This is a genomic window from Cohnella phaseoli (assembly GCF_003386235.1).
Lineage (GTDB): Bacteria > Bacillota > Bacilli > Paenibacillales > Paenibacillaceae > Cohnella > Cohnella phaseoli.
The window spans coordinates 1-57,671 of the sequence record NZ_QRDZ01000009.1 but is presented as its reverse complement, the minus strand read 5'-3'; the positions used below and the strand labels follow the sequence as shown (position 1 = coordinate 57,671).

Genomic DNA, 57,671 nt, shown 5'->3' with positions numbered 1-57,671 from the left:
AGATACCGAATGCGACCGACGCAGGTTTCCGAGCAGATCGTCGGCAAGCCGGCCTCAATGCGCGGAAAGCAGAGCGTGCACTTCTCTGCCTTGTTCGTCTGCCAATTGAAGTACACTTTCTTGTACGGGCAGCTGGATACGCAAAACCGCCACGCCCGGCAGGCATTCTGGTCAACCAGCACGATTCCGTCCTCTTCCCGCTTGTACATCGCTCCCGATGGACAGGATGAGACGCAGGACGGGTTGATGCAATGCTCGCATATGCGCGGCAAGTACATCATGAACACCTGTTCGAAGTCCATCTTGATCTCTTCCTCCAAGCCGCGCATGTTCGGATCCTCCATTCCGGTTACATGCGCGCCAGCCAGGTCGTCCTCCCAGTTCGGCCCCCATTCAATATTCATATAACGTCCGGTCACCGTCGATTTCGGCCGGGCTACCGGCTGGTGTTTTTTGGCCGGGCTGTTCGTCAGCTTCTCGTATTCGTACGTCCACGGCTCGTAATAGTCGTCAAGCGTCGGCTGGTCCGGGTTATGGAAAATGTTCAGCAGCCTTTTGGCTCGGCCGCCCGATTTCAATTCCAGCTTGCCGTTCTTTAGCTCCCAGCCGCCTTTGTAGCGCTCCTGATCTTCCCATTGCTTCGGATAGCCGATGCCCGGCTTCGTCTCGACGTTGTTAAAGTACATGTACTCTGCACCAGGACGGTTCGTCCACGTATTTTTGCACGTTACGCTGCACGTATGGCAGCCGATGCATTTGTCCAGATTCATGACCATGCCGACCTGCGCTTTAATCTTCAAGCCAGATCACCTCCTGCAGCTTCCGAATGATGACATGCAAGTCCCGCTGATTGCCGGTTGGACCGTAGTAGTTGAAGCCGTAGCTGAGCTGCGCGTAGCCGCCGATCATATGCGTCGGCTTGACATGGATGCGGGTCGGGCTGTTGTGGGTTCCGCCCCGCGTCTGGGAAATCGGCGTGCCCGGCACGTTGATATGCCGGTCCTGGGCGTGGTACATAAACGCCATGCCGCGCGGAATCCGGTGCGAGACGACGGCGCGGGCGACGACGACGCCGTTGCGGTTGAAGCACTCGATCCAGTCGTTGTCGACCACTTCGGCCTCCGCCGCATCTTCGTGGTTCATCCATACCGTCGGACCGCCGCGGAACAGCGTCAGCATCGGCAAAGCGTCGTAATACATGCTGTGAATCGACCATTTGTTGTGCGGCGTCAAGTAATTCAGCACGATTTCCTTGCCGCCTTCGATAGGCCGTTTACTGTTCCGATTAAACGGCGTATGCTTGAGCGTCGGCTTAAACGTCGCCAGCGTCTCGCCGAATTCGCGCAGCATCTCGTGATCGATATAGAACTGCTGACGACCTGTCAGCGTGCGCCAAGGAATGAGCCGCTCCACATTGGTCGTGAACGGGGAGTAGCGGCGCCCGCCCTTCTCCGAGCCGCTGAATGCGGGGGAGGTAATCACCGTCTTAGGACGGGACGTAATTTCCTCGAAGGTAAAGCATTCTTCCGCGCGTTCTTCCGCCAAATCCTTTAATTGCAGGGCTGTTTTCTTCTCCAACGACTCCCACGCCCGTACCGCCATATGACCGTTCGTCGTGGACGACAGCGTCAATATGGCCTCGGCCACGCGGCGATCGGTGCTCAGATCCGGACAGCCCTCCGCCAGCCCCTGCCTTATCTTGCCGAGCATTCCTTTCAGCTTCTCGTACTCCGGCGCGGCAGACCACGAGATACCCTTCGTGCCAATCGGCTTGTCTCTGACCAACGGGCCAAGCGCAACCATTTTCTCGTAGACGGTCGTATAATCGCGCTGCACGACATGGAAATGCGGCATCGTGCGCCCGGGAACCGGCTCGCACTCCCCCTTGCTCCAATCCCGGATGCGACCCAGCGTTTGCGCCAGTTCGTCCGGCGAATCGTGCAGCAGCGGAGTCGCGACGATGTCGTGCTGCGGCCGATCGAATTGCTGCTTGGCCATCTCCGAGAACGTCCGGGCCAGCTCCTTGAAAATGTTCCAATCGGAGCGAGATTCCCATTGCGGATTCACCGCGGGATTAAAGGGATGAACGAAAGGATGCATATCCGTACTGCTCAGGTCGCTCTTCTCGTACCAGGTCGCCGCGGGCAGCACGACGTCCGAATACAGCGCCGTCCCGGCCATCCGGAAGTCGAGATTAACCATCAAATCCAGCTTTCCTTCGGGGGCTTGCTCGGCCCATGCGATTTCTTCCGGCCTGAAGCTGTTGGCATCGTCGTTCAGCAGCCCGTTGGTCGTTCCGAGCAAATGCTTTAAGAAGTACTCATGGCCCTTGCCCGAACTGGAAATGAGATTCGCCCGCCACACGAACAGCACGCGCGGGAAGTTAACCGGATCGTCGGGCGCCTCGATCGAGAACTTGATATTTTTCTCTTGAAGCTGCCGCGCCACATAGGCGGAAATCTCCTCGTTCGTGACGGCTCCAGCCTTGCGGGCGTCCTGATACAGCTCAAGCGAATTGCGGTCGAACTGCGGATAGGAAGGCAGCCAGCCCAATCTTGCGGCCATCACGTTATAATCGGCCACATGCGCATACCGAGCCTTGTCCGCCAGCGGCGAAACCAGACTGTCTACCGACATTTCCTCATAGCGCCATTGATCCGTCGCAAAATAGAAGAACGACGTTCCGTTCTGCAATCTCGCAGGTCCTCCCCAATCCCGGGCGAACGCGATTGTCTGCCAGCCTTCCGCAGGACGCAGCTTCTCCTGTCCGACATAATGCGCCCAGCCCCCGCCGTTAACCCCTTGGCAGCCCGTCATTACGACTAGGTTAAGAATCGCCCGGTAAATAACGTCGGAATTGTACCAATGGTTAATGCCCGCTCCGACGATAATCATGGATCGGCCTTGCGTCTCGACGGCGTTACGGGCGAATTCGCGCGCAATCTGTACGACCGCATCCCGATCGACGCCCGTAATGCTCTCCTGCCAAGCCGGCGAGAACGGCTTGCTTTCCTCGTCCAGGTCTGCTCCTCCCGCATCCAGTCCGCGATCTACGCCGTACTTGGCGAGTACCAGGTCGTAGACCGACGTGACGATAAGCGTTTTGCCTCCGCTCACAATGCGTTTGACCGGGATCGTCCTCTCCATCAGATGGCGACCGTCATCGTCGAAATAAGGAAGCCGGATCGTCGTCGTCTCGTTATGAACGCCCAGCAGGGATAGCCGAGGATCGATCGGTCGCTGTCCGTCCGCCGTCTCCATTCGCAAATTCCATGTGCCCTCTTCGCCCCACCGAAAGCCAAGGCTGCCCTTCGGCACGGCAAGAGCTCCGCTGTTGTCGTCGTACACGACCGTTTTCCACTGCATGTTGTTGCCCTTCTCGCCCAGATCGTCGGCGACAAGGAAACGTCCGGCGGAGTAAGCTCCATCCTGCTCCTCGATCAGCACCAGGTTGGGGAAATCCGTATACTGTTTCGCATATTGAATAAAGTAAGCGGTCGGATTTTCCACGTAAAATTCTTTCAGGATGACGTGGCCCATCGCCATGGCCAGAGCGCCGTCCGTGCCTTGTTTGACCGACATCCACGTGTCCGCGAATTTAACGAACTCCGCGTAGTCGGGGCTGACGGAAACGACCTTCGTCCCGCGATAGCGAACCTCGGCCAAGAAGTGGGCGTCAGGCGTTCTCGTCATCGGGAGATTGGAGCCCCATACGATGATATAGCCGGAGTTAAACCAGTCGCTGCTCTCGGGCACATCGGTCTGATCGCCCCAAATTTGCGGGGAGGCCGGCGGCAAATCCGCATACCAATCGTAGAAGCTGAGCAGCGGAGAGCCGATTAGCGATAGAAAACGGGAGCCGGCGGCATAGCTGACCATGGACATCGCCGGAATCGGTGAGAAGCCGATAATTCTGTCGGGACCATACTGCTTAATCGTATGAATCATGGACGCGGAGATAATCTGCGTCGCCTCGTCCCAGGAGGCGCGGACGAGGCCGCCTTTGCCTCGAGCGGTTTTATACTTCTTGACGAGCTCGGGATTGTCCGAGATGCTTGCCCAGGCCCTTACCGGGTCTCCGCCCTCCCGGCGCAGCGACTCCCGCCACAATTCCAACAGCACGCCGCGCACGTAAGGATATTTCACACGCAACGGGCTGTACAAATACCAGGAAAAGCTCGCGCCTCGCGGACAGCCGCGCGGCTCGAATTCCGGCATATCCGGGCCTGTGGACGGATAATCCGTCGCCTGGTTTTCCCAAGTGACGATGCCGTCCTTCACGTAAATTTGCCAGCTGCACGAGCCGGTACAGTTGACGCCGTGCGTCGAGCGCACGACTTTGTCATGCTGCCACCGTCGGCGGTATACGTCCTCCCAATCGCGACTGGCAGGCGACACCTCGCTCCAGCCCTCGGAATGCTGCTCCCGTCTGGCGAAATATTTGAGTTTGCGGAATAACGGCGTTCTCGACTTGCCCATAGTTCTCCTCCTTGTCCGGATGTGAAGGTTCCCCTCGGATGATCCGATCGTAACTGTAGTTCAATGTACCATCGGGCGAATTCGACAAGCAGTGACGGTCGTCACCTCCCTTGAAAAAGCCAACTTCCTTTAGCCGCCGATTTGCGACATCCTCCTCGCCGTCGGGGTTCGCGACCGGCTTGCTCCGTCCAGCGCCGCAGCCATCTCGTGCGTCTCCGGCTTCGCGGCCAGCGCTCGTCGGAACAGCGCCTCGATTGCGGCGGGATCGCCGGCATGCTTGCGAACGTTGTATTCGTCCGACCAGTACAGGCACGACTTGATATTCCCGTCGGCCGTAAGCCGCAGACGGTTACAGCTTCCGCAGAAATGCTCGCTGACCGGATGGATAAGCCCGAAGGTGCCGACCGCGCCATTCAGACGGTAGCTGTTCGCCGGTCCGTTGCCGTACACGTCCCGGCAAGGCGCGAAGCTCCACCCCTTCCTCCGGCAAGTGTCCAGAACGTGTTCCAACGGCAAATATCCCGTTTTCCAGCTCGGACTCTCAAACCCGATCGGCATGTATTCGATAAACCTGACGTGAATCGATTCCTCCTGGGTCATGCGCAGAAACCGCTCGACCTCGTCGTCGTTCGTCCCTTTCATCAGCACGACGTTCAGCTTGATCGGATCGAAGCCGACGCGGCGGCTCTCTTGAAGACCTGCCAGCACTTTGCGAACGTCGCCGCCCCTCGTGACGGCCGCATATCTGTCCGAGTCAAGCGAATCGAGACTGACGTTCACGCGGGTAATTCCAGCCTTCTTCAGACGTTCTGCAAATGCAGCCAAATAAATCCCGTTCGTAGACAGGGCGATATCCTCGATGCCCGGAATCGCGGACAGCATGGCTACCAGCCGGTCAAGCTCCTTTCTGACCAGCGGCTCTCCGCCTGTAAGTCTTAGCCTCTTTACGCCGAGGGGGGCAAGCGTCGCCACGACTTCGACGATCTCCTCGTAAGACATAATTCGATGTCCCGGCTCGAACTGCATCCCTTCTTCCGGCATGCAGTATACGCAGCGCAGATTGCAGCGATCCGTTACCGATATCCGCAAGTAATCGTGAACTCTGCCATACCGGTCAATCAATCGATTCTCCACTCGCTTCACTCCCCTTAGGCTTCCTAAGTATAGGCAGGAGCGCCCTCGACAGCTGTGATTCACATCACCGCCGCACGGCGATAACGCATGTGTCACAGACAATTCAGAACTGGCGAAAATCCGCCCTATATGTGACCGCGGTCACACAGCCCTTACATCGCCTGCTCTATAATCGGGGACGTAAAGCTATTCACTCCTGAGGAGGAATGTAAAATGAGTCAATTTGCCGCTATCGTCAACGCCACGGAGTACCCGCCGCATCTGAAGCACAAAGTCATATTCGAAACGTTCGGGAATCTAGCGCCGAACGAGGCGATGCTGCTCGTGAACGATCACGATCCGATCCCTCTCCGCTATCAGTTCGAAGCGAATCATGCGGAGCGTTTTACGTGGGACTACATCGAACGCGGACCTGCGGTGTTCCAGGTCAGAATCGGGAAAATCTGATGGCTCGCGTCGATGTCCTCGATGAGAAGACGATCAAAATTACGGTCGCCTTGGAGGATGCGATCTCGATGGTTCGGGAAGCCTCCCTGCGGATTGACGACTATGCCTCCGAGATTGTGACCATCTACGAGAAAATGCCCGAGTTCCACTATACGTATTTCTGCTTCTACGCCTATGAATCGGCCCGTCTGTTCGAAGGAATGCTGGGCGTCGATCCGAAGGACTACACCTCCTTCTCCCTCGATGCGCCCGATTCTTTTTTCTATTCCTTGTACGGTGGCATGGCGGGTTTGTACGAAGAGGCTAAACGGCGGGAGACATTAACTGTCGAGGGGTGAACGAGCATGGAACGCAAAGACGCCAAAGTTGTCGAACTGGATGTCAGGCCCCATCTTCGCAAGAAGCTGGAGCCGTTTCAACTGATCATGGATTCCGTAAAAAGTCTCGACAAGGACGACATCTTCGTCCTGCACGCCACCTTCAAGCCGACGCCGCTCTTCGGCGTGCTTAAGATGAAAGGCTTGGCGGGCAAAGCCGAACGGATCGGTCCCGAGCATTGGATTTCCACTTTCGTGAACAAGAAAAATAAAAGCTGGCTCGACGGATCAAGCGAAGGCGAGGACAACGGGGAAAATGAAGCTCAGGGAACAGGAAGCGAAGCCGTGCCGGATGGAGAGGCAAAAGTGGTTTCATTGGACAACCGCGGCTTGGAGCCGCCCCAGCCGATGATCCGCACGCTGTCCGCGCTTGACCGCTGCCGTCCGGGAGACGAGGTGCACATTCATAACGACCGCGTGCCGATGTTCCTGATCGAGGAGCTGCACAGCCTAGGCTACCCCTATACCGTAGAGGAGCAGCCGGACGGATCGGCCAAAGTCAAAATACAAAAAGCGTAAGGAGGCGAGAACGATGTCCCGTCTCCCCTTTCTTTTTATCGTAACCGGAATTGCCGGATTCGTGCTATTCCATGCGCTCTCGTTGTTTTCGCTGTCCGGTTGGCTGGGCGAGGAGCTGCGCGGTCCGAGCGGTTGGTTTCACATCCATCTGTTCGTGCTCGGCTGGGCGACTATGCTGGCTATGGGCGCGGTTTATCAGTTGATTAACGTCATTCTGCAGTCCTCGTTGTATAGCGAACGCTTAGGTTATGTTCATTATGCGCTGTTCACCGTCGGCTTGTCGGGTCTGCTCATCGGCTTCATTCGGGGCGAAATCTATTGGATCGCCGCCTTCGCTTCGCTCGCGTTCTGCGGAATCGCCGTGTTTGCATGGAATATCGGCGCGACTCTGATTCGCGCGTCGAGATGGAACGCAATTACGCTCAGCGCGACCAGCTCGGTCGTATTCCTGCTGCTGACCGGTGTAACCGGGATGGCAATGGGACTGAACTTCGCAACCGGCATTTGGGCCAACTATCACGACAATCTGTTCGGCGCCCACATCTGGCTCGGAACGGTCGGATGGTTCGGCCTGCTCATTACCGGCTTCAGCTACAAAATGCTGCCGATGTTTTATCTTGCGCACGACTACCCGACTAGGCTGCAAACCGCCGTGCTCGCGCTGTGGAACGCCTCCGTTGTCGCCGGAGCGTTGGCTTTTTTGGCCGATTGGGGCGAATGGGCAATTCAGACGGCTCTCCTCCTGCTGGCGGTTGCGGTCGTTCTCTACAACGTTCATCTGCTGCAAATTAAAAAGAAACGGCATAAGCGCACTCCCGGCTCAGGGATCAAATGGACGGTGTACGCGAGCCAAGCCTTTGCCTGCACAACCATTACCGCTTTTGTTTATGCAGTTATCTATCCGCAGCAGGCGCTTCAAGGCCCCGCCATTGCCGTGGCAGGCTGGGCTTACTTGGGCGGCTGGGTATCGTTCACCATTCTCGGCTACGCCTCCAAAATCGTTCCTTTCCTGTGGTGGACGTACAAATACGGCAAGCGGGCCGGTAAGCCAGGCACTCCGGTCATGGCCGACCTGCTGAGCGAGCAGAAAACAAACGTTGGGCTCGCCTTCATTGCCGCCTTCAGTCTCGTCCTTCTGGGGGGCCTTGCGGCGCAGTCGTCCGCATTGATCGGGATTGCCGGAACGGCATTGTCCGTACTGTCTATCGCCTATATTTCGTTGATCTCGCTCGTATTTTCCCGCTAACCTATGAAACGAGGTGGATTGCAATGGCACACAGCGAAGAGCAGCTTCGTGAGCTGCTAAAGGAAGTTTACGACCCTGAATTGGGCGTCAACATCGTCGATCTCGGACTCGTCTATGAAGTTCGCGAAGAACCGGATCGCATCTACGTCCGAATGACGCTGACAACGCCCGGCTGTCCGTTGCACGATACGATCGCCGGCGGCGTCAGATGGGCGCTTGCGGAACGGACCGGCCGAGAGAACGTCGACATCGACATCGTCTGGGAGCCGAAATGGTCTCTGCGCATGATGACGACGGAAGCGAAAGAAATGCTCGGATTTTTCTGAGCCATGGCAAAAGCAGATCCAATGGGGCTGTCCCGGACAGCCCCATTTATCGTTGCGCTCATCGGGGGAACGCGATAATGATATCCTCGATCGAGCAATAGGAGGCATAGTCTCCTCCAACCCCCGTGTGAGCGGTCAGATTCCGGCGGCTTGCCGTTTCGAGCCGATGTCGCTGAACATTCCCGCATAGTTTTTCACTTCGTCGGCATCGTTCTTGATCGCCGTAACGCTTAGCCACTCCAGATAAATCTCCCCGTTTTTGCGCCGATTCCAAATCTCTCCTTGCCAATATCCCTTTTCCTTCAAGGAACGCCACATTTCATCGTAGAAGCTCTTATCCTGCTTTCCGGATTTTAGAAGGTTCGCCTTGCGGCCGATCGCTTCTTCCGGCGTGTAGCCGGTAATCGCGGTAAAAGCGGGATTAACCGAAGTAATGACGCCGTTCGTGTCCGTAATCAAAATCGCTTCGATCGTATTTTCCAGAATGCGGGCGGACAGTGCGAGCTTGTCCTGGAAGAACATCCAGTTGACAAGCACGAAGCTGGCCAGCGCAATTTGGGCAAGCGCCATAAAGCCGATCGAGTACTGTCCAGTTAAGCTGTAGATAGCGGTAAGCAGCAACGGCGGGAAAAAGCCGCCCAAGCCACCCATCGCCGAAATCATGCCGTTGGCAATCCCCGCTTGCTTGGTGAAGTAGAGCGGAACGAGCTTAAAGATCGTTCCGTTGCCCGTTCCCGCGCACAGCGCCACAGTGAGGCAGCCGACGGTATAGAGCGCGATGGAGGGCGAGAACGATAGCAAGATCGCCGATACGGTTAATCCCAAAAATACGAGCATCAATATTTTGAACGGATTGTAACGATCTCCGAGCCAGCCACCAATCGGTCTCATCGCTGTGGCCAACGCGATAAAACCGGCCGTGCGCAAACCCGCGTCCACTTTATCCAGATCGAAGTGGCTTACCAGGAAGTTCGGCAAATATACGGTAAACGCAACGAAAGAGCCGAACGTCAGAAAGTAGAACAGACAAAGAAACCATAGCTTATCGTTCCGGGATACCGCTTTGATCTGCTCCATAATCGGCGTGTGGACTGGCGTTTCCTTGCGATCGCCGAGCAAGAAATTGCATCCGGCGAGCACGACCAGCACTGCGCTGTAAAGCATGACTGTTTTCGACCAGCCGATCGAGCTGGCCAGCGCCGGCGCGCCGAATGCGGAGATGGCCGTGCCCAGGTTCCCGATCCCGTAAATACCGTTGACGAAGCCATGCCGCTCCTTCGGATAATACTTCGGCAGAGACGTGACGCCGACGGAGAATACGGCTCCTCCGATTCCTAGGAATACGCCTCCTACAATCAAATCGGCGAAGGAGTCCGCCTGGCTAACCCAGAAAACGGGCGCAAGCAGCAACAAGAAACTGATCATAAACAGCTTTCTCGCCCCATGGCGGTTCGTCCAATATCCGTACGGAATACGCATAAGCGAGCCGACCAGAACCGGAATTGCCGTCACCCAAGCGAGTTGAGAAGAGGTCAGCTGGATGTCTTCTTTGATGTAAGGCATCAAGGAGGACAAGATTACCCATACCATAAATCCTAATACCAGGCTTACCGTTTGCAGCGGCAATTGAACCTTTTTTACGTCTTGCATTCGCGCAACCCCTCCTATATGCCTACCTGATCGAATTTGTAATTCAATGTACCATCGATAGGAAGCGGCGCACTGTGATTCGGGTCACCTGTCTGTTTGCGTTCCGCTTTACGGCCCGGATCGTTCATAAAACGGACAAAAAAACGACCGGCTCGCCGCAAGCGGACAAAGCTAGTCGTTTCTGGATCTGGCGAAGATAAGCAAAAGAAAGGAAACGGCGATCATGGACAACGTCCACAACCATGCCATCGTCGCATTGCCCGCATCGACGGCCAGATAGATCGCGGTAGGCGTCGTCTGAGTTCTGCCGGGGATGTTGCCGGCGATCATCAACGTAGCTCCGAATTCGCCGAACCCTCTGGCAAACCCGAGCACGTATGCCGTTACGAAAGAACGGTAGGCTAGCGGAAGCGTAATGTAAGCAAACACTTGGCGCTCGTTCGCTCCGCTTGAACGCGCCGCCTCCTCCAAACCTTTGTCGACGGACAAGAATCCCGTTTTCATCGTCTGGTAGACGAGGGGGAAAGCGACGACGACCGAAGCGATTACCGCCGCCCACCAGGAGAAGACGATCGGAGCGGCAAACAGCCACTCCGCAAAGCGCCCGATCCAGCTTTTTCTCCCCAAGCCGACGAGAAGCAGAAAGCCGACGACCGTCGGCGGCAAGACGAGCGGCAGCATGAACGCCGTCTCAAGCAGCGTCTTCCCGGCGAAGGAACGCCGGGTCATCCACCTTGCCGCCCCAACGCCCAACGCCATCGCAGCGATGCTGGACAAGAGCGCTACCCGCAGCGACAGCGCAATGGGCGACCAGAACGTCTGCCAGTCCACCTCTCCGATCATTTCGCCGCCGGCACGGAGAATCCGTATTTAACGAAAATGTCCAGAGCGGCCTGCGATTGCAAATAATCGTACAAGACGCCGGCTTGCTCGGCATTCTTCGTCGCTTTGACGATTCCGATCGGATAAACGACCGGCGAGTATGTCTGCGGATCAACTGCGAATGCGATGCCAACCTTGTCCGAGGTGAGCGCGTCCGTCTTGTAGACAAAGCCCGCTTCCGCGTTGCCGGTCTCTACATATTGCAGAACTTGGCGAACGTCCTTCGCCTGCACCAGCTTCGGCTGCAGCGCGTCCCACAGCTGCGCGTTCGCCAGCGCCTCTTGCGCGTATTTGCCGGCCGGCACGCTCTCGGGAATGCCGATCGCGACTTTCTTGATCTCCTCTTTGGCAAGATCCGCTATGCCCGTAATGCCGGCTTTGCCGTCCGTCGACGCAACGACCACCAGCTCGTTGTTCAATAAATTCGTCTGATGAGCCTCGTCAATGAGCTGCTTGTCCGTCAGCGCCGTCATATTCTTAACAGCCGCGGAGAGAAACAGGTCCGACGGAGCTCCCTGCTCGATCTGCTGCTGCAGCGTTCCCGATGCGCCAAAGTTGAATACGAGCTTAATATCCGGATGCGCCTTCTCGAATAGTGGCTGGATTTCGTTCAGCGCGTCGGTTAAGCTCGCGGCCGCCGATACGGTCAGTTCGGTTTGCTTCGGCGAAGACGATTGCGAATTGGAGCCGCATGCGGCAACCAGAATGGATACGGCGACTGCCAACAACAAAACCATACTTTTTCTAGCAAATCTGTACATACCTTTTCCCCCATAACTATATTTGGTTATAAATAGACATAATTGATGATTATACGCTTGCCCAAATAGATTGTAAATCAGGTTAATTCGTCTCGATTTAGGTGATTGCCCCCCTTCGATTAGGAGCCTGTGATCGGCAAGCTCCCCAAGTTGGATAAACCATCTCTCCACGCCATGCGCATATTGTCGGCCTGAACTCTATTTTTAATCATTTATCTGAAAATAGAAGTGATCCCCCTCACTATAACCATGTCAATTATATTAATTTATATCTAAATATAATCGATCTACTTATCGGAGCACACACCTTGGAGAGCTTCCCAAAGGCGGATTACACAATGAGTCGTGTAACGCCCCTCGAATTCGCCCTTTCTTACGGTCTCCCAGACCGTTTGTGAGTAAAATTCAAAGTGGCCTGGTATCCGTCTGATATCCGTCAAATTAGTCCGTTGCAAATTAAAAATCCCTTGTCGGCTGCTAGGCCGATAAGGGACTTGAGTCCATATATTGCCGACCTTGGACCGGTCAGCTTCTGTTCAGAATGCCCAAATATGCGACCCACGGTCCTACATCCTGCCGATAACGTTCGGCCAAAACGCGCACGATCTGCGCGATGTGCGTCAGATCGTGCACAGCCCATGTCGCCACCAACTCTCTCGCCTTGACCGCACCGAAGGCGGGATGCGCGCCGATCGACTCCAGCAGCTCCTCCGAATCGATCAGCGTTCTCAGCTTGGCCGTATTTTGCAGCCGGATCGCCTTGAATTCGCTCAGCTTCGACTCGATCGAATCGGTTGAAGCCGCGCTTAAATGAGAATAGCGGTCGAACGGGGGAAAAGGTTGGCTCTCCCCTTCCCGAAGAAGCCATTTCAGTCGGGGAATCCAGTTGGTCCTTTCTCCTTCAATGAGATGTCCGACGACCTCGGAAGCGTTCCATGTTCCTTCTCCTTCATTACAGACCAACCAGTCATTCGACAAGCCGATCAGCAGCGATTCCAGCGTCGCCGGCGTTCGCTCCAAAATTTCGAGAGCCTGTTCCAGCTTGAAATTCATAATGGCGCTCCTTCACTTAGGAATTCGGGATTTCGTCCAGCCGGGAGAACAAGATGTAGTCGAGAGCAACCGGACTGCCCGCCTGCCGCCTCAGCGCGGCGTTGATCTGACCGCGATGGTACTGGCCGTGCAGTGCGACGTGGATCAGAATATCGCGAATCGAAGAGCGGAATTTGATGCCGCTTTGGTTCGCGTACTCGAATGTACAATCCAGATCGGATTCGGCCAATCCGTCAATATAGCGTTTGTAGCGCTGCTCGTTGTCCCGGGCAAGCTGCTCCAGCGAAGCGATGTCGCTCTCCTCCCATAACGTCAGATGAGCGCTGCTTCCCCCCTCCAATCGTGTCGCCCATACCAGCTCGGCAATTAAAATATGACGAAACAGCCTGCCAATTTCCCCTCTCTCGTTCGGCAGCTCCCGAAGGCCCTTCAGTAACTCTTTGTTGGCCCAGTATAAGTGATCCATCATCCGGCGAATCGTTTGCATTGCTCATTCCCCCGATTATTTTTCGAGTATTGTCATCCGCCATGCCATGCCTCAACTCGAGGCGCAGCACGCATCGCCAAACTTCGAGCAACCCGTTTTCTCCGCTTAAGTCCACCGGGCCGCCCACAGCTTCATTTCGTGGCAAATAACATGCAGATCTTGCCCTTTCGGAGTAAGCGTATATTCCACCGTTACCGGGACGGTCGGATATACGATTCTTTCGAGCACGCCCTTTTCCTCCAGGTGACGCAGCGTACTGGTCAAGGCGCGAGGGCTGACGGTGGGAATTTTACGCTGCAGCTCTCCAAAGCGCAGAGTGCCGCAGAACAGCTCGCGAATGACGAGAAACGCCCACTTTCCGCCGAGCACGTCCAGCGTTTTTTCGATATTGCACTCGATATGTACCGGGTTTTTCGGAATATAGCTGCTTGCCTTTTTAACCGTATTCATGAATGCGGTCCCCCTATGCCTGTAACTATACTCAAGTATAGTTGCTAATCTGGATATAATTAAGTGAAAAAGATTTCACTTCTTCAAATTGTATACGAACTTTTATAGAATGAGAAGGTGACAACAACAATCCAAGGAGGCTGTTAAAATGAAATATCGCAGATTAGGCGGCAGCGGACTTAAAGTCAGCGAAATCAGCTTGGGAAGCTGGCTTACATATGGCGGTTACGTGGAACGGGAAAATGCGGTGCAATCGATCAAGACGGCATACGATCTTGGCATCAACTTCTTCGATACGGCCAACGTATACGAAAGAGGCGCGGCGGAAGAACTGGTAGGAAAAGCGCTGAAGGAGTATCCGCGCGAATCGTACGTGCTGGCGACCAAAGCTTTCTGGCCGATGGGCGAAGGTCCGAACGATCGCGGCTTGTCCCGCAAGCACGTCGTCGAGCAGGCCAACGCCAGCTTGAAGCGTCTGGGACACGAATACGTGGATATTTTCTATTGCCATCGTCACGATCCGGAGACACCGCTGTACGAAACGCTGCGCGCGATTGACGATCTCGTTCGTCAGGGCAAGGTACTATATGTTGGCGTCAGCGAATGGCAAGCTTCCCAGATCGCGGAAGCGCTCGGCGTAGCCGACCGTTACCTACTCGATCGCATCGTTGTCAACCAGCCGGTGTACAACATGTTCGAGCGCTACATCGAGAAGGAAGTCGTTCCGCTCAGCGAGCGCTCCGGCATCGGCCAAGTCGTCTTCTCCCCGCTTGCTCAAGGCTTGCTGACCGGCAAGTATACGTCCGCATCGGACATCCCTCAGGACAGCCGCGCCGCGAAGCTCGATTGGGTGCGCAAAGGCATTACAGAGGAGAAAATCGCCAAGGTTAAGCAGTTGGAAGGCATTGCGAAGGAGCTGGACGTTTCCGTGGGCAATCTCGCTCTTGCTTGGATTTTGCGGCTGAACAACGTGGCGAGCGCGCTCGTCGGCGCCAGCCGTCCGGAGCAGGTGACGGAGAACGCCAAAGCGTCCGGCATCGAGCTTAGCGATGACGTTCTGAGCCGCATCGAAGAAATTTTGAAATAGACGGTTGCAAAGCAAAAAAACTACGACTGACCAATCGGCATACATTGGTCTTCTCGGGTAACGGTTCGCTGGGCGGCAAGAGAAGAACCCATATTGTCATCGAACTTTGCGAGTCCCCGTCCGTTGGACGTGGAGGCACTTTCTTGGCCTTCACTCCGCGCCTGGGGCGGCGTGGAGGCACTTTCTTGGCCTTCACTCCCGAGCCTGGGGTGTCTGGAGGCACTTTCTTGGCCCTCACTCCCGCGCTTGGGGTGTCTGGAGGCACTTTCTTGGCCTTCATTCCCCTGCTGGTGCGGCGTGGAGGCACTTTCTTGGCCTTCGCTCCGCGCCTGGGGTGTCTGGAGGCACTTTCTTGGCCTTCATTCCGCGCCTGGGGCGGCGTGGAGGCACTTTCTTGGCCTTCGCTCCACGCGTGGGGCAGCATAGAGACACTTTCTTGGCCTCGCAAGCAGCGACTAACAGACGTAACGAATCTACTCACGTATTGACATACCGGGCAGCAGGAGAGGTCTATTCGAGTGGTGTTTCATTCTTCCTTCGAGTTCATGTATGCGAATTGGTCAGCTGTAGAAAAAAAACGCAAGTTTGTCGGGGGAAGCCCCCTTCAAGCTTGCGTCTTTGCATTCAGCCCTTACCAAATGTATCGATTTAGGAAGGCGTTGCGGAATTTGCCCTCAGGGTCGAAACGCGCAAGCAGTTCCCGAAATTGAGGCAGCATGCGATAGTGAGCCTGCACCTGAGACGGCTCCATCGTGAACAGCTTGGCCCAGTGTGGACGAGCCTTAAACGGCTCAAGCTTGCTTTCGATCAGCGGCAGCACCTGTCGCACCGCCTCCCAATCCCGCTTCCACGTAAAATGAATGCCCGCCGAGCGCTGCATATAGCACGGACTCATCCACAGCTCGTCCGCCGCGATCGTACGAACCTCGGACACGAAGAGCAGCGGAGCAATCCGCTCCCTCAAGTCCGCCAACGCGGCTATCGCCTCGTATACTTGCTCGCGCGGGACGAAGTACTCGCTTTGCAGCTCCTCCCCCGCGCTTGGCGTAAATTCCATTTTGAAATGCGCCAGCCGCTCGTGCCACGGTCCCGGAACGCCCATCTGCTCGCTGCAATTGTGAGCCGGATGTCCGGGCACCGGATGAAGCGGACTCGTCGCCAGCTTCGCGCCGTACAGCTCGGGTTCGATCGAAACCGCCGCCGCGCCGTCCATCAGCTTGCGCTTCACCCAAACTTGATTGATCGCCGCATCCTGCCAGTTGGTGAACAGACTGACGCTGTACCCGGAGGCGTAGATCGCATCGACATGCGGCTCCAACTTCGCTAGAGGCAGATTTTCGTAGACGACCTGGCTGACCTCGAAGGCGGGAACGAGGTCCAGCGTCAGCTTCGTCACTACCCCCAAGCCGCCAAGCCCGACGACCGCGCCCTCGAAGCTGCCGTCCGGATCACCGCGCCTCAGCTTAACCGTCTCCCCGTTCGCGGCGACAAGCTCCATCTCTCTCACTGCCGCCGAGAGGCTGGCATTGCCGTCCCCCGAGCCGTGAGTCGCCGTCGCGCAGGCGCCCGACACGCTAATATGCGGCAGCGAGGCCAGATTGTGCAGCGCATAGCCGTTATCGTGCAAATAGCTGCACAACTCGCCGTAACGAATGCCCGCTTCGACTGTAACCGTACTATTTTCCCGGTCCAGACCGACGATCCGATTCAGCTTTGCAAGCGACAGATGACTGCCTTCGGTATCGGCAATGCCGTTAAACGAATGACGCGTGCCGATCACCTTGACTTTGTCGCTGCGGGCGACCAACTCCTGGATTTGTTCGACGTTGTCGGGAACATAGAGCTCCGAAGCGCCATAAGTGTAATTTCCGGCCCAGTTCCGTTCATTTGCCATGCTTTCACGCTCCCTATCCGACTTAGGACGCTCTCCCCGCCATACAGGGAGGCACTGCCGCCAACATTAGTATATCAAGTGTCGGCTCCTCGCAATAGGGGGCTATCCCTTTAGAATTTGTAAGAGACGATACTTTCGACCGTTCCGCCGGGAGGGACGTACTTCAAATAATAGGAGTCCGAATCCTCGTTCCAGTACGCAAGGCTCGATACAGAGGCGTATAGCTCATCTCGCAAAATGTAGCGGCTGTTCGTCAATTGCGTCCCGTCCAGCTCGGCTTGATACAAGTGATGGTTGTTTTCATCCCTGGTATGAAACAGCAGCTTTTTCCCGTCGGGAGCGAGACTGTAGGAGACGCCAACGGAGAGATTGTCTACGATTGTGCCGTATACAAGCGCCGTGACCGCCTTGGTCTGAGGATCGTAAACGAACAATCCGTTCTGCCTGTCATAGGTTCCGTCGAACAGCAGCTTGCCGTCAGGCAAAAAGCGATATTGATTGATCGAATCGCGCTTCTTGCCTCCGGGAAAATCCAAGAAGAGCTCCACCTTGTTCTCTTCCGGCGAGTATTTGTAAATCGCGTTTTCCTCGTCATCAAATGAACCGTCCACATAGATGTCGCCAGCATAATAACGAGGATTTCCATAGCTGTATCCGTTTTCCCCTTTATAGAGACGCTCCTTCACATTCAACCATTTCGCTTGTCCGGTTGTCACATGGATCAGACCGATCATTCCGGGAACGCCGCCGATGACATATTCGCCCGCCGCGTCCGCGAAAACCCAATGGGAGTTCGCTTCCACGTCGTCCAGCGCGTACTCCATCCCGTTCTCCAGATCGCCGACGTACTGTCGCCCGTCCTGATTGTGCAGCGCTCTTCGCCCGTTTGCCGATACCTCCTCGGCGCGCGCGTCGGTCAGCTTCTCGGCCTGCTCCAAGCTCGCCAAGCTTGTTCTGTATACGCCGTCCTCACGGTTGTACAGCACAATGCCCTCGCGAACGTTCAGCAAGTCCGCGAACCGCACCTGTTCCTTCATCGCGATCTGTTCTCCCTGAATCAAGGGAAGCTTCTTCGCCTGAAGCTCCGCTTTGACGTCGCTGCTCAGAATAAAGCTGCTCTCCCCTGTATTCCCCGTCGCCTGTGCAGTGCATCCCGAGAGAACTAGCGCCAGAGCTGCGGCCGCTCCCATCCACCGGCCAATGCGGCGTCCGCGCGCGCCTTGTGGTTTGTAACCCTTAGTCATTTTTATCCATCCCTTCTGGCATCCTCTGCGGCGATTGGCGTGAGGCGAACATCCGTCCGCTGCCAGCCGCATCTTCAATCTACTGCGCAGATATGGACAAATTAGGCGGAGTTATTGCCGATTTGTGTCCGCAGGGGCAGCCGGACTTCAAGAACGACTGCGGAAGAATGAAGCTGCAGCACGATAGAGCCGCGATGCAGTTCGACAATGCGTTTGCAGATCGCCAGCCCAAGTCCGACGCTTCCCTGCTCCTTGGAGCTTGCCGAACCGCTGCGATAGAACGGCTCGAACGCCATGTCCGCTTCGAAGCGGTGGCTTGGATCGATCTCGTTAACGAGCGTCAGAACAGCCTCGGTTCCATCGGAAAACAGCCCGACTTCAACTACGCTGCCCGTTTTGCCGTATTTGATCGCATTGTCCAGCAGGTTGTCCCATACTTTGCGAAGCTCGTCGGAGTCTCCACTGACGGTCAGCGGCTCCATCCGGCAGCGAATGCGCTGACCGCGCCGCTGCGCCTTCAACTGCAGGTCTTCCGCCGCATCGCCGAACGAATCTTCCAGCAGAACAACGTCGTTGCGGCGACTGTCCGCATCGAACTCCCGTCTGGAATGCTCGATAATGTCCAGCATCATCCGGTGCAGCCGTCCGGATTCCCGATGAATGCGGCTCGCAGCGTTCTGCCGAAATTCCGCATCGTCGAAATCGGGCGCTTGCAAGATTTGCGCGTAGCCGGAGATCGTCGTTAGCGGCGTTTTTAATTCATGTGTAACGTTTCGAAAGAAATCCCGGCGGTTGCTCTCTAGCGCAACAACCTTATTCCTCTCCGACACAAGCGCCTCCATCTGCTCCTCCAGCTTCGCTCTCATCTCCTCGAAGCTGTTCGTCAGCACCGCGATTTCATTGTTCGAGGAAGCGATGCGCAGCGAACTGACCTGTCCTTCCCCGAACTGCCGCATTGCGATGGCCAATTCCGACAGCGGACGGGTTAACCGGCGCGCGAAAGACCAGGCGAGTGCGACCAGCAGCGCCCACAGCACAAGCGAGAAACCGATCAAGCCTTGCAGCACGACCGCATCTCTGCGGAACGTCCCGGTGTAATCCGCAGTCAAGCGCAGAAATCCGGCCGTCTCGTCCAACGCATACAGCGGAAGCGTGAGCACAGCCATGCTCGATTCGCGATCATGATGGATGCTCACGATGGACTGGTTGCGTGCGGCGGCGGCCAGATCGGCCTCTCCCGATCGCAGCAGCACCGGGGACGGCTTCGTTTGCACAAGCACATACCCGCCGTCCATCGGCACGCTTTCCGCCCGGAACGTCCCGTTCGCATCATAATAAGCCGTCCGAACGCTGCCGTTCAGACTGAGCCCGCGAATAAGCTCCTCCGGATACCCGGATGCCGTCTTTGGTCGAACGTCGTTCAGCGCCAAGTAATACTCGATATGATCATAGACGAACAATTGCAGCCGCTTCATCTCATCGAGGATTGCCGCTTGCGTATGCTGCTTTAGCAGATGGGACATATAACCGTAAAAGCCGAAAGCCGCCACCGAGAACAGCAATGCGAAACCGAGCAGAAATTTGCGCCGTAGAAGGCTGCGGCCTTCGCGCAGCTTGCGAAGCGGCTTATGGCGCGACCTGTGGGGCAGCTTGCGAGACAGCTTATCCCGCCACATACGAAGCAGTTCGCCGGACAGCATAGGCCGCAGCTTCCTCGTCAGCATGACCGGCTCCTCCCCCGCCACTTATAGCCGACCCCGAACACGGTCTCGATGAGAGACTCCTCCAGCTTTTTCCGGATTCGCTGAACGTGAACGTCGATTGTGCGCAAATCCCCGTCGTAGTCCATTTCCCAGACGTGATCCAATATCTCTTCCCTGGAAAACACCCGGTTAGGGTGATCGCGGAACAGCAGCAGCAGCTCGTATTCCTTCGGCTTGAGCTTGACCGGCTGCCCGTCCCTGAATACCGCGTGGCCTGAGCGATCCAACTCCAGCCTGTCCGACAGCGAGATAAGGCCAAGCGGCCGCGCGGCCCCGTTCCGCTCAATATCCCTTCTTCTCAGCACAGCTTTGATGCGAGCGATCACCTCGCGAATTTCGAACGGCTTGGTCATATAGTCGTCCGCACCCAACTCCAGGCCAAGCACCTTATCTACCAGATCATGGCGGGCCGTCAGCAGAAGAATCGGAATCCGCATGTTCGAAGAAACCCTTTTGCACAGATCAAAGCCGTCCGCGTCGGGCAAGTTGACGTCCAGCAGAAGGACGTCCGGCGCGAAGCGCTCAAGCAGCTCCATGCCTTCCTCACCCGTCGCGGCGGCTTTGACGTGAAATCCTTCCCGCCGCAGCGAATAGACGAGAATATCGCGAATCGACTCCTCGTCTTCAATTGCCAGCACCTTGATTGCACCCGTCAACGACAAAGCTCCTTTATTCGTTAATGGGTCAAGTATAGCAAATAAATGTTGCCAACTTATGAACCTTCTCGTATTAGTCGAATGCCTTCTATTCCTCCGAAACGAAGGACGGTCTAAATCTCCACTCGTACGACTGTTACTTGAAATGTCCTCGGGGCTTTTTTCCGATCCAGCGCTCGTCGACTTTCTCGCTTGCCGACTGATATCGGGTATCGACGCTAAGACGGTATTGGTTGGTCGTATTTTCGAGCGAGCAGTGCATCAGGAACATACCGAAGATCAAGACGTCGCCGGCACCGTATTCCGTAGTCGCCCACTTGCCGCCGAATTTCTCCGTTACAAGCAGCGGGTCGTCCGTATAGTGGCCGAGGCCGATAGCGTCTCGATCCGAATCCTTCATGCCGTACGATCGCTTTAGTTCCTCGAAGTTATGGGAATCGAGACAGATCGCCAGACCGCCCATCGCATAATCGATATCGCCTAACGGCGACCAGACGGTGTACAAATTGTGCGTTCCTCTGCCCATATAAACGATGTCGTAATGCGCACCTGTGAAATCCCCCTTGCCGACCGCACGCAACCATTTGTAATGATAGGTCAGCGATTGCTCTCCGAGCAGCTCGTCGAAAAAGCGCATGATTCGTTCGCCATTCAGCACTTCAAGCAGCTCCGGCAAATCCTCGTTCGTTCCCCCCATAAAAATCGTTTTGCTGCCGTCCGCCATGTAACCCTCCTCCAGCAGCGTGTCCCGATCAAGCTTGCCCATCCGATCCATTTTCTCCAAAATGCGCTTTCTCGCCTTCATCACCTGATCCCGATCATGAAAATCCCTCAACAGCAAATAGCCGTCTTCCGCCAACCGTCCTCGCAGCGCCTCGATATCCCCCAACAGCTCGTTCGAGCTTCTTAATGACGTTAAATGTTCTCCTCCCAATTCCAACTCGCGATTGCCAACTTTCACCATCATAGATCCAGCACTCCTTCAAGGTTGATGCTTCCATTGTAGGGGGCCGAGCGTTCGCCAGCCATGGATCGCCGTGTTTATTACATGTATAATCGTACAAGACAAATAAAATAAAGCACCACTAATTCGAATTAACATGTATAATCGAACATCAAAGGGAGCGGATCGTCGCATGAACCATAAACCATACATGGATATCCCCTACGCATTGGAAGATAGGGAAGAGCTTCCGGAATGCCGATTTCGCTCGATCTGGAAAGTCCAGGCTAACGACGCCTATCAACCTCGCCATCCGCGCGGTTTTCCGGATTCGGGCATGTTCGTGACGTTCGCGGGACAGGGCCGAATTGAGCTTCCTTCGGGCGCGGTCGAGCTTGCCGCCGGCACCGTCGTCATCGTTGAGCCTGACATTCCATGCTCCTATCGCTGCGAGAACGATGATTGGAGGTTTTACTTTATCGACTTTCGCGACAGCGGAATGGCCCGCCATTTGGAGCTGCCGCTCGGCGAGACGATGATAACGGGGAAAATGCCCGAGATCGTCCGTCTGTGCGAAAGCTTGATTGACGGGTTAATCGTCCAGCCTGCCGGTTTCCGCTACAGCGCGCATCTTCGCCTTCAGGAAATCATGCTGCTTCTCGCGCAGGAACGGTACGGAGGCCATGGCACCCGTTATCCGGAGCTGGACGAAGCGCTTCACCTGATGCACCGCAACATCGGCATGACGCTGCGAATCGACGAGATCGTCCTGGGATCCGGGTTGTCGCGCACCGCTTTTTTTCAGCGATTTCGCGAAATGACCGGCAAATCTCCTCATCGCTATATGTTGGACCTTAAGCTGGCTTCTGCAAAGGTTTCACTCGAAACGACAAGTATGTCGGTCAAGGAAATTGCGAATGCACTCGGTTTTTACGACGAATTTCATTTCTCTCGAACGTTTAAGCGCCACTCCGGCGTATCGCCCCTTATTTATCGCCGTAAAAGCTTGCACTGAGCGGAAAAGCGCGGTTCATCCGGTGAGAGATCAGGCTTCGACGCGTTTCGACCGCTACATTTTGTTTCTATGGATTTTATACCTTGACAAATAATTATTTTTATGTTATAATAATTATTTATACTATTTACACAACTCTTTTCCTCTGTTATCTTTACGAGTACCCGCCATTCGCAAGCCGGTTCACGGCAAAGGCGAATGCGGAGCGATAACGAGGAGGAGTCAACCGATGCTTTTATCGCCAGGAATCGCTGTAATTGAACTAACCGCCGTCATTATGGGCAAGCCGAACACGATTTATCCCGTTCTGCTATGGGACGAACATGAGGCCGTTCTCGTCGACACGGGGTATCCCGGCCAAGCCGACTTAATCGGCGCCGAGCTTGAGAAATACGCCCTTCCCTCTTCCGGCCTAAGTCGGATTATCCTCTCTCACCAAGACATCGATCATATCGGCTCGCTGCCCGTTCTTGTCCAACGTTTCGAGGGCAAGATCGCGGTCATGTCCAGCCCGTTCGAGAAACCCTACATTGAAGGTAACCTTCGTCTGCTTAGAATAACGCCCGAAGCGATTGAGCAAGCCGTCAACTCTCTTCCAGCGAACGTATCCGACCAGTGGAAACAGGCGTTTCGGCATTCGCTCGAGCACCCGCCAAGCTCTCCCGTTCATGAAACTCTTGAAGACGGTCAAGAGCTGCCCATCTGCGGCGGCATCGTTGTCATCGCAACCCCCGGTCATACGCCGGGACATCTCAGTCTGTATCACCGCGCCAGCAAAACGCTAATTGCAGCCGACGCTTTAACGGTAAACGATGCGGGCGAGCTATGCGGACCGGACCCGGTTACGACGCTTGATCCGGAGCTCGCGAGACATTCGTTGACCAAGCTGCTCGACTATGAAATTACGACGGTCGTCTGCTATCACGGCGGTCTGTACCAAGGAAACGTACGGCAGAATCTGCTGAAGCTCGCGCAATCGGAGGAGAATTAACGGCGAGCCGGTCCCCTACCTCGTTCAAGGACCGAAGACCGTGCTGTGCTTCCATATGTTACAATAAGTGAATCATGCCCTTACGGGAGGCCTGCGCGGAAAATGTCGAGCGATCAATCCTATACGACCGAAGAAATCGCCCAATTGTTGAAAATATCAAAGCTGACCGTCTACGACCTGATCAAAAAAGGCAAGCTCCCTGCCTATCGGGTAGGCAAACAGATGCGAGTGGACGCAACGGATCTGGAAGCCTATAAGCGGCAGTCCAAGGGGGGCGTCGGGCTCTCTGCCGCTTCGACCGACGAGCCTCCCCACATTCGTTCTGCGACGAAAGAGCTCGCGGGCGTCCGTCCTCTTGTCATTACGGGGCAAGATATGAGCCTCGATATTTTATCGAAACATATCGAGAAACAGGCCGCCGGTTTTCGAGCCTTGCGTTCCTTCGCCGGATCGCTCGACAGCTTGATCTCGATGTATCAGGGACAGGCCGATCTGGTCAGCACTCATCTGCTTGACGGGGATACGGGAGAATATAATTTGCCGTATATCCGTAAAATTCTGGTGGGGTCCTCTTACATTGTCGTTAACCTGCTTGCCAGGCAAGCCGGGTTTTACGTGCGGCAAGGCAATCCGTTCGGCCTTAAAGGCTGGCAGGATCTAGACAAGCCCGGCCTGCGCCTCGTCAACCGCGAGATCGGCTCGGGCGCTAGAGTGCTGCTGGACGAACAGCTGCGCCTGCATCGGATCGCCCCTTCTTCCTTGCTCGGATACGACACGATCGAATCCAATCATCTGGCCGTCGCAGGTAAGGTTGGACTGGGTGAAGCGGACGTCGGCATCGGCATCGAAAAAGCGGCGGCTATCGTAGGCAGCGTCGCTTTTATACCGCTGATTCGCGAGCGTTACGATCTCGTAATGAGAAAATCTCCCGACAACGCTCGCTGGATCGAAGCGGTTTTGGACATCTTAAAGTCCGAAGCTTACTTAAACGAGCTCCGTGCGATTCAAGGCTACGATCTGTCGGAGACCGGCACCATTTTGCTGGAAACGTGAATGCGTATCAAAGTGTTAGCGGGACGAAATGAAGAAATGGCGACTCAGGGATGAAATCCCTACAGTCGCCATTTCTTCATTTTCGTGCTGATCTGGTCAAGTGAGCTGTGCCTTAAGTGAGCTTACCTACTTTTAAGACAGCCTCTTCGTACTCTATCGCTCTAGACCGTAAACTTCCGTACCAATTGCTGCAAATCATTGGCGATGTCCGACAGCGTCTGCGAGGAACGCGTCATCTCTTCGCTCGATGCGAGTTGCTCCTCCGTCGTAGCCGCCACTTGCTGGGACATGCCGGCCGTCTGCCGGGCGGTATGTCCCATGCTGGAAATCGAGGCTGCAACTTCTTCCGAGCTGGCGGCGAGCTGTTCCGCAGCGGCAGCGGCTTCTTGAATTCGGGTGGATACCTCTCCCGTCGAAACGACGATCTCTTGGAACGCCTGCTCGGCATGCTCTACGGCAAGGACGCCCTCCTGCACTTCCTGCAAGCTCAACCTCATTGCCTCCGCGGCTAAGAGCGTGTCCTTCTGAATCTCGGCGATTAGCTCGATAATGCCCTTGGAGGATTCGTCGCTCTGCGATGCGAGCTTACGCACCTCGCCCGCCACAACAGCAAAGCCCTTGCCGTGTTCTCCCGCTCTGGCCGCTTCGATCCCCGCGTTCAGCGCAAGCAGATTGGTACGGTATGCGATCTCACCGATTAAACCGGAAATATTGCCGATCCTCGCCGATTGCTCTTCTAGCTGCTTGATCGTTGCGCCGGCCTGCTCGACTGTTTCGGACAAACGTTGAATACGTTCGGACACTTCGAGAATTTTGGCGGAGCCGTTGTTCGCTTGCTGCGCCGCCTGCTGAGACAGCTCGGACACCTCTCCCGTCGTCTCCGCGATTCTTTGAACGCCATCCGCCATTTCATCGATCACCCGTCCGCTCTCCGCAGCCGTATTCGCTTGTTTCTCCGAGTCGGCGGCTACCTGGCTGATCGATTCCGATACGTGCCGGGCCGCTTCCGAATTTTGCTCGGAGCTTGCATTGAGCTGCACTGACGCCGTCGCCACCGAAGTCGAGGCTTCCTGCATCCGCCGAGTTGAGTCCCTCAGCGCAAGCAGCGTTTTATTTACCGACTCCATCATGACGCCGAACTCGTCCCGACGATTGTTTCGAAGCAAGTCGACCCGAAGATCTCCGGCGGCGATTCTATTCATCACCGTAGTTGTCGCTTTGAGCGGCCGGGTCAGGTTGACAATCAGCAGCCATGCGAGCACGCCTACGACGATCAGAATGCCGATGCCCAGAAAGAACAGAACGCTGGACGTTGCTTCATACACCGATTCGCTTTCATTCTTGCTGTTGACGGCCCCTTCATGGTTAAACTCGACAAGATTTTGGATTTGGGTCTTTAATAAGTCGAAGGACTTGGATACGGTGTCCATGGCTGCAGCGGCTTCTTCTTGGGTAGCGCTGGGGTCGGCCGTCTTGGCCAGATCGCTCTGAAACTGGTTCCACGCCTGAACCAGCGCCTGGTAATGAACTTGGTCCTGCTCTCCCGATATCGTACTTTCGTATTTTTGGATATCTTCATCAATTGCGGTTACGAGCAATGCTCTCGCATCGGCGAGCTGCTTCGATTGCTCCGCGTCGTCTTTAATGGCCTGTATCTGATAGTAATTGCTGAGGAAGCGCTCAATCTTCAAGTTCGTCTGCAGGATGGCTTCCGTCCCGAACAGCCATTGATCGGTGACCTCGTCCGTATAGTTGCTTACTTGCTTAATTTGCGACAGCCCTGCCCAACCAAACGCAAACACGAATACCAATACGATTGCGAATGATCCCAACAGCTTTGTTCTGACCGATCTCATCAAAGTTCCCCCCGCGACAGATATCCTATGCTTTGCATACTGATATCATAGAAGGGAGAATCTCAAAACACTATTAGAAATAATCCTTAAATTGTAAAAATGAGGGATAGAGGCGGCAATTAAATTTTTCCAGCCGCCTCTGACGATCATGAGATACGTTTAATTTTGACCCGTTGCAAGCGCAGCGCGTTCAGCACGACCGACACCGAGCTTAACGCCATCGCCGCTCCCGCTACCCACGGAGCCAGCAGGCCGATCGCCGCGATCGGAATGCCCAGCGTATTGTAGCCGAGCGCCCAGAATAGATTTTGCCGAATGTTGCTCATCGTCTTGCGACTCATATAGATCGCATCCGCAATGCTGGCCAAATCTCCGCGCATCAGCGTAACGTCGGCCGCTTCCATCGCCACGTCCGTTCCGGTGCCGATCGCCATTCCGATGTCCGCCGTCGCCAGCGCGGGAGCGTCGTTGATACCGTCTCCGACCATCGCCACCTTTTTGCCCTCGGCTTGCAGCTTGCGCACTTCCTCCGCCTTCCCTTCGGGCAGCACCTCCGCCAATACGCGATCGATGCCGACCTGGGCGGCAATGGCTTTGGCCGTCCGTTCGTTGTCTCCCGTAATCATGATGACCTCTATGCCTTGCTCCCTCAGTCTGCGAACGGCTTCTCCCGACGTCGGCTTGACCGTGTCGGCTACCGCGACCATTCCTGCGTAACGATCATCCACCGCCACAAGCATCGCCGTCTTGCCGGACTCCTCCAGCGCGGACATTGCCTCGTACGCACCGCTTGCGTCAATATTAAAGCGCTCCATCAATCTTCGCGTTCCGACAAGCAGCCGTTTTCCTTGCGCCGCAGCCTCAACGCCGTATCCGGGAATCGCTTCGAAGGATTCGGCAGCGGCGATGCGGATATTTTTCCGCTGGATTCCGGCAACGATCGCTTCCGCAAGCGGATGCTCGGACTGAAGCTCCGCCGCTCCGACAAGACGGAGAAATTCCGTTTCGTCGCCAACGGCGATCACATCGGTCAGCTCCGGCTTGCCGTTCGTCACCGTCCCCGTTTTATCGAGAACGACGGTGTCGATTTTATGCGTCTGCTCCAGATGCTCGCCGCCCTTGAACAGGATGCCCAGCTCCGCGGCGCGACCCGAGCCGGCCATAATGGAAGTCGGTGTCGCCAACCCAAGCGCGCACGGGCAGGCGATAACCAGAATCGCGATCGCCTTCTCCAATGCCTCGGCGAAGTCGCCGGGAGCGACGAAGAAATACCAAACCAGGAAGGCAACGACGGCGATTCCGACGACGATCGGCACGAAGATGCCCGAAATGACGTCCGCCACCCGTTGGATCGGCGCTTTGGAGCCTTGAGCCTCCTCGACGACTTTGATGATCTGGGCAAGAGCCGTATCTTTGCCGACTCTGGTCGCCTTCACTCGGAGGGCCCCGTTTTTGTTGATCGTAGCGCCGATAACCGAGTCCCCTACCCTCTTCTCAATCGGCAAGCTCTCTCCGGTAAGCATCGACTCGTCTACGGAAGATACGCCTTCCAGCACTTCCCCGTCGACCGGAATTTTATCTCCTGGACGAACGAGAACGATATCTCCCATCTGCACCTCTTCAACCGGTACGGTCATCTCCTTGCCGTCGCGAACGACAAGCGCCGTCTTGGCTTGCAGCCCCATCAGCGACTTGATCGCCTCCGACGTGCGGCCCTTGGCGCGAGACTCCAGCAGCTTGCCCATAATCACGAGGGTGATCAGAATCGCGCTCGTCTCATAGTACAGAGCTGGACCGTGATGCTGCATCCCGCTTGCGACATACCAATCGATCGTTAAGTACAAGCTATAGAAATAGGCGGCCGAAGTGCCCAGCGCTACCAGCACATCCATGTTCGCACTGCCGCTTCGAAGCGCCTTGAACGCTCCGACGTAAAATTGTTTGCCGACATAGAACTGAACCGGTGTCGCAAGCAGAAGCTGGAACCAAGGCTCCATGAACAGCTTCGGCAAATAGATCCAGGAAGTGAACGAAAAGTGGGCGACCATGGTCCACAGCAGGGGCAGCGAAAGAACGGCCGAAAAGATCAGCTTATTGAGCTGCTTGCGAGTTTCCTTCGCCCGTCTGGCTTCCGCATTCTCATCGTCTTGGCGAACAAGCGCCTGATAGCCGAGCTGCTTGACCTTGCTTTGCATATCGCCGATCGAGACGGTGCCCGGGTTGAATTCCACGCGGGCCGATTCCAGCGCGAAGTTGACGGAAACGCCGGTCACGCCCGGAAGCTTCGCCAGCCCTTTCTCGATTCGGTTGGCGCACGCCGCACAGGTCATGCCTTCCAGCTTGAACTGCGCGACCTCCCGAACCGTATCGTAGCCGAGCTTGCGAATCGTCTCCTCCATGCGGTCGACGCCGATCTTCTCCGGATCGTATGTCACGCTCGCCTGCTCCAGCGCAAAATTGACGTTGGCAGCGGAGACGCCATCCAGCTTGCCGAGCCCCTTCTCGATCCGATTGGCGCATGCGGCGCAGGTCATGCCGGTAATTTGCCAAGACGTTTGTTTGGTTTCGCTTGTCGCGGTCGTTTCCACTGTCGCTCACTCCTTGATCCGCAGCTGATTAAGATTTTACGTCGTATCCTTGATCTTCGATCGCCGCTTTGATTTTTTCGATGGTCGTGCTGCCTTCGTTATAGGAAACTTCCACAGAGCCGTTTTTCAGGTCGACTTTGCCTTCGGCTCCGATCTCCTTCAGAGCGCCCTCGACCGAGTTTACGCAGTGCTGGCAGCTCATGCCTTCGACTTTTAATGTTGTTGTAGCCATAAAGTTCATCAACCTTTCGTTTGTGTTTGTTTTTCTTGAACTTAGTATACCCCTCTACCCTATATTTAGTCAACACCATTTTTGAAAAAATGTCGATGATGACCTTGGTGCAATCAACAAAAGGGGTTTGTCCCATAAGTATAGTTGCTTAAGCTGACCAATAAATAAACAAGGGGTGTACCCCTGTAAATGCCTCATGCGCTCCTGAATGACCTTGTCCTGGGTTTCCTTTCCCATTTCAGGAGCGTATCGCATCGGAAGGAGGTACATCCCCTTGTACCTTGTTCATCGATTATCTTTTCCGGCAGCTTGGTTGCCTTGTAGCTCAGCCCCGTTTGCTTACTTCATCATTTTATTCATCGTCGTCATCAATTCGTTGATGACGTCCATGTCGCCTTCTTGAATTCGCTCTACGACGCAGCTTTTCATATGATTCTCAAACAGCAGCTTCCCCACTCCGTTCAAAGCCGATTGAATGGAAGCAATCTGGTTTAACACGTCGTCGCAATACGTATCCTTCTCGATCAAGCCTTTGATCCCGCGCACTTGGCCTTCAATCCGGTTCAAGCGGCTAAGCAGGCTGTTTTTGACTTTGTCGGAGTGATGGCTTTTGCGACCCGAGCTTCCGTCCGAACAGCATTCCGCTCCTTGCTCCGAGCCATTCTGATGCTCTTCCATTGATATGTTCATGCGGATCGCCCTCCTCGCCCTTTCTTACTAATATACTCCCATCCCCTATGATTGTAAACGGTCCGCGAGCGGACGCCTCCGTTAACCCTGCTTGATCCCCAATGTTTCCCGGCAATATTGTTCCACTGCCGACTCGATCGCATCGATAAAATCGACGCCAGGCTGCCGCAAGAAATAGGCGTTCGCCCCCATGACGATTCCGACCATCGCGCCAGCGATCGCCAGCGCGGCCAGATCGTCCTTCCCTTTGTCCAGCCTTTCGGCAACCAGTTCTGCGAACAAATCGAGCGTATTGTTCATCTGACCCATCAAGGCCGCCTGCAGTTCGGGCACCTTGGCCACTATCTCCATTCGAGTCCGTATCTCCTGCCTGGCTTCGGCTGAAATCCGCGCTTTGCTTTCTTTAATGACGTTCAGATAGGCTTGAATCGGATGAACGTCCCGCGGTTGGCTCTTGTAAAGCTCAACCAGCATCGGATCGAAATCGTCCTCCAGCACAAGCGCTTCCTTCGTCTGAAAATAGCGGAAAAACGTGCTCGGCGAAACTTCCGCAGCCTCCGCGATCTGCTCTACAGTCGTCTCGTGATAACCCTGTTCAAGAAATAACCGGATCGCATTATGCTGGATCGCCGCCCTTGTCTTGAGTTTCTTCCGCTCTCGAAGCCCCAGCTTGGCCGAATCTGTCGCTGTCACTGTTCCGTCTCCTCCCCCGGTCCACTCGCAAAGCTTTCTTATAAGTGTATCCATTTTCAGGAGGACGAGCAAATCTTGAGGGCGCCCGGTCGTGCAACCGATCAGACGCTCCGTTCCCGGGCAGTGCCGAGACGCGCGCTTTGTTTCGGCAAAAACGCAAGGGCCATTGCGATTCCCAGCAACGTGATGCCGCCGCATAATCCAAGCATGACCCCCATCCCGCCCGTAAACGAATGTTTGACGGATTGCAGCAGCGGCTCGGAGCCGACCGCCCGGGCTGCAGCCATCCCGGCCGCAACGCTTTTCTGAGCCTTCTCCACAGCCGCCTCCGGAAGATCGCCGAGCGCCAACCGCGATCGGTACGTTGCATTCAGCGCCGCGCCGAGCAGCGCGACCCCCAACGAGCCGCCGAACTGACGCAGCGCCGTAATCAAAGCCGAGCCTACGCCGCTTCTCTCCGCCGTGAGCTCGCCCAATGCAGCATCCATGGAAGTCGGCAAAGCCATGCCTAGTCCGATACCCGCTACCGTCGTCCATACCGCTGCAAAGCCGAATCCGCTGTCCGCCGTCGTCAGCGCACCGGCGGCGAGCCCGGCCGTTAAGGCGGCAAAGCCGCAAGCGATCATCGTGCGGGTTCCCGCTCGTGCCAACAAGCTTTGCGCCGCCTTGGCTCCGAGAATGACACCGCCAATCAAAGGAAGAAGCCTGAGGCCGGTAGTCAGCGGATCGGCGCCCTGCACCGCCTGGAAAAATTGCGGCAAAGCGAAAATGATTCCGAACATCGCGAAGTTGGCCATCGTCGAGAGTATGGCCCCCCACGTAAAACGGGAGGAGCGAAACAAGTCAAGTTCGATAAGCGGCTGCGAAGCCCTCCGTTGCCACAAAACGAACACAAGCAACAACGCCATTCCCGCCGCGATTGCCAGCAACGCCAGCGGATCCGACCAGCTTGTCTCGCCGGCACGAATAATGCCGTAAGTAAATCCTCCAAGACCTAAGCTCGATGTAAGAATGCCGGGGAAGTCGGGGCGTCGCGCCGACGAGCTGCGCGATTCCGGCAGAAGCATGCCGACGGCCAACAATGCAACCGCTACAAGCGGCAGATTGATCAGGAAGACCGAACCCCAGTCGTAATGCTTTAGCAGCCAGCCGCCGAGAATCGGTCCGATCGGAATGCCGAACATGTTCGCCATCGTCCAGATCATCATCGCCTTAGTCCTCTCTTCGCCTTCGAACAGGACAGGCAAAATCGACATCGACAGAGGCATAATAAAGGCGGCGCCCAGACCCAACAAACATCTCATCGCAATCAGTTGCGCAGAAGAATCCGCCAAAGCGCAGCCTGCGGAAGCCAATCCGAAGACGATAAGCGCTGCCAGCAAAAACTTTTTGCGCCCATATCGGTCCCCCAGCATACCCGCCGGCAGCAGAATCGCTGCCAGTACCAGCGTGTACGAATCAATAATCCACTGCAGAGCGCCTGTCGAAGCCTGCAGCTCCTCCGCCAAGGTCGGCAAAGCGACATTCAAAATCGTCATATCCAGCGAGATCGCCAGTATGCCGAATGTCAGCGATCCGAGCACCCACCATTTCCGTTTCCCATTGCCTTCCATCTTACCAACCGCCTCCTTCGCGTTAATTCCAACATAATGAAATATAATATCTTTTGATAGTTACTGTCAATATATATTTAATATCACTTTTTACGATTGAATTTCCGCAGCACTAGACAAAAAAAAAGAACTATTCCGCGATCCTCTTGCGAAGATCGACAAAACAGTTCTTCCTATCTCAATTGATCGAGCTCATCCGAGGTCCGATACCGCACCGGCAAACAAAATACAGCCTGTGGCGCGATCTACGATCGCGGCGATAAACGGCCTATCGACCTTCATCTGGAACGGCTCGTCGGCAGGCGCCGCCCCTGCCATCATCTCGATTACGGTCGCCGCTGCCGCCTCGGTGCCCTGCTCATCCACGCTGAGGGTCGCACGATGCGCAACCTTGCTGATGAACAAGTTCGGCGGCTCCGGCGCCATCGCCGAAAAATCCGCCCGCGTCGGTTCAAGCGCCTCGATGATCCCTGCCTGCCGCAACGCGTCCGTCGCATTGGTCGAATACTCCAGACGGAGCTTTGGAATTTCTATGCTTCCCTTGCGGACTTCGTATTCCTCTGTAAGCAAGTCGGGATCCGCGGCCAGCATAGCCGCTACTTTGGACAACGAGACGTCTTTGTCCGGAAGCAGGATCGTCATATACGCCGATTCGCGTTTGCCGTAAGGAAGACGGATTGCTTCGTACTCCTCCTTCTGCGCATACGGATAATAGCCGCCGTTGGCCATCATCTTCGCGGGAACGGTCTCTCCGTCGGAAATATGGAACTGCCCGTCCGTCGTCTTCTCGGCGCTAAACGGCTTCGTCCATGCGCCGTTAAAGTAAACCGCATTCAGAACGTACATCGCCGCATCCGCTTCTACCCCTTCCAGCAATCGCTCGATTCGGCCGGCGGTCGCTTCCTTCGCCCATTCGTTCATCGTTTCAAGCGTTTGCGGCTCGGCAAAATTAACTCGACTGACTTCCGCTCTAAAGTCGTTGCGGCTTCTGTTAACGAAGGTATCGTGAAACGGCTTGCCTTCCTTCAGCCACAGGGAGCTGAAAACATTCATCTCCACGCCGTCTTCGCCCGGATGGCTTAGCAAATCGACCAATACCCGGTAGCCCGCTCCGATCTCGTCTTTGGTTCTCTCCCCGAGACCTAGCGCCCCCCTCATCTCTTCTTCGGTTTTCCCTTCGCCTCCCGTCGCTACCAGCGACAGCGCTGACGATAGGCTTAAAGGCGACAGCAGCACGTTCTCGCCAGGCGTATCGGCCATCAGTTTCTCCATCAAGGACAATCCGAAGCCATTGGACGCCTGCACAAGAGCCGGGTCGACATCTTGAGCCGTATAGGCACTCGCCTTCCGTTCGCTTTTCACCTCCGGGCTGGCCCCTTCGTCCCGATTGCCGCAGCCGGAGCAGGCCAATACGGCCGCCAATCCTATGCCTAATGCTGTTTTGCGCATTGCTCGCTCCCCCTTTCTTTACTCAACAGGACGTTGAATGGAAGCAAGAAGTTGCAGTTCAGGAAAATCACGGCGCTGGAAAAAAGAAAGAGCCGCCCCGCACATTTTCAGATGCGCGGCCGACAGCCCTTGTTGTTACGTACTGCGATTATTCGCGATAAGCGCTTTTAGCGGCAATAACGAATTGTTCGAAGAACGCGTCGTCCTCCTCCAACCATTCGTCCACCACTTGTATCTCCTCTTCGCTGCCCGCGCCGTCGCTAAAGTTCAGCGCATAGCTCCAATTGTTTTTACCGTTGTCGCTCTGAATCGTCACTTCGTAGCCTTGTTTGTGATTTTCGATTGCGAAGCGGATCAGTCCGACGTAACCGTTGTCCTCGTCCCGGGTCATAGTCGCGCTAATTATCGTTGTTTTCATACCGTCACCTCCCCTGCAATGTTTCATTAAACCTATCAATAAAGCTATTTTCTTAAGAAAACGTTTCCCTTCCTCTTGACATGATACATTTTGTATCATAAATTAAATTTAGGTTCATTTAATTCCGATCAAGGAGATATGACGAATGACGATGGGAGACAGATTGCGCAAGCTGCGGCTGCAGCGCAAAATCTCGCAAGAAGAAGTGGCGCGCCATATCGGCATTACGCGCTCCGCATACAGCCATTACGAGATTAACAATAGACAGCCGGTCTATGAAACTCTGATCAAGCTTGCCGCCTTCTTCGACGTTTCGCTCGATTATATCATTGAAGGATCGCAGCCGAAACGATCCCTTGATCCGCCCGACGCGCCGAGCTCGGATGATATTCTTACGCTGTTCCGGCAGATGAGCCACGAGCAGCGCAAGCAATCCATTTCGTTGATCTCGGACTTCCTGAGCGGGGAGCAGCGCGCGGACGGCAGCCGCTAGAGACGGACAGGAAGCTCGATACGGAAGACGCATCCCCCGCCCTCCGAATTGCGGACATCGATCCGGCCGCCGTGCAGATCCACGATTTCCTTTGAGATCGCCAGCCCAAGTCCTCCGCCTCCCGAACCGGAAGAGCGGGAATGGTTCTTTCGATAATATCGATCAAACACGCGCGGCACGTCGGCTGGTTCGATTCCGGGTCCGCTATCGGCGACCAAAATTTCCACGCGCCCGGACTCCGGCAGCGTTCGCAGCGTAAGCGCGATTTCTCCGCCTTCGGGGGTGTAGCGAATCGCATTGTAGAGCAGATTGGCGAACACTCGGTCCATCTGCCGGACATCGACCGCTACAAGCGTATCGGCGGCTTCTCCGATAATTTCGCAGCTAAAGAGGATACCTTTGCTTTGCATTTCCAAACCGTATTGCTCCGTTATTCTTTCTTGCCAGTACGACAGCGGAATATTCTCAAGCGTCAGCTCCAGCCTTCTCGCTTCCAGCAAGGACAGATCGAACAGATCCTGAATAAGAGAATTCAGTCCGTCGACTTTCGACAGCATCGATCGAATCGTCTTGTCGCGCTGCTCCGGCTCGGAGATGACATCGTCTCTAAGCGCCTCCAAATACCCTCGCAACAGCGTTATAGGCGTTCTCAAATCGTGGGAAATGTTGCTGACCAAGCGGGTTCTCGCCTGCTCTATTCTCTCTAGCTCGGTCTTGGCTTCCTCCAGCGTAACGTAAGAACGCCGCAGCTCCTCCGTCCGCTCCTCGATTCTATTTTCCAATGAGCTGTTCCATTCGATCAGTTGAGCAGACAACTGCTCCGCCCTGTCGTAGGTCAGCGAAAACCTGCGCGAGATGATGAACGAATTCATAACGATCAGGAATAGCAGGCCGAACGGGAGCAGGTCGATCGAACGCGACCACCCGTTGTAGAACAGGATGTCGTTGACAATCGTAACGACAAGTCCCGCGACGCCGATCAGCGCCAGCACCGCCCCTTCCCGTTTCCGGTGCGCCGCCGCGACTAAACCGGCTAGCGCCCGCCCGCTGAACAGAAGCACATAGAGCTGGTTGACGATCAGCCACGACGTGAACGACAGAGGCGGCACAACGGCGGCAACGAGAATTAACACGGCTCCGCAGCCGGTAGCGGCTTTGAACCAAACCTTCTTCAGCTCGATGGGATACATTTTGCAGAAGTAGCCGAAACCCGCCCACGCCGCCATGACGAACGCCGCGTATTCCAGCCGGATCGCCGTCTCCCAGCTCATGCCCTGCAGCCAGCGAACGATAAAGCCTTCCCCGATCAGCCCCGTCCTTAGTCCGACGCACAGGCAGAGCAAGGCGAACAGCACGTTGGCGGTCTCCTTGCGACGCAAAATATACAGCCCGAGATGGTAAAATCCGATCATCAGCAAGCAGCCCATAATAATAAGCTGCTGTGCGGCATGCCTGAGCTGCAGCCGCTGAATTTGCTCCGACGTGCCCATCACGATCGACGTGCGGATGCCGCCGTGCCGGTGGTCGTAGTTGGCGACGACAAGCTTGAGCTCCGTCCGGTCGCCGGGTGCGCTGAAATGAACGGTCGCCGGCACTTGGTGCGGGATGGACAGCCGCTCGTCAATATCGGGATGACCGCGCGAGTGCACCAGCTTGCCCCCGATATAGAGCTCATAGGAAGTCGAAATGTTCGGCAATCGAATGGCCATCATCTCGTTCATAGGCCGATGCAAAATCGTCAACCGGTATATCCCGTAGCCGATGTCGTCCAACTCCTTGCCGTCCCCGGGCTCCGTAGCCCCCCACGTTCCGGGCATGTTCAACGTCGTATCGCGATAGGAAGAATCCCCTGTCGCCTCTTGTGCGCGCTCCAGCCAACGGAAGTTCCATTCGCCGTCGAGCGGAACGGTTCCTTCCTCATCCCACGGCCATTCGGTCAGATCGATAACCCCTTTCTCGGCACGAGGCTCCTCCGGCCCGCTCCCGCGGGGGGATGGCGCGCACCCGGCCGACACTGCCAGCAGCAGCGCTACGGCCGCCAGGGCCGCCGCATACGCATACCATCGGCCGATCGGCATTACCGCTTTTCCCGATGTCACATTTCCCTCTCCTCTATTGTTCCATGTCAGTCCGATGCAAATAGGTTTCGAACGTCATTGTAACGGTGCATTGATTCCTCGTCAACGCTTTCGTTATAATAAGACGATTGGAGTGTTTTCCACATGTTCGGTTCTCCTCTTCATGAAATATGACGTTGGGTACGGAGGATTGAGATGACCAGCTACGAAGCGACCATACTCGTCGTCGACGACGAGCAGGAAATTACGGAGTTAATCGCCCTTTACTTGCAAAAGGCAGGGTTCGACGTACACGCGACCGACAACGGCGCGCACGCCCTTCGCTTGGCGGAGACGCTTCAGCCCGACTTGATTTTGCTCGACGTCTCTCTCGGCCGCATGGACGGCGTCGAGGTGTGCCGTTCGCTGCGGCAGGGACCGGTCGCGGATGTCCCGATTCTGTTTCTCAGTTGCAAATCGGAAGACCAGGACATCATTCGCGCGCTATCCGAGGGCGGCGACGATTATATTACGAAGCCGTTTAGCCCAAGCCAGCTTGTTGCGAGAATTCAAGCGCACATTCGCAGACGCAGAACCCGCGAAAGAAATCCGGAGGAGCAGATTTCGTCGCTCAGCTTCCCAGGGCTCGACATCGATTTTCACAGCATGGAGGTCCGCTTGAACGGCGAAGCGGTCTCGTTGTCGGCCAAGGAATTCGAGCTGCTTAGCGTTATGGCCCGATCGCCGAAACGGGTATTCCCGTTGGAGGAGCTGTATCGCAAAGTATGGCAGACGGACAGCATGGGCGACACGCGCACGCTGATGGTGCATGTCAGCAACCTGCGCAAAAAACTGGAAAGCGATCCCGCCAACCCTCGCTGGATTCAGACGGTAAGAGGCTTCGGCTACCGTTTCGGTCCGGTGGACAATGGCGAGGAACAGGTTTTGTAAGTTACGGAACAGGTCGAACCAAAGCACAGCGCTCGGCAAGCCCTCATGGGTTCGATCCATACAAACTATTAGACGACAAAAAGGAAGATCAGACGATGATGCGATTGGCGCAAGAATGGCAAGATTACGAATTGATTGACACCGGCAACGGCGAGAAGCTTGAGCGTTGGGGAGACGTCGTACTGCGGCGTCCCGACCCGCAAATTATATGGCCGCTCAAAACCGAGAACGCGGCGTGGAAGCAAGCCGACGGCCATTACCACCGCAGCAGCAGCGGCGGCGGGCAATGGACCTACAAGCGTTCGCTGCCCGAGCGCTGGAGCGTCGCTTACGGTCCGCTCAAATTCCATATCAAGCCGACTAGCTTCAAGCATACCGGCTTGTTCCCCGAACAAGCGGTCAATTGGAGCTGGATGATGAACAAAATCCGCGAAGCGAATCGGCCGATTCGCGTTTTGAACCTGTTCGCGTATACGGGCGGAGCGACGGTGGCCGCCGCCTCGGCGGGAGCGGATGTCTGCCACGTTGACGCCGCCAAAGGCATGGTCCAGTGGGCCAAGGAGAACGCTGAACTGTCCGGACTCGGATCCGCGCCGATCCGCTACATTACGGACGATGTGTTCAAGTTCGTGCAGCGCGAGCAAAGAAGGGAACGCCAATACGAGGCGATCATCATGGACCCTCCTTCTTACGGGCGCGGGCCTAACGGAGAGACTTGGAAGCTGGAAGAAAACTTGTTCCCCTTCCTGGAGACGTGCATGTCCATTCTCTCGGATAAGCCATTATTCGTGCTCGTCAACTCGTATACGACCGGCTTCTCTCCTACCGTCTTAAGCAATTTGCTTGAGCTTAGCTTCCGTCGCAAGTTCGGCGGAACGCTGGATTGCGGAGAAGTCGGATTGCCGATTACGAGCAGCGGCATGACGCTGCCTTGCGGCATCTATGGAAGATGGGAAAGCGGGAGTTGACAATCGGATTGATAACGAATAATAAAATTCCGTCTGCGGGCGGCAAATACGCCTCACTGATCGGCTTAGGCCTGTTGGCGATCGTTCTGACGTCCTGTGCGGACGCTTCTTCTCGTACGCACCCGTCCCGGTCCAGCCAGTCGCCTTCCAGTCCGGCTGTAACCCACACGGCTTCAACGGCTCCATCCGCATCGCATTCGCCGGCAACGCCGTCTCCCGAGACTAAGGAGCCTGTAGTCACGGAAGCGACGCTGCTGGCCGTCGGAGACATCATGGTGCACATGCCGCAGCTCCCCGCCTATTACGATAAGGGGACAGACAGCTACGACCTTACGTCCTGGTTCTCGCAGGTCAAGCCGATTCTAGAGCGCGGCGATTGGGTCGTCGGCAATCTGGAGACGCCGATTGCCGGCAAGGATTTGAAGTTTACCGGTTTCCCGCGGTTTAACGCTCCTAACGAATTGGCGGACGCGATTAAAGGCGCCGGCATCCAGCTTGTCTCAACCGCCAACAATCATTCTCTCGACCGCGGCGTTCCCGGCGTTCAACGAACGCTTGCAACCGTACGCAAAGCAGGCCTTATCCCATTTGGTACATCGGCCGACGCCAAGGAGCAAAGCCGCAACGTTATCGAGGAAAGAAACGGCATTCGCATGGGTTTTCTTTCTTACACTTACGGCACGAACGGCATTCCGATTCCCAAGGGCAAGGAATACGCCGTCAATCTAATCGACCGCAGCGCCATCAAGAAAGATATCGCGAAGCTTAAGAAGGCCGGAGCCGATGCGGTCGCCGTATCCCTTCACTTCGGAGTCGAGTATCAGCGCATGCCGAATGCCGAGCAAACCTCTCTGGCCAAGGAGCTCATCGGGGCCGGGGCCGATCTGATTCTGGGCTCGCATCCTCACGTCGTTCAGCCGTTTGAGGAGATTTCCATCCCTGCCTCCGAGAGCTTCGACGGCTCTCCGCGCAAAGGAGTCGTGATCTACTCGCTCGGCAACTTCATTTCCAACCAGACGGGGGACTGGAAGGATGTCGGCGTCATCTTCGGCGCACGCTTGAAGAAAACCGTCCATCCTGACGGAACCGTCGCGCTCGAATGGAAAGAGATTACGACAGAGCCGACCTGGGTTCACATCGTCTGGAAAAATAAAAACCGGCATTATACGGTTATCCCGCTTGCAACCGAGCTGAAGCAGCGCAGCTTCTCGGCGCTGACGGCAAAAGATTACGAGAAGATGCAGACGATGTATTCCGGCATTCGCAAGCATCTCCGCAAGCTTGTCGCGGGCTGACTTCCAAGCTCGGAGATCGACGGCTGCATTCGCATTACTTGCAAGTCAATCAATAAAAAGAGCAAGCTCCGGACGGACAAACGGTCCCATGGAGCTTGCTCTTTTCTATTTCCTGACGACGAATGCCTAGGGCGTGTATGCAGACTCCGAGGATAGCAGATATGGCCGAATTTTCGTTCCATGCAAGGAGCTTTTGTGAAGGCGTACCGGGGGTACGTCAAGCAAAAGTGACGAAGCAGGGGGGCGAAAAGGCGATGATAGATGCCCCTGAGCGGGTTTGCATACACGCCCTAGCGTCTACACAACCGGCTCGGCCGTTGATTCGGGCGCCGACTCCGACATTACGGACGTCGGCGGTCCCGGCTCTGAGGTCGTCTTAGCCGATTCGGGCGTTCCGGCAGTCGGCTGCTCCGTTTCCTCCCGTTCCTTCGTTGGGCGTTCCGTCGCTTTCGCTTCCCTGGTCCCGGACACCTTGCCCATCAGATAGACGAGCAGTTGACGATTGTGGCTAGAAATGCGATCCAATGACTCGTTGACGATCGCGGCGCGGACGGCGACGCCCCGCCCGACCTCCGATCGCCCGAGCTCCGTCATCGTTACCCATACGATTCTCCGGTCGGCCTCATCCCGTCTCCTCTCGACCAAGCCCGCCCTCTCCATACGATCGAGCAGCGTCGTAATCGCCGCCGGAGTCGTCTCCAGGTGAGGAAGCAGCTCGGACGGCTTCATCGGCTCATGCGCTTCCAGCAGCTCCAGCACCTCCAGCTGCCCGGCCGTCAGTTGCGGAGCCAGCTCCGCCTCCATTCGCGCGTTCCAATCCTTCGTGAGCTTGGTCCAGCTTTTCACAAATTCCGCCGCATTGTCCACGAGTACGCCCCTTTCATCCCGAACATTGCCTTCTTCTTTATTATACTTACCGTCTCTGTCGAATGATAGTTTAATGCGCTTAAATATTTACGACATGAATCCGCAGGAACGAGAACCTGACGACAAGTGGCGACATATACTAGATACGAAAAATGGGTAAAAGCGGAGAAAAGGCAAACAAGGAGGCTTATCCCTTGTCCTCTAACGAAACAAAAATTAAAATGATCGGTCAAATGGCCCAGGACGCCGGACTAATAGAAGACCCCCAGTGGCTCGAACGGCTCAATGAGCCGGTGCCCCTGTGGGTCGTATTGGATATGCTATTGCGCTGGATCGACCGTACCGAGTCGAATGGTGAAGGTCCCTACGACTGAGTTTTCCCGGCTTGCGTCTGCGTCGAAAGCGGCTTGACGAACGCCTCGGCCAGCGTATCCCCGCGATCTACGGGAATCATTAGCTTGCCTTGGCCCCTTCTGTCTTCGATTGGAGAGCTCTCCGAGGAAAACTCCGATACTGCGCCGCTCGTCGTCAGGGCAAGCAGGCTAATCGCTTCCTTGACATGGAATGCGGCGACCAGCTTTGTGCCGTTCGGGCGGACTCGCTTGCCTTCCTTGAACTCGAACGTCTGAATGCCTTTGCCTCCGCGGCCTTGCTGCGGATAGTCGAGCAGCAGCGTGCGCTTCGCATAGCCATAGTCGGACAGGACAAGAACCTCTCCTTCATCCTCGGCCACGAACAGCGCGTCCGCAAGCTGATCCCCGTCTTTAAGCGCGATCCCTCTCACGCCCCCGGCTACGCGGCCCTGAACGCTGACTTCCTCGCGGCTAAAGCGAATGCTCATGCCTTGCTCGGTCACGAGCAGCAGGTCCTCCGGATTGTCCGAACGCAACACCTTCACAATCTCGTCGCCGTCTCCAACTTTGCAGGCGGCGATCGCCATGCTTCGCGTCGTCGCGTATTCGGCCAACGGCGTCCGCTTGACCTGTCCCCGCTTCGTCACGAACACGAGCATCGGGCCGTTTGCTCCCGAATCGCCGTTATCCTTCGTGTCAGAAGGCGGCGTAAGCTCCGCGCTTCTGGCATGTACGATGCCCACGATACGGTCGTCCTTGGCGAGCGGCAGCACGTTGACGATAGCCGTTCCGGTATCTTTCCACTTGAACTCGGGAATCTGGTGCACGGGCAGCAGATAATAATGACCTTTCTGCGTGAAGAGCAGCAGCGGATCGATCGTACTGACGCCCAGGCTCCATCGGATAACGTCGCCCTCTTTAACGCCGGCGCTTTCAAGCTCCCCGCCGGAACGCGTGAACGAGAGCAGGCTTGTCCGTTTAATATAACCTTCTCGGCTCAGCGTGACCAATACGTCCTCCGCCGGAACCATAACCTCAAGATTGACCTTGATCTCTTCGACTTCGCCCTGAATGACGGAGCGGCGATCGATCCCGTACTTGCCGCGAATTTCCGTCAGCTCGTCTTTAATGACGTTCATCAGCTTGCGCGGGCTTTCGAGAATCGCGCGCAGTTGAGCGATTTTCTTGAGCGTATCGGCATGCTCCTTCTCCAGCTGCGTAATCTCAAGATTCGTCAGCCGGTAGAGCTGCAACGTCAAAATAGCGTCAGCCTGCCGCTCGGTAAAGCCGAACTTGGCGATCAGGTTGTTTTGTGCGTCCTGGCGATTCTTCGAGGCTTTGATCGTCTCGATGATCTGATCGAGCAGATTCAGCGCCTTGACGAGCCCTTCCAGCACATGCGCGCGGTCTTCCGCCTTTTCCAGATCGTATTGGGTCCGGTGGGTTACGACTTCCTTCTGGTGCGCGATATAGGCTTCGAGAATCGGCTTGAGGCCAAGCTGGCGCGGCGCCTTGTTGACGATCGCGACCATGTTGAAGTTGTAGGTCGTCTGCAAATCCGTTTTCTTCAACAGAAAGGCAAGGATGCCTTCCGCATCGGCGTCCTTCTTCAGCTCGACGACGATGCGCAGACCGTTCCGTCCGCTCTCGTCGCGCACCTCGGCAATGCCTTCGACCTTCTTCTCCATACGTACGTTGTCAATGGCATTGACGAGCTTGGACTTCACGATCTGGTACGGAATTTCCGTAATGACGATTTGCTGCTTGCCGCCTCTAACTTCTTCGATGGCGGTTGTGGAGCGAACATGGATTTTGCCCTTGCCCGTCTCGTAAGCCTCGCGAATGCCGTCCGCCCCCATGATAATGCCGCCGGTCGGAAAGTCGGGGCCTTTCACGATCTCCATCAGCTCGGGCACCGTCATCTCCGGCTTGTTCATGACGGCGACGCAAGCGTCGATAATCTCGCGCAGGTTATGCGTCGGAATTTCCGTGGCGAAGCCCGCCGAGATGCCGGATACGCCGTTGACGAGCAGGTTCGGGTAACGCGACGGAAGCACGACAGGCTCCTTGGCGGTATTGTCGAAGTTATCCTTGAACAAAACCGTTCTTTTCTCGATGTCGCGCAGCAGCTCCATGGAGATCTTGGACAGACGCGCCTCCGTATACCGCATAGCGGCCGGCGGATCGTCGTCCATCGAGCCCCAGTTGCCGTGGCCGTCGACGAGCATATGCGCCATTTTCCACGGTTGGGCCATCCGCACCATGCCTTCGTAAATCGACGAATCGCCGTGCGGGTGATAATTGCCCATAACGTCGCCGACCGTCTTGGCCGACTTCCGGTACGGCTTGTCCGGCGTATTGCCCGACTCGTACATCGCGTACAAAATACGACGCTGTACCGGCTTCAGCCCGTCGCGCACGTCAGGTATCGCGCGGTCTTGGATAATGTATTTGGAATAGCGTCCGAAGCGGTCTCCTACGACCTCCTCCAGAAACGCTGGCAAAAAGTTTTCAAGTAGGCTCACAGCTTACTGCCTCCTAAGTGTTGGGGCGCATTCTTCTTCGCTAGCGGTAAAGGCCTTCCAGGCCCTTATCCCTGCGCTTGCCCCGGCTATGTACAGAATAACGCCTGACTGACAGGTCGCTATTCCGGTTGTTGCATCAAGTTTGGAGCGCGTAACGGTCTGACAGGCCGTTGCCACGTCGGTCTCGCCGACTTCGGCGCCTCTAACGGTCTCTCAGACCGTTACACCGACTTTTCCGCCGACTTCGGCACCTCTAACGGTCTCGCAGAACGTTACGCCGACTTTTCCGCCGACTTCGGCACCTCTAACGGTCTCTCAGATCGTTACACCGACACTTCCGCCGACTTCGGAGCCTCTAACGGTCTCTCAGACCGTTACGCCGACTTTTCCGTCGACTTCGGCATCTCTAACGGTCTCGCAGACCGTTACACTGACTCTTCCGCCAACTTCGGCACCCATAACGGTCCCGCAGACGGTTACGCCGACTTTTCCGCCGACTTCGGAGCCTCTAACGGTCTCTCAGATCGTTACGCCGACTTTTCCGTCGACTTCGGCGCCGGCCCCTTACTCCTCGTACTCCGTAAAATCGACGTTCTCGATAATCCAGCGTTTGCGAGGATCGACCTTGTCGCCCATTAGCGTCGACACGCGGCGCTCCGCTTTGGCGGCGTCTTCGATCTGCACCTGCAGGAACGTACGCGACTCGTAGTTCATCGTCGTCTCCCACAGCTGGTCGGGGTTCATCTCGCCCAACCCTTTATAACGCTGCAGCTCGGCGCCCTTGCCAAGCTCCTTCGTGTACAGGTTGAGCTGCTCGTCCGTCCAGGCGTAGCGAACCGTCTCCAGCTTGCCGGACTTCCGCGTAATCTTGTACAGCGGCGGCTGTGCGATAAACACCTTGCCAGCGTCGATCAGCGGCTTCATGTACCGGTAGAAGAACGTCAGCAGCAGCACTTGAATATGCGCGCCGTCCGTGTCCGCATCAGTCATAATGATGATTTTGGAGTAGTTGCACTCCTCGACGTCGAACTCCGAGCCGATGCCCGCACCGACGGCCGCGATAATCGCCTTATACTCGTCGTTCTTCAGAATGTCGACAAGCTTGGACTTCTCCGGATTCATCGGCTTGCCCTTAAGCGGCAAAATCGCCTGATACTTCGAATCCCGTCCCTGCTTGGCCGACCCGCCAGCGGAATCGCCTTCCACGATAAACAGCTCGTTACGGGAGCTGTCCTTGGACTGCGCCGGCGACAGCTTGCCGCCAAGGCTGGCGCTCTCGCTGCGCTTCTTGCCGCTGCGAATTTCCTCGCGCGCCTTGCGAGCCGCTTCCCGCGCCTTGGACGCCTGAATCGACTTGCGGATCAGCAGCTGGCCGACCTGCGGGTTCTCTTCCAGAAAAACGGCCATCTTGTCCGTGACAATCGCATCGACCGCGCCCCGAGCGGAAGCGCTCCCGAGTTGGTCCTTCGTCTGGCCGACGAATTCGACCTCGGACATTTTGATATTGATGACCGCCATCATACCTTCGCGCAAGTCGTTGCCTTCGAGATTTTTTTCCTTCTCCTTGAGTTGACCCGTCTTACGCGCGTATTCGTTCATCACCCGCGTATAAGCCGTCTTAAAGCCCGTCTCGTGCGTACCGCCGCCGCGCGTCGGAATCGCGTTAACGAACGAAGCAATCGTCTCCGTATAGCCGTCATTGTACTGCAGTGCGATCTCGACCTCGATGTCGTCCTTCTCCGCCGCAAAGTGTACGACGTCGTGGAGCACCGATTTCTCCTCATTCAGAAATTGCACGAACTGGCTTGCGCCGCCCTCGTAATGAAACGAATCCGACTTGCCGCTGCGTTCGTCCTTAATGTTGACCTTAAGCCCCGAGTTCAGGAACGCGATCTCCTGCAGCCGCTCCGACAGCGTGTCGTAGTTCATGCTGACGTTGCCGTGGAACACTTTCGGATCGGGCTTAAAGGTAACCTTCGTACCTGTGCGGTTCGTATTTCCGGTCACTTCCAGCCCGGTAACCGGCTCTCCGACATGCTCGACGCCGCGATCGTCGACCCACGTCTCGAATCTCATCTTATGTATTTTGCCGTCGCGGTAAATCTCCACTTCCAGCCACTCGGAGAGAGCGTTCGTAACGGAAGCGCCCACGCCGTGCAGCCCCCCCGACTTCTTGTAGCCGCCTCCGCCGAATTTTCCGCCCGCATGCAAAATCGTGTAGACGACCTGAGGCGTAGGGATACCGCTCTTGTGCATCCCTGTCGGAATGCCCCGCCCGTTGTCGACGACGGTAACGGAATTGTTGGCATGAACGATGACGTCGATGCGCGAGCAAAATTTAGCCAAATGCTCGTCCACGGCGTTGTCGACAATTTCCCATAATAGATGATGCAGCCCCGATGTCGTCGTGCTGCCAATGTACATGCCCGGCCTTTTGCGTACAGCGGTTAGTCCTTCTAAAATTTGAATATCATCCGCACTGTATTCACTGACCGCCGATGCGGCGGATTCGGTGAACAGATCGATTTTTTCGGTCACGAACGGACCTCCTTGCGTAATCTCTTGCGTTTATCCTCATAAACGCGCTTTGTTTATTCTAATTCAAGATGTCTTGCTTCGTAAAGACGGAGAAAGAAACGATCACCGCCGCAAGCCCCCAAATCCCCAGCACGGCAAGCGAAAATCCGAGCGACATGCCCTCCACCGGAGGCGGAGTACCCCGTAAATATGCGGATAGTTCGAGGTTGACGTTAAATAAATATTTGGCCGTTTTCCAAGAGGAGGCCATGTTGGCCAGCAACGTACCGGAAATAATCGCCGCCATCATCGTCACGAAACTCGCCGCCGTACTGCGTACGAGCACGGATATCATCAGCGCGATCAGCGCCACCACCATTGCGGCAAACCAGATTAGCCCGGCTTGCATAAGCACATATACGCCCTGTGTGACGGCATGGACATTCGTCGTATCGACCTCCGCTCCCTCGACGCGGAAGCCGACGAACACCGGCTCTCCCCAGCCTCCGTATCCGAACACGAGGCCGGATATGACATAGCAGAGCGCAATCGTGGTGACGAGAATAAGCGAGACGTATAAGGTCAGTGTCGCTAATTTTGAAAATAAAATGCGCCATCTTCGCACGGGCCTCGTCAGCAGCATCTTGATTGTGCCCGTAGAGCGCTCCGAGGAGACTAAATCCGATGCGATCGCCAGCACCATGAGCGGGATAAACAGACTGACCGCATTATCCATGAACCGCCGGGTAAACGTAACCGCGTTCGGCGATTCGGGGTTGATGTCGTGATCGAGATAATATTGCAGCTGCTGAACGATCGCCTTGCGCCACTGCTTCCATTCCTCGGGAATCCGGTCGCTGCTTAGCGCGTTCGTATTGTCGGTAATCCGGCTCTGCAGCTCGGCCCGCCAGTCCGTCCGGAACTTGTCGGCGCTATTCTGCGCGACCTTCATCTGAGCATAGACGAATACAGGGATCAGAATAAGCAAAATAAGCACGACAACCGCGAAGCGTTTTTTCTTCCACACCTTTAACGTCTCGTTCTGAATAAGCGCCAGCAGATTAGCCAATTTGCTCCCCCTCCGTCAGCTTCAGAAATAACTCCTCCAGAGACGGCGCGACGCGCTGCACCGACGCGATGCCGATGCCGGCCGCGACGAGCCGGTTGACCCAGCCTGCGACCCGGCTCTCGTCCACAACCGTGACGAGCGGGTCGTCGATCGCCGACAGCAGCGCTTCGTCGATGCGGTGCTCCGACTCCGGCACCAGCCGGATGTCCGGCTGATCCGCAAACATCCGCCTGGCTTCGTCCGGGCGATCGACCTGCCATACCGTATACGCTGCCGCCTGCGAGACGAGCTCGTCGACCTCGCCGACGGCGATCACTTCGCCATGCGCGATAATCGCCACGCGGTCGCACATCAACTGGATTTCGCTTAGCAGGTGACTGGAAATAAACAGGCTCATGCCGCTCTCCGCCAGCATGCGGATAAACTCGCGCAGCTCCTTGATTCCTTTCGGGTCAAGGCCGTTCGTCGGCTCGTCCAGAATGAGCAGCTTCGGCCTGCACAGCAGCGCCTGGGCGATGCCTAGCCGCTGTCTCATGCCGAGCGAATAGGTTTTGACCTTGTCGTGAATGCGTTGGTCGAGTCCGACGATCTCCACGACCTCGACGATGCGCTGCTCCGGAATATCCGGCTGCATGCGGGCGAAGTGGGCAAGATTTTCCCAGCCGGTCATAAACCCGTACATCTCGGGATTTTCCACGATGCAGCCGATATGCGCAAGCGCCCGCTCCGGATGCGTGCGCACGTTCTCGCCGCAGACGACGATATCGCCTTCCGTCGGCTTGATCAGGCCGACCAGCATGCGGATCGTCGTCGTTTTGCCCGAGCCGTTCGGTCCGAGAAATCCGAAAATCTCTCCCGCGTTCACATCGAAGGAAACGTTATGAATGATCGGCTTGCGTCCAATTTTTTTTCTCAGTCCGCGTACCGACAATACGGTCTTCTCCATCTGTTTTCCCATAGCCGTGCCCCCCTTCATCCGAGTTATTGCAGCGCATCAACGACTCTTCCGGCGATCCGTTCGTACCCGAGCGCGTTCGGGTGAAAGTGATCCGAAGACAAATAGTCCTTCAGATTAAACTCGAACAGATCGTACGTCGGAACGACCGTCGCGTTGCCGTCCGCCAGCGCCAGCTCGTAAGCGTAGCCGTTCCAGTCGGCGATCGTCTCGCTGGCGGCCCCCCGCATCTGCGGCACGTCATAGAAGGCGTTGTAAAGCCCAACGTAGACGATGCGAGCGACCGGATTAACGGCTCTGACTTTGTCGAACACTTCCTTCAGCCGCGGTTTCACGTCCGGCAGCCGCTCCTGCAGCGCCTCCGGCGACAAGTCGCCTCCTTGCGCCAGCGAGCCGCCGCCCTGGGCGACCTGAAACAGGTCGTTGCCCCCGATCGTCAGCAGCACAATATCCGCCCGTCCGACCGCGTTAATGAAGCCTTTGTCGTCCAGCCTGCCGGACAATTGATCGGCTCTCATCCCGTTGACGGCCATATTGTTGACCAGATAAACCGGCTTGTCCATTCTCTTGGAAAGCGAAGCGATCGTGCGCGCCACATAGCCTTCCCCCGTCGTATCGCCCGTTCCCTTCGTTAACGAATCTCCCAGAGCAGTTACGTACAGCTCGCTTTTCTCGCTCCATTTGCCTCCGACCGCCGTCTCCGGCGCCGCCGCTTCGGGAAGCGCCATTCCCTCCTTCGGAAACCAGCTGTCCTTAAGCGCCCATCCGAACCCTGTCAACAGAGTCAACAAGCAAACAAGCGACACGATGCCAAGCGTTCTCCATAGCATGGAAGACGATTTCATCCGATTCCCTCCCGATCCTCGATGATTTTAACGATAACGGTTATTGCCGCATTTTACAAATCCGTTGGCCGAAAAAAAATTGAAAAACCGGCCTGACGACGCCTCTCGGCGCCCACAGGCCGGCACATGAACTCGATTATGCGGACAAAAAACGGTACTGCGCTTCGACCAGACTGCGATAATGGCCGGGCCGCTTCATTAGCTCGTCGTGGTTGCCCATCTCCATAATTTCTCCGTGGTCCAGCACGACGATGCAGTCGGCATGACGGATCGTGGACAGACGGTGCGCGACGATAAACGAGGTGCGTCCTTGCAGCAGCGTCGACAACGCTTCCTGAATGCGCAGCTCCGTCTCCGTATCGATGCTGGCCGTCGCTTCGTCCAGCACGAGAATGCGCGGATCGGCGAGCAGCGCCCTGGCGAAGCTGAGCAGCTGCCGTTGCCCGACGGAAAGCGCGTTGCCCCGCTCCTCAACCTCGGTGTCGTAGCCGCTCGGCAGGTCGACGATAAAATCGTGCGCCCGCACAGCGCGGGCCGCCGCTTCGATCTCCGCATCCGTAGCGTCGGGACGTCCGTAACGAATGTTTTCACGGATGGTGCCCGAGAAAATAAACGTATCCTGAAGCACGATGCCGATCTGCGAGCGCAGGCTGTCGATCGTCACGTCTCGGACGTCTTGACCGTCGATCAGCACGCGGCCTTCCACCGTATCATAGAAGCGGCAGATCAGGTTGACGATCGTGCTCTTGCCCGAGCCGGTATGACCGACGAGCGCCACCGATAGCCCCGCCTCCACGTCGAGGTTAATGCCCTTAAGCGCCGGACGGTCGCTCTCGTAGCCGAACGTAACGTTTTCAAGCTTGACGCGGCCCTGCAGCTCGGAGATCGGTTTGGCGTCTTCCTTTTCCGGAACGGCCGGCCGTTCGTCCATAAACTCGAAAATGCGCTCGGCCGAGGACATCGAGATCAGCATTTGCGAATACATGTTGCCCAGACGCGTAATCGGCTCCCAGAAGCTGCCGACGTAGGTGATGAACGCGAAGAGAACGCCGACGGTCATCGCTTCGGATTGAATGAGATACGTGCCGTACAACAGCAGAATGAGCGTGCCGATCGCCGACGTCACTTCGATCAGCGGTCCGAACAGTTGGTTCAGCGCCGACGCCCGGTTCCACGAGCGAATGTTGCTGGAGTTCATCCCGTCGAAAAAGCCGATGTTCTCCTTCTCCTGAGCGAACGCCTGTGTCACGCGAATGCCCTGGATGCTCTCGTTCAGATGCGCGTTGATGCGCGACTGCTTGATGCGGACGACCTGCCAAGCCATGCGGATTTTTTTGCGCAGCGTCGTCGAGACGAAGAACATGAGCGGAACGGTTACAATGACGGCCAGCGCCAGCTTCGGCTCGATGAAGAGCAGAATAATCGTAATGCCGATCAGCTGCACGATGTCGATCGCTGTGTTAACGACCCCGTTCGTGAACATATCCTGCAGCGAATTAACGTCGTTCGTGACCCGGACGAGCACGGAGCCCGCCGGGCGCTTGTCGAAGAAGCGGAACGACAGCGATTGAATGTGCTTAAACAAAGCAGCCCGCAAGTCAAAAATAACCTTCTGCCCGATCTCGTTCGTGCGACGAATCGTATAATTTTGCGCCCACCAGCGCGTGATGTACAGCACTAGCATCGCGGCGGAAAGCGTCAACAGCAAAGTAAGATTGCCCTCGCTTCCCTTCGGGAAAATCGCCTTGTCGATCGCCAGCATTGTCAGATACGGGATCGCCAGCTTCGAGAGCATCCCGAACACGAGCATCACGATTATAACTTTGCCGACCTCGGCCTTGTAAGGCTTCACATACGTAATCAGCCGGGCCATCTGCTTCCAGTTAAACGGCTTCTCGATCAGTTCGTCGTCCTGGTATATGAATTGGCGACTCATCCCGACACCCGCCTTTCCCCCGAGTCGTCCGCATCCGCTGCGTAATCCAGCTCATCCGGGCGATCGGCATATTGAATCCGGTACGTCTCGCGATAGAGCCCCGGCTGGCGAACGAGCTTATCGTGCGTTCCCCGTTGAATCGTATGGCCGCGATCCAGCACGATAATTTCGTTGGCATGGCGTAAAGTCGAAATCCGGTGCGCGATCATAAACACGGTTCTGCCGGCCATGACTTTGCGAATCGCGGTCTGAATCTCGTGTTCCGTCTCCATGTCGAGTGCGCTTGTGGCATCGTCGAGAATTAAAACTTTCGGCTTGTTCAGCAGCGCCCGAGCGATGGCGATCCGCTGCTTCTGTCCGCCCGACAAGCCCATGCCCCGTTCGCCGACAATCGTATCGTAGCCAAGCGGAAGCTCGCGGATGAAGCCGTCGGCCTGCGCGTAGCGCGCCGCCTCCTCGATCTCCTCCATCGTTGCGTCCGGTCGCCCGTAGCTGATGTTTTCCTTGATCGTCGTCGAGAACAGGAACGATTCCTGGAACACAATGCCGATCTGCCTGCGCAAGCTGTCCAGCTCGATATGGCGAATATCTACGCCGTCCAGCGTAATCGTGCCTTCGCCCGCATCGTAAGCTCTAAGCAGCAAGCCGACGGCCGTCGATTTGCCCGACCCGGTTCCTCCAAGGAGGCCGACGACAGTTCCGGCCGGCGCGTCGAGCTCTAGCCCCAGCAGAGCGGAAGGCAGATCGTCGCGGTTCGTATAGCGGAAGCTGACGTCGTTGAAGCGGATACTTCCCTTGACCTCCGCATCGTCCAGCACAAGGCTTTGCTCGCGGTTTTTGACCGCGATCGGCTGATACAGCAGCTCGAGCAGCCGTTCGCCGGACGCTTTGGACTGCGTATAGCCGTTAATCTGGAAGCCAAGCGTCCAGAGCGGCGCCACGATGAAACCGAGCATTCCCGTAATCGCGATCAGTTCGCCCAGCGTCATCGTGCCGACGATTACGCGCCAGCCGCCTGCTAGCAGCAGCGTGACGACGCTGAGGTTGGCAATAAACTCCATCATGGGAAAATACTTCGCCCATACTTCCGCGAGCGTGAGATGATTGTCCCGATAATCTATATTTTCTTTAACGAACTTGTTAATCTCAAAGGGCTCCCGAGCAAACGATTTGACCGTTCTGACTCCGGTAATGTTTTCCTGCACCCGAGTCGTCAGACGGCCCACCGCGGACCGAATCGAACGGAACACCGGATGGATGGCCTGCTCGAAAAGAATCGCCACGAAGCCGAGCACCGGGATAAAGACGAGAATGAGCACCGTAAGCGGCCAGTCGATAAAAAACATCATGCCAAACCCGAATACGATGAGCAGCGCCGTATTGAGCAATTGCGCAAAGCCGAAGCCGATAAACATCCTCACGCCTTCGATATCGGCCGTAAGCCGCGACATCAGGTCGCCCGTTCTGGCCGTATCATAGTAGGAAAAGGATAACTGCTGCAGCTTCTCATAGCAGGCGTTGCGCAGCCGATACGCAATGCGGTTGCCGAGCCGTCCTCCGCTGAAACCGTGTACATACTGGAATGCGGCTTTGACGAAAATGATCCCTACCGCCGTCAGCGTGAGCCCAAGCACGCCTTCGAATTTACCAGGAACGATCATATCGTCGATGAGCGTCCTGAGCAGCAGGGGATAAATCAGTCCTAGCGCTGTCGCGATCGCAAGTCCGGCTATCGATCCCCACAGGAAGCCTTTGTCTTTCCAATAATAGGCCTTTAATGCGCGAAAAATATCCAAAAATGGTTCCCCTCCTCGCTGCTTTCTACGGCAGTTTAGCCGAATCCCCCACCCCCGGCAACAGCGTTATTTCGCGCTATTCGCGCTTACGAAGGAAACTGCCGCAGTCATTAACGGATAATCACCGGATATCTTCGATATGGTCGCTTTTCATACCCTACTTCCCCTTGTTGGTCCATTAAACAAAGGAAAACGCAGGCAAGCAAAGAAAAGGCCCCTTTCCATCTCCGAAAAGATGAAAAAGGGCCGATTCTACCCGTTACTGCCTGATTTTCTGCCACTGCTCCCGCAAATCCTGCAAATAACGTTCTTCGCCCGGTTGGCGAAGCGCCTCGCTCATGCTGAGCGCAAAAGCCGCAAGCTGTTCGGACCACGCCAAAGCGGCCGCGCGAACGGTTTGCTGTAGCGCCTGCTCCGTCGATTGCTCCCATTGCCGCTTCAACGCCTCAAGCACCTCGTCGATCGTCCCCAACAGTGTGCCTTCCAGGTCGCTCCGCAGCTCCGCAGCGCCTTCCTGCTCGAAGAAATGCTTCGGAGAGCGGAACGCATTCCACAGCTGTCTGACCTCGAAATTCGGGCCTGCGGCGAAAGGCTCGGGAAGCGGCAGCTCCAATGCCGGCTTGCCTGCCGGCTCCGGAGCAAAGCCTTCGCGCTCCATCTCCGCAAGTCCGGACAGCGAGCCGAGCGTCTTGTCCGCAAGCGCGCCGATCGTCCCTTCGAGCCGGAGTCCCGCCGCCCTCAGCTCCTGCAGCAGATCCTCTGTCAACGATCGCTTCAAATCTTCGCCGCACGATTGCAGCAGCTTTTTGAGATCTCGTCCGTCGTCCTGCAAAATGGACGGGTGGAACGCCGTCTGGAAATGCTCCTTGAAGCGGAATTTCAGCCGCTGACGCAAATGGTACAGCTGCTCCCCCACTTCCTGACTGAGCGGCTGCACTGCCGCCGCGGGAACGGAATCTCCGCCCTCGGCGCGCCAGCGCTCCGCCTGCGCCGTCAACCGCTTCGCCTTCGCTTCGCGGGTCGCGGCGTCGGCGTTGGCCGATTGCAGCCAGCTGTCCAGCAGCTTGTCGACGCGGTCCAGCTCCTTATTGGCCGACGCCAGCGCCAAGCCGCCTAGCTCCTCCTCGGAGAAACGGCGGAAAGCGCCCTCGAATTCGGCCAGCCCGGAAGCTTCCAGCGCCGCGCGGCTGCGCGACTGCTTCGCCTGCAATCCGTTCAGACTGGAGACGCCGAACAATCGCGGCTTGCGGATACCGTGCTTTAGCAGCTGATTTCCAACGTGCTCCTTGACGGCTTCAAGCTCCGTATCGGACGAAGCAAGGTCGGCGGCATTGATGACGAAAAACATTTTATCCAGCTCGAACACGTCCTTGACGCTGCCGAGCTGATTGAGAAATTCGCGGTCCGCCTCCGTGAAGGCGTGATTGTAATACGTCACGAACAGGACCGCGTCCGCGTTCTTGATATATTGGAAGGCAACGCCCGTATGCCGGGCGTTGATCGAATCCGCCCCCGGCGTATCGACAAGCACCGCGCCGCTGCGCGTAATCGGAGAATCGACGTACAGATCGATCGATGCGACGAAGCAGGAAGCCTGCTCGTCGGCGGCGAACCTCCGGTACTCCTCTCCGCCTGCCGTCAGCTTCTGTCCGAGCAGCGAACCGAACTCGCCCCATCCCTTGGCCGCAGCCGTCAGGAACGCCAAATGCGGACGTCCGCGAGGATGCAGATCCGCCGCAGCGACAGGGTCCTTCAACGCCAGCAGCTTCGCCACATCCGCACCCGCCGCCTCCAGCTTCTCCTTGGCGATGCCGATCCGCCCCAGCGAATGACGGATATCTTCGGCGAACTCCTCCGGCGTCTTCATCGTGACGAGCGCCGTGCCGTCCGGATGCTCCTCTGTCGGAGCGACAATCCGGTTGATCGTCGCCGTCGTCGGATTCGGCGAGACCGGCAAAGCCGGCTTGCCGACGAGCGCGTTGGCGAACGACGATTTGCCCGCGCTGAACGCGCCGAACAGCGCGATCGTAAAGCTCTTGTCGCGGAATCGAGCCGCCTTGGCGTACAGACCGTCCGCCACGCCTCGCAGCGCGGCGATGTTGCCCAACAGCGCGGCAGAGCGCTCCAGCATCTCCGCAGCTCCCTGCGGCGCGCCCAGACGGGTCGGCTGAGCGTCGGCGACCTCCGGCTGCTCCTCAAAAGGCAAGTCGTCGGAGGCTTCTGCGCTTCCGTCCGGATCTCCTGCCGTATTCAGCCCTGCCGCCGCTTCGCTCGCCAATTCCTCCAGTCGGTCGCTTGAAATGCCCACCGGAGCAGGAAGTCTCAGCCCGCTGTTGCTCCCATCCTCCGGCAGCATAGCCAATAGCTGTCGCTCCTCTTCGCGTTCCTCGCGCTCCAACTCGTCGATCCTTCCCGCAATGCGATCCGCCTCCGCAAGCTTAGACAGCTTGGCGCCGACTTCCTTTGTCTGCTCCTCCAATGCGGGACGCTCTCTCTCCTGCAGCTCGTCGATCCATTGGAACGCCGCCTTGCGATACAGCGACTTCAGCTCGGTGCTGATCTCCGCCGAATAGTGCAGCGTCGCCTGACCTTCCGAGCCTGCGCCCGGCTTCACGAGCGAGCGAAGCCATTCCGGCTGTACGGGGCGGAAGATGTCGTCCAGCGATCGCTCCAGTTCCTCTCCGGCCAATCCGCTCTGCTCCGCTTCCCGACGCAGCAGCTCCTTCAGGTGCCCGGTAACGTTCGCCGACACCTGTCGGTTGAAATCGTCTGTCAGCCTGCCTAGTCTCGCGTTTCTCTCCGCCTCGGTTTTCGCCGCACCGGCCAGCCAGCCGGCCTTAAATCCCGGCTGCATCGCCGCAAGCACCGCCTGCGCTTTCTCGCGCGTCTCGGCGGGCGTCAGATTGGCGTTGCCCAGCAACCGGTCCATTTCGACCCGCACGCGTTCTTTGCGCAGATCGCCTGCCGACCTTAATTGAGCCAGTTCCGCCTCCCATTCGGCGCGGAGCGCCGCTCTCCGCTCCGTCTCGCCGTCTTCGCCCAATTGCTCCTGGAGCTGCTGTCTTTTCTCCTGGTTGCGCTCATGCAGCGTCTCGCGGTATTGCTCCGCCAAGTAGACGGCCGAACGGGTTACGCTTCTCAGAATAAGCGGATCGGCAAGCGGCTGAAGCTGTTCCATGAGTTCCAGCAGTTGACTCCATTGCGACAGCGGGTGATCGGGCTCGCGCAGCGACAGGAATAGCGTAGCCGCCGGCTCGATATCCCAGTTGGCCAACGCCTCTCTTAAGCTATCCCGGAACTCCGCGAACGAAAGCTGCTCCTCCCTGTGCTTGTCGATCTGGTTCACGATCAGATACGTCGGCTTGCCCCAGCGGGCCAAACTGCGCAGAAACCGGAAGTTCACCTCGGACTGCACATGGTTATAATCGGTCACGAAAAAAACGACGTCCGCCATATGAAGAGCGGACTCGGTCGCCGCGCGGTGCGCGCCGTCCGTCGAATCGACGCCTGGAGTGTCTACGATCGCCATGCGATCGCCCAGCAGCGGAATCGGGTAGGATACGCGAATCGAGGTGACGCCTTCCCCGTCCACCGCAAAGCCGTGCAGTTGCTCGACCGCAATCGTGCGAGCAGGGTGAATATTGCCTTTCGAATCGCGGAATTCCGTTTCCGCGAACGGCTCGCCGTTAACGACCGTCACGACGTTGGCGCTTGTCGGAATCGGCGAGGCGGGCAGCAGCGTCGCCCCGCACAGCGTATTGACGAGCGTGGACTTCCCGGCGGAGAAATGTCCGCAGAAGGCGACGGTCAGCCGCCCGCCTTCCAGCTTGCCGGCCAGCTCCTGCAGCTTGGCCGCCTGCACTTCGTCTCCGTTGGCGGCCGATCTGACGGACATCTGCCGCAGCGCCTCCTGGAATTGAATAAGTTCTGCTGATAACGGCGCGCCGGACGGCGGCGCGTCGAGGTCGATAGCCTTCACTTCGATACGCTCCTCTTCTTCAAGGAGGCTTTCATTCGTGCCTTGCCTTCCTTGCAATGTTCCAACACCGGACAAACCTCGCATTTCGGATTTTGCGCCTTGCAGTGATAGCGGCCGAAGAATATCAGCCGGTGATGCGTAATCGTCCATTCCTCTCTCGGCACTCTGCGCATCAGCTTCTTCTCGACCTCAAGCACCGAGTCGTCGGGCTTGGCGACGCCAAGACGCTTGGATACGCGCTCTACGTGGGTATCCACGGCGATTGCCGGAACATCGAAAGCGTTGGACATGACGACGTTAGCCGTCTTGCGGCCGACTCCGGGCAGCGCCGTCAGCTCCTCGTGCGTGCGCGGCACATCCCCGCCATGCAGGTCGATAACCATGCGGCACAGCTTCTGGATATTGGCCGCCTTATTGCGAAACAGCCCGATTCTGCGAATATCGTTCTCCAATTCTTCCAGGGGAACGGATAAGTAATCGTGCGGGGATCGGTACTTCTCGAACAGCGTAGCCGTCACTTTGTTGACCGTTTCGTCCGTACACTGCGCAGACAGCAGCACCGCGATCGTCAGTTCGAACGGATTGCGGTGATTCAGCTCGCAGCGCGCATCCGGAAACATCTCGGCTATCGTATTCAGCACTTGCCTTAACGTTGCGGCGTTCATAAGCGCTCCTCATTTTCAGAAAGTCTCTAACATATTAGTCTACCTGAAGTTCGCTCGTGCAGCAATGCCAATGAACGAGAATGTCGTCAAATCCTAAGGTAGGGCGGGCTGAGGATTTCAAGCGAAGTCGCGGACAAAAATGCCGAAACGGGCAAAAGCGAATGCCGCGCAATAAGCCGTTCTTCTCGTTACTACTTACGTAGCCCTAAACCGAAACTGACCGCGAAGAACGGAAACGAGGGATTCGTGCAAAGGGAGGGATTGTTTCAGCAGTGTAGAAATAAACTCGCGAATGCGGGCAAATTGCTCTCCGCCAATCGCTGTCCGAAAGCAACCTGAAATCTTTTGTTTCACCTTGGACATACGAATGTCTCTTTCGGCCAAATTGTTATCAAATGGTATTC

At 56.5% G+C, this 57,671-nt stretch carries 48 protein-coding genes (1 of these 48 running past the window's edge); 14 read left to right on the top strand and 34 right to left on the bottom strand.

Annotation, left to right across the window (positions count from 1 at the left end):
- From narH to moaA, 3 genes are all read right to left on the bottom strand, one after another.
- Positions 1–800: the 5' portion of a nitrate reductase subunit beta gene (gene narH, locus DFP98_RS13140; RefSeq protein WP_116061059.1), read on the bottom strand. Its footprint begins 670 nt before the window's first position; only the first 800 of its 1,470 coding nucleotides appear in the window; its start codon is at positions 798–800; the stop codon falls past the left edge of the window.
- Positions 790–4,479: a nitrate reductase subunit alpha gene (locus DFP98_RS13135; RefSeq protein WP_116061058.1), complete on the bottom strand. Its 3,690-nt coding sequence runs from the start codon at positions 4,477–4,479 to the stop codon at positions 790–792. The genes narH and DFP98_RS13135 overlap by 11 nt, the downstream gene beginning before the upstream one ends.
- Positions 4,480–4,608: 129 nt before the next feature.
- The gene (gene moaA, locus DFP98_RS13130) at positions 4,609–5,613 is read right to left on the bottom strand and encodes a GTP 3',8-cyclase MoaA (protein WP_116061057.1); all 1,005 of its coding nucleotides are present in this window, start codon (positions 5,611–5,613) and stop codon (positions 4,609–4,611) included.
- A 213-nt stretch (positions 5,614–5,826) separates the two neighbouring features.
- On the opposite strand from moaA, the gene DFP98_RS13125 reads away from it, so the two are divergent.
- The 5 genes from DFP98_RS13125 to DFP98_RS13100 are packed head-to-tail and all read left to right on the top strand — an operon-like array spanning position 5,827 to position 8,528.
- Entirely contained in the window at positions 5,827–6,060 is a 234-nt protein-coding gene (locus DFP98_RS13125; RefSeq protein WP_116061056.1) for a DUF2249 domain-containing protein, read from the top strand.
- Positions 6,060–6,398 carry a hypothetical protein gene (locus DFP98_RS13120; RefSeq protein WP_116061055.1) on the top strand — a complete coding sequence of 113 codons (339 nt, stop codon included), beginning with the start codon at positions 6,060–6,062 and terminating at the stop codon, positions 6,396–6,398. The genes DFP98_RS13125 and DFP98_RS13120 overlap by 1 nt, the downstream gene beginning before the upstream one ends.
- 6 nt (positions 6,399–6,404) lie before the next feature.
- Positions 6,405–6,956 carry a DUF2249 domain-containing protein gene (locus tag DFP98_RS13115; protein ID WP_116061054.1) on the top strand — a complete coding sequence of 184 codons (552 nt, stop codon included), beginning with the start codon at positions 6,405–6,407 and terminating at the stop codon, positions 6,954–6,956.
- 13 nt (positions 6,957–6,969) lie between these two features.
- Complete coding sequence (locus DFP98_RS39740; protein WP_246016518.1) at positions 6,970–8,202, top strand: cbb3-type cytochrome c oxidase subunit I; 1,233 nt, start codon at positions 6,970–6,972, stop codon at positions 8,200–8,202.
- Between the two features lie 23 nt (positions 8,203–8,225).
- Complete coding sequence (locus DFP98_RS13100; RefSeq protein WP_116061051.1) at positions 8,226–8,528, top strand: metal-sulfur cluster assembly factor; 303 nt, start codon at positions 8,226–8,228, stop codon at positions 8,526–8,528.
- 135 nt (positions 8,529–8,663) lie between these two features.
- On the opposite strand, the gene DFP98_RS13095 is transcribed toward DFP98_RS13100, so the two are convergent.
- The 6 genes from DFP98_RS13095 to DFP98_RS13070 form a co-directional block, all read right to left on the bottom strand.
- The gene (locus tag DFP98_RS13095; RefSeq protein ID WP_116061050.1) at positions 8,664–10,178 is read right to left on the bottom strand and encodes a nitrate/nitrite transporter; all 1,515 of its coding nucleotides are present in this window, start codon (positions 10,176–10,178) and stop codon (positions 8,664–8,666) included.
- 171 nt (positions 10,179–10,349) lie between these two features.
- Positions 10,350–11,021 carry a molybdate ABC transporter permease subunit gene (gene modB / locus DFP98_RS13090; RefSeq protein ID WP_116061049.1) on the bottom strand — a complete coding sequence of 224 codons (672 nt, stop codon included), beginning with the start codon at positions 11,019–11,021 and terminating at the stop codon, positions 10,350–10,352.
- Positions 11,018–11,821 carry a molybdate ABC transporter substrate-binding protein gene (modA, locus tag DFP98_RS13085; protein WP_116061048.1) on the bottom strand — a complete coding sequence of 268 codons (804 nt, stop codon included), beginning with the start codon at positions 11,819–11,821 and terminating at the stop codon, positions 11,018–11,020. Before modA ends, modB begins: the two co-directional genes overlap by 4 nt.
- A gap of 525 nt (positions 11,822–12,346) precedes the next feature.
- A complete protein-coding gene (locus DFP98_RS13080; protein WP_116061047.1) occupies positions 12,347–12,874 on the bottom strand; it encodes a DinB family protein in 528 nt (175 codons plus the stop codon).
- Between the two features lie 16 nt (positions 12,875–12,890).
- Positions 12,891–13,361 (bottom strand): DinB family protein, encoded by a 471-nt coding sequence (locus tag DFP98_RS13075; RefSeq protein ID WP_116061046.1) that lies wholly within the window; start codon positions 13,359–13,361, stop codon positions 12,891–12,893.
- A 105-nt stretch (positions 13,362–13,466) separates the two neighbouring features.
- Positions 13,467–13,811 (bottom strand): winged helix-turn-helix transcriptional regulator, encoded by a 345-nt coding sequence (locus DFP98_RS13070; protein ID WP_116061045.1) that lies wholly within the window; start codon positions 13,809–13,811, stop codon positions 13,467–13,469.
- Between the two features lie 148 nt (positions 13,812–13,959).
- Here DFP98_RS13070 and DFP98_RS13065 point away from each other — a divergent pair, with 148 nt between their 5' ends.
- Positions 13,960–14,898, top strand: coding sequence for an aldo/keto reductase family protein (locus DFP98_RS13065; RefSeq protein WP_116061044.1), 939 nt, complete (start codon positions 13,960–13,962; stop codon positions 14,896–14,898).
- A 631-nt stretch (positions 14,899–15,529) separates the two neighbouring features.
- Here the strand turns inward: DFP98_RS13065 and DFP98_RS13055 are convergent.
- The 5 genes from DFP98_RS13055 to DFP98_RS13035 form a co-directional block, all read right to left on the bottom strand.
- Entirely contained in the window at positions 15,530–16,792 is a 1,263-nt protein-coding gene (locus tag DFP98_RS13055) for an FAD-binding protein (RefSeq protein WP_116061042.1), read from the bottom strand.
- Positions 16,793–16,902: 110 nt separating this feature from the next.
- Positions 16,903–18,036 carry a TolB family protein gene (locus tag DFP98_RS13050; protein WP_116061041.1) on the bottom strand — a complete coding sequence of 378 codons (1,134 nt, stop codon included), beginning with the start codon at positions 18,034–18,036 and terminating at the stop codon, positions 16,903–16,905.
- 101 nt (positions 18,037–18,137) lie between these two features.
- On the bottom strand, positions 18,138–19,760 hold the full coding sequence (locus tag DFP98_RS13045) for a sensor histidine kinase (RefSeq protein ID WP_116061040.1): 1,623 nt from the start codon (positions 19,758–19,760) through the stop codon (positions 18,138–18,140).
- Positions 19,754–20,455, bottom strand: coding sequence for a response regulator transcription factor (locus DFP98_RS13040; RefSeq protein WP_181917662.1), 702 nt, complete (start codon positions 20,453–20,455; stop codon positions 19,754–19,756). Before DFP98_RS13040 ends, DFP98_RS13045 begins: the two co-directional genes overlap by 7 nt.
- Positions 20,456–20,591: 136 nt before the next feature.
- Positions 20,592–21,422, bottom strand: a complete 831-nt coding sequence (locus tag DFP98_RS13035; protein WP_116061039.1) for a phytanoyl-CoA dioxygenase family protein — start codon at positions 21,420–21,422, stop codon at positions 20,592–20,594.
- Between the two features lie 169 nt (positions 21,423–21,591).
- On the opposite strand from DFP98_RS13035, the gene DFP98_RS13030 reads away from it, so the two are divergent.
- The 3 genes from DFP98_RS13030 to DFP98_RS13020 all read left to right on the top strand — a co-directional run bounded on the left by DFP98_RS13030 (position 21,592) and on the right by DFP98_RS13020 (position 24,457).
- Positions 21,592–22,413, top strand: coding sequence for an AraC family transcriptional regulator (locus DFP98_RS13030; protein ID WP_181917661.1), 822 nt, complete (start codon positions 21,592–21,594; stop codon positions 22,411–22,413).
- A gap of 229 nt (positions 22,414–22,642) precedes the next feature.
- The gene (locus DFP98_RS13025; protein ID WP_116061037.1) at positions 22,643–23,404 is read left to right on the top strand and encodes an MBL fold metallo-hydrolase; all 762 of its coding nucleotides are present in this window, start codon (positions 22,643–22,645) and stop codon (positions 23,402–23,404) included.
- 102 nt (positions 23,405–23,506) lie between these two features.
- Entirely contained in the window at positions 23,507–24,457 is a 951-nt protein-coding gene (locus DFP98_RS13020; RefSeq protein WP_116061036.1) for a helix-turn-helix transcriptional regulator, read from the top strand.
- Positions 24,458–24,618: 161 nt separating this feature from the next.
- Here DFP98_RS13020 and DFP98_RS13015 read toward each other — a convergent pair whose 3' ends face one another.
- The 8 genes from DFP98_RS13015 to DFP98_RS12980 form a co-directional block, all read right to left on the bottom strand.
- Entirely contained in the window at positions 24,619–26,313 is a 1,695-nt protein-coding gene (locus DFP98_RS13015) for a methyl-accepting chemotaxis protein (protein ID WP_116061035.1), read from the bottom strand.
- A gap of 146 nt (positions 26,314–26,459) precedes the next feature.
- Positions 26,460–28,901, bottom strand: a complete 2,442-nt coding sequence (locus tag DFP98_RS13010) for a heavy metal translocating P-type ATPase (RefSeq protein ID WP_116061034.1) — start codon at positions 28,899–28,901, stop codon at positions 26,460–26,462.
- A 28-nt stretch (positions 28,902–28,929) separates the two neighbouring features.
- Positions 28,930–29,133 carry a copper ion binding protein gene (locus tag DFP98_RS13005; RefSeq protein ID WP_116061033.1) on the bottom strand — a complete coding sequence of 68 codons (204 nt, stop codon included), beginning with the start codon at positions 29,131–29,133 and terminating at the stop codon, positions 28,930–28,932.
- A gap of 339 nt (positions 29,134–29,472) precedes the next feature.
- Positions 29,473–29,823, bottom strand: a complete 351-nt coding sequence (locus DFP98_RS13000; RefSeq protein ID WP_116061032.1) for a metal-sensitive transcriptional regulator — start codon at positions 29,821–29,823, stop codon at positions 29,473–29,475.
- An 81-nt stretch (positions 29,824–29,904) separates the two neighbouring features.
- Positions 29,905–30,516, bottom strand: coding sequence for an acyl-CoA-like ligand-binding transcription factor (locus tag DFP98_RS12995; protein ID WP_181917660.1), 612 nt, complete (start codon positions 30,514–30,516; stop codon positions 29,905–29,907).
- 101 nt (positions 30,517–30,617) lie between these two features.
- Positions 30,618–32,129 (bottom strand): MFS transporter, encoded by a 1,512-nt coding sequence (locus DFP98_RS12990; protein ID WP_116061030.1) that lies wholly within the window; start codon positions 32,127–32,129, stop codon positions 30,618–30,620.
- Between the two features lie 192 nt (positions 32,130–32,321).
- On the bottom strand, positions 32,322–33,578 hold the full coding sequence (locus DFP98_RS12985) for a serpin family protein (protein ID WP_116061029.1): 1,257 nt from the start codon (positions 33,576–33,578) through the stop codon (positions 32,322–32,324).
- Positions 33,579–33,726: 148 nt separating this feature from the next.
- Positions 33,727–33,996 carry a hypothetical protein gene (locus DFP98_RS12980; protein ID WP_116061028.1) on the bottom strand — a complete coding sequence of 90 codons (270 nt, stop codon included), beginning with the start codon at positions 33,994–33,996 and terminating at the stop codon, positions 33,727–33,729.
- A gap of 145 nt (positions 33,997–34,141) precedes the next feature.
- On the opposite strand from DFP98_RS12980, the gene DFP98_RS12975 reads away from it, so the two are divergent.
- Positions 34,142–34,489: a helix-turn-helix domain-containing protein gene (locus DFP98_RS12975; RefSeq protein ID WP_116061027.1), complete on the top strand. Its 348-nt coding sequence runs from the start codon at positions 34,142–34,144 to the stop codon at positions 34,487–34,489.
- On the opposite strand, the gene DFP98_RS12970 is transcribed toward DFP98_RS12975, so the two are convergent.
- Positions 34,486–36,588, bottom strand: coding sequence for a sensor histidine kinase (locus DFP98_RS12970; RefSeq protein ID WP_116061026.1), 2,103 nt, complete (start codon positions 36,586–36,588; stop codon positions 34,486–34,488). The genes DFP98_RS12975 and DFP98_RS12970 overlap by 4 nt on opposite strands.
- 174 nt (positions 36,589–36,762) lie before the next feature.
- Here DFP98_RS12970 and DFP98_RS12965 point away from each other — a divergent pair, with 174 nt between their 5' ends.
- The 3 genes from DFP98_RS12965 (at position 36,763) to DFP98_RS12955 (ending at position 39,760) form a co-directional block, all read left to right on the top strand.
- The gene (locus DFP98_RS12965; RefSeq protein ID WP_116061025.1) at positions 36,763–37,497 is read left to right on the top strand and encodes a response regulator transcription factor; all 735 of its coding nucleotides are present in this window, start codon (positions 36,763–36,765) and stop codon (positions 37,495–37,497) included.
- A 98-nt stretch (positions 37,498–37,595) separates the two neighbouring features.
- On the top strand, positions 37,596–38,465 hold the full coding sequence (locus tag DFP98_RS12960; protein WP_116061237.1) for a class I SAM-dependent methyltransferase: 870 nt from the start codon (positions 37,596–37,598) through the stop codon (positions 38,463–38,465).
- Positions 38,381–39,760, top strand: a complete 1,380-nt coding sequence (locus tag DFP98_RS12955; protein WP_181917659.1) for a CapA family protein — start codon at positions 38,381–38,383, stop codon at positions 39,758–39,760. Before DFP98_RS12960 ends, DFP98_RS12955 begins: the two co-directional genes overlap by 85 nt.
- Positions 39,761–40,057: 297 nt before the next feature.
- Here DFP98_RS12955 and DFP98_RS40125 read toward each other — a convergent pair whose 3' ends face one another.
- Positions 40,058–40,627, bottom strand: a complete 570-nt coding sequence (locus DFP98_RS40125; RefSeq protein WP_342772491.1) for a MarR family winged helix-turn-helix transcriptional regulator — start codon at positions 40,625–40,627, stop codon at positions 40,058–40,060.
- Positions 40,628–40,821: 194 nt separating this feature from the next.
- Here DFP98_RS40125 and DFP98_RS12945 point away from each other — a divergent pair, with 194 nt between their 5' ends.
- Positions 40,822–41,001 (top strand): hypothetical protein, encoded by a 180-nt coding sequence (locus DFP98_RS12945; RefSeq protein WP_116061023.1) that lies wholly within the window; start codon positions 40,822–40,824, stop codon positions 40,999–41,001.
- Here the strand turns inward: DFP98_RS12945 and gyrA are convergent.
- From gyrA to DFP98_RS12895, 10 genes are all read right to left on the bottom strand, one after another.
- A complete protein-coding gene (gene gyrA / locus DFP98_RS12940; protein WP_116061022.1) occupies positions 40,992–43,505 on the bottom strand; it encodes a DNA gyrase subunit A in 2,514 nt (837 codons plus the stop codon). The two genes, DFP98_RS12945 and gyrA, sit on opposite strands and share 10 nt — an antisense overlap.
- A 564-nt stretch (positions 43,506–44,069) precedes the next feature.
- Positions 44,070–46,043: a DNA topoisomerase IV subunit B gene (gene parE / locus DFP98_RS12935; protein WP_116061021.1), complete on the bottom strand. Its 1,974-nt coding sequence runs from the start codon at positions 46,041–46,043 to the stop codon at positions 44,070–44,072.
- 58 nt (positions 46,044–46,101) lie between these two features.
- On the bottom strand, positions 46,102–47,091 hold the full coding sequence (locus DFP98_RS12930; protein ID WP_116061020.1) for an ABC transporter permease: 990 nt from the start codon (positions 47,089–47,091) through the stop codon (positions 46,102–46,104).
- Positions 47,084–48,049, bottom strand: a complete 966-nt coding sequence (locus tag DFP98_RS12925; RefSeq protein ID WP_116061019.1) for an ABC transporter ATP-binding protein — start codon at positions 48,047–48,049, stop codon at positions 47,084–47,086. The genes DFP98_RS12930 and DFP98_RS12925 overlap by 8 nt, the downstream gene beginning before the upstream one ends.
- 23 nt (positions 48,050–48,072) lie before the next feature.
- Positions 48,073–48,891, bottom strand: a complete 819-nt coding sequence (locus DFP98_RS12920) for a GDSL-type esterase/lipase family protein (RefSeq protein ID WP_116061018.1) — start codon at positions 48,889–48,891, stop codon at positions 48,073–48,075.
- Between the two features lie 136 nt (positions 48,892–49,027).
- Positions 49,028–50,827: an ABC transporter ATP-binding protein gene (locus DFP98_RS12915; protein ID WP_116061017.1), complete on the bottom strand. Its 1,800-nt coding sequence runs from the start codon at positions 50,825–50,827 to the stop codon at positions 49,028–49,030.
- Positions 50,824–52,623 (bottom strand): ABC transporter ATP-binding protein, encoded by a 1,800-nt coding sequence (locus DFP98_RS12910; RefSeq protein WP_116061016.1) that lies wholly within the window; start codon positions 52,621–52,623, stop codon positions 50,824–50,826. Before DFP98_RS12910 ends, DFP98_RS12915 begins: the two co-directional genes overlap by 4 nt.
- A gap of 259 nt (positions 52,624–52,882) precedes the next feature.
- A complete protein-coding gene (locus DFP98_RS12905; RefSeq protein WP_181917658.1) occupies positions 52,883–56,602 on the bottom strand; it encodes a dynamin family protein in 3,720 nt (1,239 codons plus the stop codon).
- Positions 56,599–57,267 (bottom strand): endonuclease III, encoded by a 669-nt coding sequence (gene nth / locus DFP98_RS12900; RefSeq protein ID WP_116061014.1) that lies wholly within the window; start codon positions 57,265–57,267, stop codon positions 56,599–56,601. The genes DFP98_RS12905 and nth overlap by 4 nt, the downstream gene beginning before the upstream one ends.
- Positions 57,268–57,462: 195 nt before the next feature.
- A partial coding sequence (locus DFP98_RS12895; protein WP_147310180.1) for an IS66 family transposase occupies positions 57,463–57,671 on the bottom strand: 209 nt, incomplete at its 5' end.

Bases quoted from the DNA above. Each gene is read 5' to 3' on its own strand.
- DFP98_RS13135 (WP_116061058.1), bottom strand. From the start codon at position 4,479: ATGGGCAAGTCGAGAACGCCGTTATTCCGCAAACTCAAATATTTCGCC.
- DFP98_RS13125 (WP_116061056.1), top strand. From the start codon at position 5,827: ATGAGTCAATTTGCCGCTATCGTCAACGCCACGGAGTACCCGCCGCAT.
- DFP98_RS13120 (WP_116061055.1), top strand. From the start codon at position 6,060: ATGGCTCGCGTCGATGTCCTCGATGAGAAGACGATCAAAATTACGGTC.
- DFP98_RS13115 (WP_116061054.1), top strand. From the start codon at position 6,405: ATGGAACGCAAAGACGCCAAAGTTGTCGAACTGGATGTCAGGCCCCAT.
- DFP98_RS39740 (WP_246016518.1), top strand. From the start codon at position 6,970: ATGTCCCGTCTCCCCTTTCTTTTTATCGTAACCGGAATTGCCGGATTC.
- DFP98_RS13100 (WP_116061051.1), top strand. From the start codon at position 8,226: ATGGCACACAGCGAAGAGCAGCTTCGTGAGCTGCTAAAGGAAGTTTAC.
- DFP98_RS13095 (WP_116061050.1), bottom strand. From the start codon at position 10,178: ATGCAAGACGTAAAAAAGGTTCAATTGCCGCTGCAAACGGTAAGCCTG.
- modB (WP_116061049.1), bottom strand. From the start codon at position 11,021: ATGATCGGAGAGGTGGACTGGCAGACGTTCTGGTCGCCCATTGCGCTG.
- modA (WP_116061048.1), bottom strand. From the start codon at position 11,821: ATGTACAGATTTGCTAGAAAAAGTATGGTTTTGTTGTTGGCAGTCGCC.
- DFP98_RS13080 (WP_116061047.1), bottom strand. From the start codon at position 12,874: ATGAATTTCAAGCTGGAACAGGCTCTCGAAATTTTGGAGCGAACGCCG.
- DFP98_RS13075 (WP_116061046.1), bottom strand. From the start codon at position 13,361: ATGCAAACGATTCGCCGGATGATGGATCACTTATACTGGGCCAACAAA.
- DFP98_RS13070 (WP_116061045.1), bottom strand. From the start codon at position 13,811: ATGAATACGGTTAAAAAGGCAAGCAGCTATATTCCGAAAAACCCGGTA.
- DFP98_RS13065 (WP_116061044.1), top strand. From the start codon at position 13,960: ATGAAATATCGCAGATTAGGCGGCAGCGGACTTAAAGTCAGCGAAATC.
- DFP98_RS13055 (WP_116061042.1), bottom strand. From the start codon at position 16,792: ATGGCAAATGAACGGAACTGGGCCGGAAATTACACTTATGGCGCTTCG.
- DFP98_RS13050 (WP_116061041.1), bottom strand. From the start codon at position 18,036: ATGACTAAGGGTTACAAACCACAAGGCGCGCGCGGACGCCGCATTGGC.
- DFP98_RS13045 (WP_116061040.1), bottom strand. From the start codon at position 19,760: ATGCTGACGAGGAAGCTGCGGCCTATGCTGTCCGGCGAACTGCTTCGT.
- DFP98_RS13035 (WP_116061039.1), bottom strand. From the start codon at position 21,422: ATGATGGTGAAAGTTGGCAATCGCGAGTTGGAATTGGGAGGAGAACAT.
- DFP98_RS13030 (WP_181917661.1), top strand. From the start codon at position 21,592: ATGAACCATAAACCATACATGGATATCCCCTACGCATTGGAAGATAGG.
- DFP98_RS13025 (WP_116061037.1), top strand. From the start codon at position 22,643: ATGCTTTTATCGCCAGGAATCGCTGTAATTGAACTAACCGCCGTCATT.
- DFP98_RS13020 (WP_116061036.1), top strand. From the start codon at position 23,507: ATGTCGAGCGATCAATCCTATACGACCGAAGAAATCGCCCAATTGTTG.
- DFP98_RS13015 (WP_116061035.1), bottom strand. From the start codon at position 26,313: ATGAGATCGGTCAGAACAAAGCTGTTGGGATCATTCGCAATCGTATTG.
- DFP98_RS13005 (WP_116061033.1), bottom strand. From the start codon at position 29,133: ATGGCTACAACAACATTAAAAGTCGAAGGCATGAGCTGCCAGCACTGC.
- DFP98_RS13000 (WP_116061032.1), bottom strand. From the start codon at position 29,823: ATGAACATATCAATGGAAGAGCATCAGAATGGCTCGGAGCAAGGAGCG.
- DFP98_RS12990 (WP_116061030.1), bottom strand. From the start codon at position 32,129: ATGGAAGGCAATGGGAAACGGAAATGGTGGGTGCTCGGATCGCTGACA.
- DFP98_RS12985 (WP_116061029.1), bottom strand. From the start codon at position 33,578: ATGCGCAAAACAGCATTAGGCATAGGATTGGCGGCCGTATTGGCCTGC.
- DFP98_RS12980 (WP_116061028.1), bottom strand. From the start codon at position 33,996: ATGAAAACAACGATAATTAGCGCGACTATGACCCGGGACGAGGACAAC.
- DFP98_RS12975 (WP_116061027.1), top strand. From the start codon at position 34,142: ATGACGATGGGAGACAGATTGCGCAAGCTGCGGCTGCAGCGCAAAATC.
- DFP98_RS12965 (WP_116061025.1), top strand. From the start codon at position 36,763: ATGACCAGCTACGAAGCGACCATACTCGTCGTCGACGACGAGCAGGAA.
- DFP98_RS12960 (WP_116061237.1), top strand. From the start codon at position 37,596: ATGCGATTGGCGCAAGAATGGCAAGATTACGAATTGATTGACACCGGC.
- DFP98_RS12925 (WP_116061019.1), bottom strand. From the start codon at position 48,049: ATGGGAAAACAGATGGAGAAGACCGTATTGTCGGTACGCGGACTGAGA.
- DFP98_RS12920 (WP_116061018.1), bottom strand. From the start codon at position 48,891: ATGAAATCGTCTTCCATGCTATGGAGAACGCTTGGCATCGTGTCGCTT.
- DFP98_RS12915 (WP_116061017.1), bottom strand. From the start codon at position 50,827: ATGAGTCGCCAATTCATATACCAGGACGACGAACTGATCGAGAAGCCG.
- nth (WP_116061014.1), bottom strand. From the start codon at position 57,267: ATGAACGCCGCAACGTTAAGGCAAGTGCTGAATACGATAGCCGAGATG.